52 protein-coding genes (1 of these 52 only partly in view) are annotated in these 56,807 nt (G+C 59.8%); 22 read left to right on the top strand and 30 right to left on the bottom strand.

Annotated elements, in window-relative coordinates; translation table 11 throughout:
* Positions 1-51: 51 nt before the first annotated feature.
* The 14 genes from rffA to AC1RP7_RS06815 all read right to left on the bottom strand — a co-directional run bounded on the left by rffA (position 52) and on the right by AC1RP7_RS06815 (position 12,843).
* Positions 52-1,194 (bottom strand): dTDP-4-amino-4,6-dideoxygalactose transaminase, encoded by a 1,143-nt coding sequence (rffA, locus tag AC1RP7_RS06880; protein WP_218495542.1) that lies wholly within the window; start codon positions 1,192-1,194, stop codon positions 52-54.
* A gap of 72 nt (positions 1,195-1,266) precedes the next feature.
* On the bottom strand, positions 1,267-2,067 hold the full coding sequence (locus tag AC1RP7_RS06875) for a class I SAM-dependent methyltransferase (protein ID WP_224795443.1): 801 nt from the start codon (positions 2,065-2,067) through the stop codon (positions 1,267-1,269).
* A gap of 68 nt (positions 2,068-2,135) precedes the next feature.
* The gene (locus AC1RP7_RS06870; RefSeq protein ID WP_090452568.1) at positions 2,136-2,546 is read right to left on the bottom strand and encodes a GtrA family protein; all 411 of its coding nucleotides are present in this window, start codon (positions 2,544-2,546) and stop codon (positions 2,136-2,138) included.
* A gap of 5 nt (positions 2,547-2,551) precedes the next feature.
* Positions 2,552-3,472, bottom strand: a complete 921-nt coding sequence (locus tag AC1RP7_RS06865) for a glycoside hydrolase family protein (protein ID WP_218495318.1) — start codon at positions 3,470-3,472, stop codon at positions 2,552-2,554.
* A 30-nt stretch (positions 3,473-3,502) separates the two neighbouring features.
* Positions 3,503-4,165 carry an acetyltransferase gene (locus tag AC1RP7_RS06860; protein WP_429521798.1) on the bottom strand — a complete coding sequence of 221 codons (663 nt, stop codon included), beginning with the start codon at positions 4,163-4,165 and terminating at the stop codon, positions 3,503-3,505.
* Positions 4,162-5,103 (bottom strand): glycosyltransferase family 2 protein, encoded by a 942-nt coding sequence (locus AC1RP7_RS06855; protein ID WP_090452563.1) that lies wholly within the window; start codon positions 5,101-5,103, stop codon positions 4,162-4,164. The genes AC1RP7_RS06860 and AC1RP7_RS06855 overlap by 4 nt, the downstream gene beginning before the upstream one ends.
* A complete protein-coding gene (locus AC1RP7_RS06850) occupies positions 5,100-5,792 on the bottom strand; it encodes a WbqC family protein (RefSeq protein WP_218495321.1) in 693 nt (230 codons plus the stop codon). Before AC1RP7_RS06850 ends, AC1RP7_RS06855 begins: the two co-directional genes overlap by 4 nt.
* Positions 5,789-7,012: a hypothetical protein gene (locus tag AC1RP7_RS06845; protein WP_493181509.1), complete on the bottom strand. Its 1,224-nt coding sequence runs from the start codon at positions 7,010-7,012 to the stop codon at positions 5,789-5,791. Before AC1RP7_RS06845 ends, AC1RP7_RS06850 begins: the two co-directional genes overlap by 4 nt.
* Positions 7,013-7,440: 428 nt before the next feature.
* Positions 7,441-8,151, bottom strand: a complete 711-nt coding sequence (locus tag AC1RP7_RS06840; protein WP_057712436.1) for an SDR family NAD(P)-dependent oxidoreductase — start codon at positions 8,149-8,151, stop codon at positions 7,441-7,443.
* Positions 8,152-8,194: 43 nt separating this feature from the next.
* The gene (locus AC1RP7_RS06835; RefSeq protein ID WP_340312528.1) at positions 8,195-8,851 is read right to left on the bottom strand and encodes a DsbA family oxidoreductase; all 657 of its coding nucleotides are present in this window, start codon (positions 8,849-8,851) and stop codon (positions 8,195-8,197) included.
* The gene (locus AC1RP7_RS06830; protein ID WP_008046542.1) at positions 8,848-9,069 is read right to left on the bottom strand and encodes a tautomerase family protein; all 222 of its coding nucleotides are present in this window, start codon (positions 9,067-9,069) and stop codon (positions 8,848-8,850) included. The genes AC1RP7_RS06835 and AC1RP7_RS06830 overlap by 4 nt, the downstream gene beginning before the upstream one ends.
* A 789-nt stretch (positions 9,070-9,858) precedes the next feature.
* Positions 9,859-10,446: a PBECR2 nuclease fold domain-containing protein gene (locus AC1RP7_RS06825; protein ID WP_223473864.1), complete on the bottom strand. Its 588-nt coding sequence runs from the start codon at positions 10,444-10,446 to the stop codon at positions 9,859-9,861.
* Positions 10,447-10,624: 178 nt separating this feature from the next.
* Positions 10,625-11,911 (bottom strand): OprD family porin, encoded by a 1,287-nt coding sequence (locus tag AC1RP7_RS06820; protein ID WP_349734759.1) that lies wholly within the window; start codon positions 11,909-11,911, stop codon positions 10,625-10,627.
* A gap of 260 nt (positions 11,912-12,171) precedes the next feature.
* Positions 12,172-12,843 (bottom strand): DsbA family protein, encoded by a 672-nt coding sequence (locus AC1RP7_RS06815; protein WP_154861236.1) that lies wholly within the window; start codon positions 12,841-12,843, stop codon positions 12,172-12,174.
* Between the two features lie 262 nt (positions 12,844-13,105).
* Here AC1RP7_RS06815 and AC1RP7_RS06810 point away from each other — a divergent pair, with 262 nt between their 5' ends.
* Complete coding sequence (locus AC1RP7_RS06810; RefSeq protein ID WP_493181508.1) at positions 13,106-15,199, top strand: TonB-dependent receptor; 2,094 nt, start codon at positions 13,106-13,108, stop codon at positions 15,197-15,199.
* 226 nt (positions 15,200-15,425) lie between these two features.
* Here AC1RP7_RS06810 and AC1RP7_RS06805 read toward each other — a convergent pair whose 3' ends face one another.
* From AC1RP7_RS06805 to AC1RP7_RS06795, 3 genes are all read right to left on the bottom strand, one after another.
* Positions 15,426-15,638 carry a hypothetical protein gene (locus AC1RP7_RS06805; RefSeq protein WP_057712441.1) on the bottom strand — a complete coding sequence of 71 codons (213 nt, stop codon included), beginning with the start codon at positions 15,636-15,638 and terminating at the stop codon, positions 15,426-15,428.
* Positions 15,639-15,881: 243 nt separating this feature from the next.
* Positions 15,882-16,988 carry an agmatine deiminase gene (gene aguA, locus AC1RP7_RS06800; protein ID WP_057712442.1) on the bottom strand — a complete coding sequence of 369 codons (1,107 nt, stop codon included), beginning with the start codon at positions 16,986-16,988 and terminating at the stop codon, positions 15,882-15,884.
* A gap of 275 nt (positions 16,989-17,263) precedes the next feature.
* Entirely contained in the window at positions 17,264-20,176 is a 2,913-nt protein-coding gene (locus tag AC1RP7_RS06795) for an aminotransferase (RefSeq protein WP_493181507.1), read from the bottom strand.
* 191 nt (positions 20,177-20,367) lie between these two features.
* Here AC1RP7_RS06795 and rfbC point away from each other — a divergent pair, with 191 nt between their 5' ends.
* The 4 genes from rfbC to AC1RP7_RS06775 all read left to right on the top strand — a co-directional run bounded on the left by rfbC (position 20,368) and on the right by AC1RP7_RS06775 (position 24,715).
* Positions 20,368-20,913 carry a dTDP-4-dehydrorhamnose 3,5-epimerase gene (rfbC, locus tag AC1RP7_RS06790; protein WP_493181506.1) on the top strand — a complete coding sequence of 182 codons (546 nt, stop codon included), beginning with the start codon at positions 20,368-20,370 and terminating at the stop codon, positions 20,911-20,913.
* Positions 20,914-21,019: 106 nt separating this feature from the next.
* On the top strand, positions 21,020-22,828 hold the full coding sequence (locus AC1RP7_RS06785) for a sensor histidine kinase (protein WP_090457724.1): 1,809 nt from the start codon (positions 21,020-21,022) through the stop codon (positions 22,826-22,828).
* Positions 22,825-24,219: a sigma-54-dependent transcriptional regulator gene (locus AC1RP7_RS06780; protein ID WP_057712445.1), complete on the top strand. Its 1,395-nt coding sequence runs from the start codon at positions 22,825-22,827 to the stop codon at positions 24,217-24,219. Before AC1RP7_RS06785 ends, AC1RP7_RS06780 begins: the two co-directional genes overlap by 4 nt.
* Positions 24,220-24,259: 40 nt before the next feature.
* Positions 24,260-24,715 (top strand): YiiD C-terminal domain-containing protein, encoded by a 456-nt coding sequence (locus AC1RP7_RS06775; RefSeq protein ID WP_008003181.1) that lies wholly within the window; start codon positions 24,260-24,262, stop codon positions 24,713-24,715.
* Between the two features lie 164 nt (positions 24,716-24,879).
* Here AC1RP7_RS06775 and cysQ read toward each other — a convergent pair whose 3' ends face one another.
* Together cysQ and nudE are read right to left on the bottom strand one after the other, a co-directional pair.
* A complete protein-coding gene (gene cysQ, locus AC1RP7_RS06770; protein WP_057712446.1) occupies positions 24,880-25,707 on the bottom strand; it encodes a 3'(2'),5'-bisphosphate nucleotidase CysQ in 828 nt (275 codons plus the stop codon).
* Entirely contained in the window at positions 25,704-26,270 is a 567-nt protein-coding gene (nudE, locus tag AC1RP7_RS06765) for an ADP compounds hydrolase NudE (protein ID WP_090452543.1), read from the bottom strand. Before nudE ends, cysQ begins: the two co-directional genes overlap by 4 nt.
* Before the next feature lie 88 nt (positions 26,271-26,358).
* Here nudE and yrfG point away from each other — a divergent pair, with 88 nt between their 5' ends.
* A complete protein-coding gene (gene yrfG / locus AC1RP7_RS06760; protein WP_057712448.1) occupies positions 26,359-27,021 on the top strand; it encodes a GMP/IMP nucleotidase in 663 nt (220 codons plus the stop codon).
* Between the two features lie 127 nt (positions 27,022-27,148).
* Here the strand turns inward: yrfG and lysM are convergent, their stop codons facing one another.
* Entirely contained in the window at positions 27,149-27,589 is a 441-nt protein-coding gene (gene lysM, locus AC1RP7_RS06755; protein WP_007972838.1) for a peptidoglycan-binding protein LysM, read from the bottom strand.
* Between the two features lie 128 nt (positions 27,590-27,717).
* On the opposite strand from lysM, the gene AC1RP7_RS06750 reads away from it, so the two are divergent.
* The 4 genes from AC1RP7_RS06750 (at position 27,718) to AC1RP7_RS06735 (ending at position 32,728) form a co-directional block, all read left to right on the top strand.
* Positions 27,718-28,605 carry a LysR family transcriptional regulator gene (locus tag AC1RP7_RS06750; protein WP_057712450.1) on the top strand — a complete coding sequence of 296 codons (888 nt, stop codon included), beginning with the start codon at positions 27,718-27,720 and terminating at the stop codon, positions 28,603-28,605.
* Positions 28,606-28,697: 92 nt separating this feature from the next.
* A complete protein-coding gene (gene fdhD / locus AC1RP7_RS06745; protein ID WP_223465543.1) occupies positions 28,698-29,537 on the top strand; it encodes a formate dehydrogenase accessory sulfurtransferase FdhD in 840 nt (279 codons plus the stop codon).
* On the top strand, positions 29,534-31,882 hold the full coding sequence (locus tag AC1RP7_RS06740) for an FdhF/YdeP family oxidoreductase (RefSeq protein WP_493181505.1): 2,349 nt from the start codon (positions 29,534-29,536) through the stop codon (positions 31,880-31,882). The genes fdhD and AC1RP7_RS06740 overlap by 4 nt, the downstream gene beginning before the upstream one ends.
* Before the next feature lie 354 nt (positions 31,883-32,236).
* Positions 32,237-32,728 (top strand): glycine zipper domain-containing protein, encoded by a 492-nt coding sequence (locus AC1RP7_RS06735; RefSeq protein WP_057712453.1) that lies wholly within the window; start codon positions 32,237-32,239, stop codon positions 32,726-32,728.
* 66 nt (positions 32,729-32,794) lie between these two features.
* Here AC1RP7_RS06735 and AC1RP7_RS06730 read toward each other — a convergent pair whose 3' ends face one another.
* The 3 genes from AC1RP7_RS06730 to AC1RP7_RS06720 form a co-directional block, all read right to left on the bottom strand.
* Entirely contained in the window at positions 32,795-33,217 is a 423-nt protein-coding gene (locus tag AC1RP7_RS06730) for an acyl-CoA thioesterase (RefSeq protein WP_007972849.1), read from the bottom strand.
* A 175-nt stretch (positions 33,218-33,392) separates the two neighbouring features.
* On the bottom strand, positions 33,393-34,619 hold the full coding sequence (locus tag AC1RP7_RS06725) for a 3-hydroxyacyl-CoA dehydrogenase (RefSeq protein ID WP_057712455.1): 1,227 nt from the start codon (positions 34,617-34,619) through the stop codon (positions 33,393-33,395).
* A 229-nt stretch (positions 34,620-34,848) separates the two neighbouring features.
* Positions 34,849-36,783 carry a RecQ family ATP-dependent DNA helicase gene (locus AC1RP7_RS06720; protein ID WP_493181504.1) on the bottom strand — a complete coding sequence of 645 codons (1,935 nt, stop codon included), beginning with the start codon at positions 36,781-36,783 and terminating at the stop codon, positions 34,849-34,851.
* Positions 36,784-37,233: 450 nt separating this feature from the next.
* Between AC1RP7_RS06720 and AC1RP7_RS06715 the strand changes: the two genes are divergently transcribed.
* From AC1RP7_RS06715 to AC1RP7_RS06705, 3 genes are all read left to right on the top strand, one after another.
* On the top strand, positions 37,234-37,524 hold the full coding sequence (locus AC1RP7_RS06715; protein ID WP_218495335.1) for a hypothetical protein: 291 nt from the start codon (positions 37,234-37,236) through the stop codon (positions 37,522-37,524).
* A 282-nt stretch (positions 37,525-37,806) separates the two neighbouring features.
* On the top strand, positions 37,807-38,103 hold the full coding sequence (locus AC1RP7_RS06710) for a hypothetical protein (protein ID WP_493181503.1): 297 nt from the start codon (positions 37,807-37,809) through the stop codon (positions 38,101-38,103).
* A gap of 290 nt (positions 38,104-38,393) precedes the next feature.
* On the top strand, positions 38,394-38,747 hold the full coding sequence (locus tag AC1RP7_RS06705) for a DUF1493 family protein (protein ID WP_493181502.1): 354 nt from the start codon (positions 38,394-38,396) through the stop codon (positions 38,745-38,747).
* Positions 38,748-38,844: 97 nt separating this feature from the next.
* Here AC1RP7_RS06705 and AC1RP7_RS06700 read toward each other — a convergent pair whose 3' ends face one another.
* From AC1RP7_RS06700 to AC1RP7_RS06690, 3 genes are all read right to left on the bottom strand, one after another.
* Complete coding sequence (locus AC1RP7_RS06700; protein ID WP_493181501.1) at positions 38,845-40,386, bottom strand: phosphoenolpyruvate carboxykinase; 1,542 nt, start codon at positions 40,384-40,386, stop codon at positions 38,845-38,847.
* Between the two features lie 180 nt (positions 40,387-40,566).
* On the bottom strand, positions 40,567-41,469 hold the full coding sequence (gene hslO, locus AC1RP7_RS06695) for an Hsp33 family molecular chaperone HslO (RefSeq protein ID WP_493181500.1): 903 nt from the start codon (positions 41,467-41,469) through the stop codon (positions 40,567-40,569).
* Positions 41,470-41,913: 444 nt separating this feature from the next.
* Complete coding sequence (locus tag AC1RP7_RS06690) at positions 41,914-42,321, bottom strand: RNA-binding S4 domain-containing protein (protein WP_340312551.1); 408 nt, start codon at positions 42,319-42,321, stop codon at positions 41,914-41,916.
* 216 nt (positions 42,322-42,537) lie between these two features.
* Here AC1RP7_RS06690 and rimB point away from each other — a divergent pair, with 216 nt between their 5' ends.
* Positions 42,538-43,017 (top strand): retropepsin-like aspartic endopeptidase RimB, encoded by a 480-nt coding sequence (rimB, locus tag AC1RP7_RS06685; protein WP_007983163.1) that lies wholly within the window; start codon positions 42,538-42,540, stop codon positions 43,015-43,017.
* Entirely contained in the window at positions 43,014-43,919 is a 906-nt protein-coding gene (rimK, locus tag AC1RP7_RS06680; protein ID WP_007972871.1) for a 30S ribosomal protein S6--L-glutamate ligase, read from the top strand. Before rimB ends, rimK begins: the two co-directional genes overlap by 4 nt.
* A 131-nt stretch (positions 43,920-44,050) precedes the next feature.
* Here the strand turns inward: rimK and AC1RP7_RS06675 are convergent, their stop codons facing one another.
* Entirely contained in the window at positions 44,051-45,364 is a 1,314-nt protein-coding gene (locus AC1RP7_RS06675; protein WP_057712466.1) for an ATP-binding protein, read from the bottom strand.
* 115 nt (positions 45,365-45,479) lie between these two features.
* Entirely contained in the window at positions 45,480-46,220 is a 741-nt protein-coding gene (gene ompR / locus AC1RP7_RS06670) for an osmolarity response regulator transcription factor OmpR (RefSeq protein WP_007983158.1), read from the bottom strand.
* Positions 46,221-46,581: 361 nt separating this feature from the next.
* Here ompR and AC1RP7_RS06665 point away from each other — a divergent pair, with 361 nt between their 5' ends.
* From AC1RP7_RS06665 to tauD, 7 genes are all read left to right on the top strand, one after another.
* Entirely contained in the window at positions 46,582-48,906 is a 2,325-nt protein-coding gene (locus tag AC1RP7_RS06665; protein WP_102670685.1) for a Tex family protein, read from the top strand.
* Positions 48,906-49,289, top strand: coding sequence for a PaaI family thioesterase (locus AC1RP7_RS06660; RefSeq protein ID WP_489339558.1), 384 nt, complete (start codon positions 48,906-48,908; stop codon positions 49,287-49,289). Before AC1RP7_RS06665 ends, AC1RP7_RS06660 begins: the two co-directional genes overlap by 1 nt.
* A gap of 234 nt (positions 49,290-49,523) precedes the next feature.
* Complete coding sequence (gene gshA / locus AC1RP7_RS06655) at positions 49,524-51,107, top strand: glutamate--cysteine ligase (RefSeq protein WP_218495342.1); 1,584 nt, start codon at positions 49,524-49,526, stop codon at positions 51,105-51,107.
* Positions 51,108-51,318: 211 nt separating this feature from the next.
* Positions 51,319-52,296: a taurine ABC transporter substrate-binding protein gene (gene tauA / locus AC1RP7_RS06650; RefSeq protein WP_349734782.1), complete on the top strand. Its 978-nt coding sequence runs from the start codon at positions 51,319-51,321 to the stop codon at positions 52,294-52,296.
* Between the two features lie 15 nt (positions 52,297-52,311).
* A complete protein-coding gene (gene tauB, locus AC1RP7_RS06645; protein ID WP_223502486.1) occupies positions 52,312-53,106 on the top strand; it encodes a taurine ABC transporter ATP-binding subunit in 795 nt (264 codons plus the stop codon).
* On the top strand, positions 53,103-53,936 hold the full coding sequence (gene tauC / locus AC1RP7_RS06640) for a taurine ABC transporter permease TauC (protein WP_493181499.1): 834 nt from the start codon (positions 53,103-53,105) through the stop codon (positions 53,934-53,936). Before tauB ends, tauC begins: the two co-directional genes overlap by 4 nt.
* 145 nt (positions 53,937-54,081) lie before the next feature.
* Positions 54,082-54,924, top strand: a complete 843-nt coding sequence (tauD, locus tag AC1RP7_RS06635) for a taurine dioxygenase (protein ID WP_493181498.1) — start codon at positions 54,082-54,084, stop codon at positions 54,922-54,924.
* A 138-nt stretch (positions 54,925-55,062) separates the two neighbouring features.
* On the opposite strand, the gene mgrA is transcribed toward tauD, so the two are convergent.
* Both mgrA and AC1RP7_RS06625 read right to left on the bottom strand, forming a co-directional pair.
* Complete coding sequence (gene mgrA, locus AC1RP7_RS06630) at positions 55,063-56,100, bottom strand: L-glyceraldehyde 3-phosphate reductase (RefSeq protein ID WP_493181497.1); 1,038 nt, start codon at positions 56,098-56,100, stop codon at positions 55,063-55,065.
* Positions 56,101-56,233: 133 nt separating this feature from the next.
* Positions 56,234-56,807: the 3' portion of a LysR family transcriptional regulator gene (locus AC1RP7_RS06625; RefSeq protein WP_429522260.1), read on the bottom strand. The gene runs 317 nt beyond the window's last position; the window shows 574 of its 891 coding nt (coding positions 318-891); its start codon lies off the right edge, out of view; the stop codon is at positions 56,234-56,236.

Here is a 56,807-nt window from a genome sequence, read left to right as displayed (position 1 = left end):
TAAAACTCGGACTCGGGATCGTGCCGAACTCCGGCAAGAGTGCTTGTCGAATCAGCGACACAGTTCGTCCCGCAAGACTTCCACCACACGTTCCTGCTGCTCGACCGACATACCTACCCACAGCGGCAGTCGCAGCAAGCGCTCCGAGAGGTTCACCGTGTTGTCCATGGCGCCATGGACACGACCGTAACGCTGGCCAGCCGGCGAGGAGTGCAGGGGCACGTAATGGAAGACCGAATTGATTCCCTCTCGCTTGAGGCCATCGAGCACCGGTTGTCGCGGCACGTCTGCGGGCAGCAGCACGTAGTACATGTGCGCGTTGTGCTGGCAGTCGGCCGGCACGATAGGACGGCGCAGCGCCCCGCTGGTTTCCAGCGGCGCCAGCAATTCGTGATACCGCTGCCAGATGGCAAGCCGCGCCTGCGTGATGTGTTCGGCCTCTTCCAACTGCGCCCAGAGAAACGCGGCAGTCACGTCCCCTGGAAGGAATGACGACCCGACTTCCTGCCAAGTGTATTTGTCGACCTCGCCGCGGAAGAAACGGCTACGGTCAGTGCCTTTTTCGCGGATGATTTCTGCGCGCAACACATACGCAGGATCATTGACGAGCAATGCGCCGCCCTCGCCCGAAATGACGTTCTTGGTCTCATGGAAGCTGAAGGCGCCGAAGTCCCCGATACTGCCCAGAGCCCGCCCCTTGTAAGCGGCCATGACCCCCTGCGCTGCATCCTCGACCACTTTCAGGTTGTGACGCTGGGCGATCTCCATGATCGTATCCATCTCGCAACTCACGCCCGCATAATGAACCGGCACGATTGCCCTGGTGCGCGGCGTGATGGCCGCCTCGATCAGCGTCTCATCCAGGTTCAGGGTATCCGGACGGATATCGACGAACACGGGAACGCCGCCGCGCAAAACGAAGGCATTGGCCGTGGAAACGAACGTGAACGAGGGCATGATGACCTCGTCGCCCGACTGGATGTCCAACAACAACGCGGACATTTCCAGCGCTGCCGTGCACGAGTGGGTCAGCAAGGCCTTGCTCGAACCGGTACGTTCGATCATCCACTCATGGCACCGCTTGGTGAACGGGCCATCACCGGCGAGGATATTGCCGAACTTGGCTTCAGCGATGTAATAAAGTTCTTTCCCCGTCATGTAGGGGCGATTGAACTGGATCGTTTTGTCTTCCATCATTTGAGCCTTCGCACGCAAATTTTAATCGGGTCGAACTAGACTCACGTCGTTATGCAAAGTCGGGGGGCATCAACTCTTTTTCCGGACGACAAGCAGCCTGGAAGCACCGACCGGAAAACTCACTCCCACCTTGATGAGCAAACACTCCAGCCACATCACGAAACCAAACAGCACATTGAGCGCCTTGGGTACCGCTAATTCGGCGGTCTCGCTCGTATCGCCCCGCTGTTGCTTCTTGGCGCCGCGTGAAATCATCATCGCCGGCAGCAGTAACGAGACGAACGATGTGCTGCGCACGACGGAAAACCCCGCCTCTTCCACCTTGCGATGCAGGTCGGCGGCATCGTAGCGCCGCACGTGGCAGGAATATTCATCCACCTGGCTCCACAGCCACTGATGCTGGGGCACGGTCAACAGCATGATTCCCCCGGGCTTCAGGGCACGGTGCATCTGCTGGAGCACCACGGTATCCGCCTCGATGTGCTCGATGACATCGAACGCGCCAATCGCTTCGAACTCGTCGATGTAAGGGATATCGCGCGCATCCATCTGCACGAACTCCGCACCGGGCAAGCGAGAGGAGGCAAACTTCAGCCCGGTCGAGAACATCTCGCTGCCAAGCAATCTGGCCTTCGGAAACGCCACGGCGACCCGACTCAGAACGAAGCCGGTACCGCACCCGATTTCCAGAAATGAACGCATGCGCGGCGCATATTTCGTCAGCGCCCATGTAATCAACCTGCCACGCGCCCGGAACCAGAAATGGCCGCTTTCAAGATGCGCGTAGGTCTCGTAGAAGTCGGCCTTGAAGCCCTCCTGCTTGTCCTCGAGTTCTGGCGCAAACGCGGCAAAACCGTTCTTTCGAGCCACCTGATGTCCACACTGGACGCATGTCCATTGCTCCGAGGCGTACGGCGTCTCGCATTCAGAACAGATCTTCACGCCTGGTTCCCATCCGGTTGATCATGACGAAAGACGAATAGCTTGAAGACGACGAACAAGAAACCTCCTACAACGAAAATGGCAGCGGCCTGGACCCACTGATGAGGATATCCCAGCTTGTCGACAAACACGGTTAGCAAGGCCAGGTTGAGCAAGTAGCCGGCAGCGTGCGCCAGGCCGAAGCGCCATGCCGTCCCCACGACGTTGCCGCGATGCTCGAACGCCCAGTTGCGGTTGCCCAGGAAGCTGATGCAGATGCCAAGCACGTACAGGAAGCTCATGGCCAGCTTGAATGGGATGCCCAGCCACGTCAATGCCAGGTAGGCCGCATAACCGATGGCATTGCAGGCGACGCCGACGACTGCGTAACGGAGAATGGGCCTGATCACGGGCCGCCAGCGCTGCATTAGAATCACTCGTCTCCCCAGACAGCAATCCCGAAACCCGTCTTGCCATAGCCGTTGCCGTTATAAAGCATGTAGCGTCGACCGGCATGATCGAAGACGAACGGGTAACAGATCATCTCCGAATCCCAACCCGATTCCGATACGTCGATTCCCACCTGCTCATCGTGTCGCGTCCATTGCACGCCATCGGACGAGGTCGCGTAGCGGATCCGGTAGGTGGGGCAGTCCTTCGTGGCCCGGGAGCAGAACCACATCCGGTACATGTCCGCATCCTTGAGCACGCGCGGCACACCCAGGGCGTACTCGTGTTCGTCACGGAACTCGATGGCAACCGTGCCGTTGCGCTCCCACTCGATCCCGTCGGCGGACTCAGCATACTCGAGATGATAGAAGTGCTTCGCTTCCGAAGGGCCTTGCTCCCAGCGCACACAGGAGGTGAACCAAGCCCTGAATCGTCCGGCCTCGAACTGCACCTCGGGGGTGGCGACAAAGTGAGGAAGATCGCGGGTGCGGTCGATGACGGGGCCGCGGAACAGCCTCTCGAAGCGCTGGGTGGCCTCGTTCCATTCGGCCAGGCCGATGGAGTTGCGGATCTTCACCGTCACGCCCAGGTTGATCCCGGTGTAGTACAGCAGCTTGCGGCCACCGACGTTGACGATCGAATTGGGCAAGGCGCCACTGTCGTCGAAACATCCGAGGTCGCCCGGTTCGAGGACCGGATCCGGATGGACGCGCAATACCTTGGTCGGGTCCCGCATGTCGATCTCGAGGAAGCCGCCGTGTCCGCGATTAGTCTTGTCGCGCGATGAGAAATAGATGCGATACAGGTCGCCATCCACCTGCTCGGCAATGGGAATCATCGCGTGAGAATACAACCAATCGCTCTGCCCTTCTGCGCAGAATATCTTTCCTAGTTTTTTCCACATGGGATTTCTTCACGCCAATTATGAGGTTCTTCAGATGTTCCTGACGCGGGTACTCGGCACGCGCGACCGTTCGGTGGCTTGTCCAACGTACACGCCTTCGGCAGCGACATCTCCAAGAATCAGCGCGCCGGCGCCGATGATGCATTTCTCGCCGATGGTGACGTGATCGCGAAGGGTCGCGTTGACGCCGAGAAAACAGCTTTCCCCGATCGTCACACGGCCGGATACGACGATGTGCGAGGCCAGGAAACAGTGGTCCTCGATACGCGAATGATGTCCGATGTGATTGCCGCTCCACATGGTCACGTTGTTGCCGATGCGCACGAAGGGCTGAACGGTATTGTCTTCCAGGATGAAGCAGTTCTCGCCGATGTCCTCTGTCAGCACCGAGGCTCGCGAACTGATGTAGCTGACCATTTCGTAGCCCAGCTCCTTGACTGCCAGATATTTTTCCTTACGGATCTGGTTGAGCTTGGAATAGCCGAGCGCGACGAAAAAGACATACCGGTCTGGCGGGTAGATCTGGGTGACTTCATCGAATGCCACCACCGGAAATCCCTTGAAGCTCTTGTCGGCCGGCATGTAGGCGGGATCGACGGCAAACGCCTCGACCTGATAGCCGGAGTCGTTGGAAAAATAATAGAGTGCGAGCTCGGCGGCGTCGGTGAGACCAAAAATAATGAGTTTTTTCATTCGATGCTCCGCGCCTCAGCCTGACGGTAGACGTGCCGGACGATAGTGTAGGGTCTCTGCTTGACTTCGGAATAGATCTTGGCGAGATAAATCCCGACCACGCCGACGAATGCGATGATCAGGCCGCCGAGCAGCCAGATCGAAGCCATCAGCGACGTATAGCCGCTGGGTGGGTTCGCCAGGAGCAGCCAGTTGACGACGAGAAAGCTCGTGTAGGCGGCCGACAGCAGGAAGATCGCGCAGCCCACGCCGAAGATTCCCACCAGCGGTGCACTGCTGAAGGCAGTAATCGAATTGACCAGTTGTGCCACTTTCTTTCCCAGCGTGTAGGTCGTCTCGTCGCGACTGCGCTTGTCGATGGCCTGCGCACGCTGATCGAAACCGGTGATGACCCACAGACCCGCCATGAACAACTCGCGTTCGTCGTGCTGAATCAGCGCATCCACATAGCGGCGCGACATCAGCCTGGCGACGACGATATTGTCGGGCATATCCAGTCCGCTGAGGAAACGGAAGAGTTTGTAGAACACCTGCCCGGTCCAGCGTTCGAAGTGCTTGCCTTTTCGCTGCTGCTGGACACCGTAGACCACATCGGCCTTTTCGCGCTCCATCTGCTCGCTGAACGAGAGCAACCATGCCGGATCTTCCTCCAGGTCGCTATCGAGCAGGAAGACACGTTCACCGCGGGCATGTCGCAGGCCCGTCATCATGGCCTTGTGGTGGCCGAAGTTGCGCGAGAGATCGACGACTACCACGTGGTGATCGGCTTCGCTCAACTGGACGGCCAGTTCCAGGCTTGAATCGGGCGAGCCGTCGTTGACCAGTACGATCTCGTAATCGTCTCCGACCAGTTGTTGTGCCGCCTGGCTAGCACGGAGATGGAACTCCTCGACGAACTTGGCCGAGCGGTAAAGCGTGGCAACGATGGACAGCCTCATGCTTTGACATGCCTCATGTAACGGCGCGCGTCCTTGCCGCAATTGAACAGCAGATCCAGGACGGTGACGCCATGGGTGAATTCCCCCCAGAGTTGCGGATACTCGGGGAAGCCGGCGTAATCGAACCATTGCAGCGCAATGCCGGCGGCGTCGAACAGCGGCGCTTCGATGTAGTCCTTTGCCGCCGGCCCCGACAGGTAGTGCGTCGCACCGGCCTGCTGACAAAGGTCCACCAGGCGGGCAGTCCGGGTTTTGTCGCCGGCAGACACATAGTCCCAGCAATTCGTAATGCGGGTTTCAATACCGATGTATCGGCAAATCGCTTCCATGAACTTCCGGTTCATCGACGACAGCCCCGTGTGGGTCTCCACCAGATAGAGCGGCTCGAGCCACTGGGCGACCTCATCGAAGAAAGGCGCTCGCCGATAGTTGCTCTGCAGCGTTTTCCAGTGCTTGGCCTGCCAGGCAGGGGCCAGCTCGACATCGCGAATGCGGCGACTGATGCCTTGCCCGACAGGCACGCTGAGCCACTGGACGCCTTGCGGCGTCTTGATCAGGTTGCGATTGCGCCAGTCGTTCTTGGTGAACTGCATGTCGTCGTAGAGGATGAACTCATCGACCGCAGCGATCATGTCGAAATAGCCCTTCCAGGGTATGTAGTTCGACTGAAGAATGGCGACGGTCTTCATGGCTGCTTGATGCTCGCGTCCCAGGCGCCCGGGTAGTAACACCCCTGGCATTTTGCCTGCGCGACCTGCTGGAGATGGAAGGAAATGCAGAACAACAGCACCAGCGCCCAGAAACGCAACGCAGCCGGTGAAGGCTTGAACGCAAAATTCAGAACAATCGCGACGAAAACCGGTGCCATCAGCAGGTAGTCATACAGGTACGGATGAATGGCAACGGCCTGCGGCCACAGCAGGCTGGTCATCACGTATTGCGAAAAAAGCAGGTAGTAGAACATGCTGACGCCGGCCAACGGGGAGGTCCCCGCCGGTGCCGCAACGCTGGCAGGTTCACGCCGTTTGATCATGCGCAAACAGGCCAACTGGGCTACCAGGAACAGGATCGGCACGGCAATGGTCGGAAATGGCCGCGGGAACTGCGGAACAAGTACCGACTTCACGATGTTGGTGAAATAAGTGGTGTCGCCATCCAGACCAGCGCGAAACAGCCAGCCGCTGTTGGACGAGGTGAAACCCAGTGCCTTCGATATCAGTGGGGACGGCAGATAGAAGGCAACGGCCGCAACGAGGGCCACCAATGCCAGACGACACATCCGTCTGTCGAGACCGTCGCTGCGGCATGCCCAAACCAGCAAGGCGGCGCCCAGCAACGCCGCCGAGATCGGAGAAAACACGGCAAACAACACGATCACTGTCATGACCGCTCCGGATCGTTCCCGATTTTTCCAGATCAAGAACGCAGCCAGCGCCTGGAACGCAAATATCAATGGGAACGTATTGTCGACGTTGAATCTGGCCGAAGAAATCCAGAATCCCGGCATCGACACCATGAATACGACCGATAACAGAATCAGCAGGCCCTGACCGAATGCCAGGCGCTTTTCCACCAGGCGGGACAGAAAAAAGAACGTAACGCCTGCCAATGAAATGATGTTCAGGAAAGCCCCTGTCACTCTCATCGGTAATGCCTGCACATACATTTCCACTTTATAGAGGGCGTACATGTAGAACAGATAAGCAGTGGAGTGGTTGGAATACGCGATCTTATTTGCATAGTCCTCCATCGAATAGAAGACGAGGAAACCGTGCTGCGAAAAAGCGTGTTGCTCCCAGATGGGGAACGTGAAGTTTCTCAGGCGCTCGGGCGCGATCGCAATCTGGCTTGCCGCTTCCCGGAAGCCCAGTGAGTACACCACGCCGATGGTTATGATGACTGCCAGCAAGTATAAGCAGGAGAAAAGTTTATTATTTTTTATAAAGATCATCTTTTCTAGTATTCGCAATACGCTTGGGATAATTGGTGCCAGTACGGGAGGCCCAACGCGGCATTTGCTGCCAAACGAGGTAGAATCGGGTAGCGATCGGGGGAATGGCCCGTGGTATAGAGGATTACGGTCAGGCGGCAGCGCGATCATAATCTAGATGTACGGTCTGGTGAAGCGCTCCTCGTAGAGGGCGAATTGATTCACCGTGCTTTTCCAGTCGTGGGCGAGTGTTGGCGAAACTCACACCCCTGCGGTGCTCTCACATTGAAGGCCTGATTCTTGTAATCAGTAGTTCCCGGGTTCGATTCCTGGTGCTGCACCATACAAAACAAAGCCCCTGCAGAAATGCAGGGGCTTTGTTGTTTCCGGGGTTTGGAAACGCGCCTTTAGTGTCCCGCGCTCTGACCACCGTCCACGTGCAGGATTTCGCCAGTGACGAACTTGGCGCCGTCCAGATACACGACCGCTTGCGCAATATCATCGATCTCGCCCATGTGCCCGACCGGGTGCAGATTGCCCAGTGCGGCATGGGTTTCTTCGCCATGCATGGGGGTCTTGATGATGCCGGGGCTGACCGCGTTCACCCGGATCCCGCGCTTGGCGTATTCGATGGCCAGGGATTTGGTTGCTGCGTTGAGGCCGCCCTTGGTCAGTGAAGCCAACACCGATGGCACGCCGTCGATGGCGTGGTCCACCAGGCTGGTGGTGATGTTGACGACGTGGCCGCTGCCTTGCTTTTCCATCTCGGCGATGGCGAGCTGGGTGATGTAGAAGAAGCCATTGACGTTCACCGACAACACATTGGCGTAGTCCTCTGCTGTATACGCGGTGAACGGCTTGGCGATGAAGATCCCGGCGTTGTTGACCAGGGTATCGATGCGACCGAAACGGGAGATCGCTTCACGGATGACGCGCTGGGCGGTTTCCGGCTCGCCGATGTCACCGGCCACGGTGAGAATGTCCGGATCGGTGGACGGCTTGATCGAACGCGAAGTGGCGACGATCCGGTAACCGAGTTCACGAAAGGCTTTGACCATACCGTCGCCGAGACCTTGGGATGCGCCGGTAATAACGATGACTTTTTTCGAAATGCTCATGATGAAGACCTCTGACAATTAAAAGTGGGGTAGAAATCTGTAATCAGGCTTCGGCCGGGGCGTTCACCATTTGTCTCAACATCTGTTCGTAGTACTCGACCGATTGCGAACCGGACACCAGGTGGCGACCGTTCAGCACCATGGCCGGAACCGAGTTGATGCCGTGCTGGCGGTAATACATTTCAAGCTCACGCACTTCGCTGGCGAATGCGTCGGACGCCAGCACCTCTCTCGCCCCTGTCGCATCCAGCCCCGCTTCAGTCGCCAGACGCACCAGCGTCGAGTGATCGCTCGGGTTCTGGCCTTCGCTGAAGTAGGCCCGTAGCAGCACCTTCTTCAACTCGACTTGTCGCCCTTCCTGCAACGCCCACAGCAACAAACGGTGCGCATCGAAGGTGTTGTAAAAATGCGTGCGCTTCTCCAGATCGAACTTGAAGCCGATGGCCTCGCCGCGAGCGATCTGCATGGCCTTGCCGACAGCGACTTCGTCGGCTGTTCTCCCGTACTTGCGCATCAGGTGCTCGACCGCTTGCTCACCTTCGGCCGGCATGTCCGGGTTCAACTCGAACGGCTTGTAGGTCAGCTCGACCGAGACTTCCCCGGCCACGTTCTCGATCGCCTGCTCCAGTGCCGTCGCCCCCAGCGCGCACCAGGGGCACACCACATCGGAGATGAAATCGATGGTGACGGAGGACGTCATGACTGCCCTTCCGCCTCGGCCAGTTGCTTGCGGTACTGGGTGGTGGTGATGCCGGCGTAACCCCAGTTATCGGTGTCGACTTCTTCGATCACGATGTGGGTCAGGTCAGGGCGTTTGTTGAGGACGCGCTCCAGTGTTTCAGTGATCTCGGCAATCACCTGAGCTTTCTGCTCAGTGGTAACGCCATCGCGGGTGATGCGTACGGTTACGAAAGGCATGAGGGAAACTCCAGTGACCTTCCCGTCGGGATGATGGGAGAGGCGTTGGAGCTCAATTTATGGAGTTTGCTGGAAGGGATAAAGGTGGGAGCGGGAACTTCATTCGTTACGCGGTGTAATGAGTACTGTAGGACTCTATACCGTTTTTTCTGTCATCCAATTACTTACGTGTCGCAATTTTCCACTTTTTGCGACACGTCTTCGGGACATGTCGCTGCGGACGACACGTTCGCGATGAATCGCGAATGCATTTGTTAAGGCTTACCCCGCGCGATAGAGCTGATGCGGCTCTCATTCATATCGCGAACAAACTCCAGCAAGTCCTTCTGAAACTGATTTGTTCGATATCCCCTTCTGTTACCTCCCACAGCAACCTCGATCACCTCGTCAACCGAGTCGATATTCCTGCGAATGGTTTGAGCATCAAGCATTGCGCAAGCCCGTTTCACTGCGCACACCAGCTATCCGCATTTCCGCCGAGGAATCATTACCCCCTGTTGTTTCGATCAATTTCTCCATTTTGTAATGGTCCCCATCGTAAAAAAGTCAGATGTCGATGTGCGCGACTTCGCCGATCTGACCAACACCACCACAAGGCTACCGCTCGGGTTGACACAAACATCATCTGTGACAGAGAATTTGCCCAAGAGCGCGAAACCGACTGCCTTCAGGTGGCAATAGTCGGCGTTAGGAACCCCGTTGATGACCTGAAAATCAGCGCTCGGGTGAGACCTCTTCTCCCTTGCTTGAGGGAGCACAATATCAAGCAAGCTTCTCAAAAAAAGCAGCCTACTCAGGCTGCTTTTTTTGTTTGGATAATAGGTAACGTTGATAAACCAACCCGCCGTGTCGGTGCTTGTTCAGCGCCTTTTTGTCACAGTTCATGAAGTTCCAAAGTACATACCCACGGTCAACATGGATTACTACCAACATTTGGTACTTTGTGTGGTATGCGCCAATGAAGGCGAGACGATAGGAGTCATCGCTGTAGGAAACCCGCCAGATTTCTAATGGATTCTTCAGCGTATCTACAGCAAATTCAGTGAAACGCTCTCGGGCGTTAGGGCGTTTTTCCACTATGTGACGTAGATGCTCACGCCGAACCGTCACGGGTAAATATGGCGTTTCGATCAGCACCGTGTCAGTCCCTTCATGCAATCCAAAACCTAGCGCTACCTGCCTTAGAGCGGAGCAGACATCAACGGCCCCTGGTAGCTCTCGAACCACCTTGGTTTCCAAGAGTATTGATATGTCTCGCAGATCCGGCAAACCTAGATCCTTCCAGCTTTCCTGATCAGGAGCTTCCTTTACCCCTGGAGCTTTCATTCGGTGATCTCTCACGGTAACAACTGCTATTTCAGCCTGTTGAATCGTCACGAGAAATCAGGTGGATCCTCTTTTTCCCTCAGAGACTTCCGACAATCTTGAAGGGCATCGCCATTGCCATTGAAAGAGCCGTTTGGAAAATTCCAATTAGTCACAAAAAGCCCCGAACCAGTCGGGGCTTCTTCTTTTTTCTCAGCCTTGCATCAGACCTCGAGACCACAACCCATCATCAGAAGATGTTGATCGGGTAATCCACAAACACTCGCACTTCGTTGCCGCTGACGTTGTACTCGCTCGACTTCTGCGACACACGCAGGACCGAGCTGCGCAGTTTCACGCTGAGGTCTTTGGCCGGGCCGCTTTGGACGACGTATTTGATCTGGTTGAAGATCTCGCGCTCGGTGCCGCCTTCGCTGGTGGAGGTGGTGATGTTGTCACCGCGCACATAGGCCACGTTGTAGCTCAGGCCCGGTACACCGAAGGTGCTGAAGTCCAGGCCGTAGCCCACTTGCCAGCTGCGTTCGTCTTCGGCGTTGAAGTCGGACCAGTATGAGTTCGCCAGGTAGATGGTGTTGCCACCGTCGCCGATGCGGCCTTGATCTTTCTGGTAACCGCCGTAGGCGTAGCCCAGGTTGCTGTCGCCGGTGCTGCGCTGGTGTGCGAGGGTGAACGAGTGCGGGCCGGTGATGAAGGTGGCCGCCAGGCTCCAGATCTTGTTGTCGTCGCCGGTGATTCCGTTTTCGCGGACGTAGGAGTCTTCCAGCTTGGTGCGGTAGCCGTTGAAGTCCAGGGTCAGGGACTGGTCCTTGTCGATCGGGAACACGTAGTTGGCGTTCACGTATTGCTTCTTCAGCACGTCTTCGACGTCGGAAGCGTAGAGCGCGGCCTTGAATTGCTCGGTGAACTGGTAGCTACCGCCCAAGACGTTGATCGACTTCAAGCCACCGCTGTCACGGCCTTCGGCGCTTTTGCGCGATTCGGCGGTGAAGCGGCCGGCATCCAGTTGCAGGCCTTTGATCTCCTTGGAGGTGATCAGGGTGCCGGTGTAGCTTTCCGGCAGCAGGCGCGAATTGTCGTAATTCAGCACCGGCAGGGCCGGCATCTGGTCGCCGTAGGTCAGGGTGGTGCTGGACAGGCGGAACTTGATCGCCGCGCCACCCTTGGACAGATCGTCAGCCGGCTGGCCGCTGTCGCCCTTTTTGAAGAAATCGATGCCTTGCGCGCCGCTACGGTCTTCGTTGCGCTCCAGGTTCAGAGCGTATAACCCGAAAGCGTCCACACCCACGCCCACGGTGCCTTGGGTGAAGCCGGACGAGAACGTGCCGATGGCCGCCTGGCCCCACTCGGATTTATCCGGGTTGCCGTCTTTGTAGTCACGATTGATGTAAGCATTGCGCAGCAGCACTTTGAGGCTGCTGTCTTCAACAAAACCCTTGGATTCGGCCTGGTCGTTCGCCATGGCCTGTGTCGCACTCAACATCCCCAGAGCGATCAGGCTGATTCGCTTGTTCAACATTTTGTTCTTTTCCTTATTTCCGGTTGATACGCGCTGTGCCGAACGGCCGAAACGGCGCTATCGCGCTCTTTTTTCATGACGAAAACAAAAAGGCCCGCCCACGATTTCTCGCGGCGGGCCTTTTTATAATTTTGATCGTGGCGGTTGGCCACAGGCGTTGGGCCGAATCGTAGCTGCGCCCTTAACGATGTGTCAATTTCATGAATCTTCTAAAAATAGGCGAAAACCGTCTAAGAAATTGCTTTACGCAGCAGGAATGTTCAATTGCTGCAGCCATCGAGGCCGCAGGCTGCTACGGAAATGGATGATCCCTGATCGGGCAGCGACTGACTCAGCCACTGCGCAAATGCCTGGGGTTTGCCCAGCCACGGCCCGATATCGATCAGGGTGAATTGATCATTGTGCTCAAGCGCCAGGGTTGGAAAGCCCTGCCCACCGACCTTGGCCAAAAGCGCCCGGCTGTTCCTGATATGGCCTTCGGTGTCGGCGGCCCTGAAGGCTCTTTCGAAGGTTTGACGGTCCAGCCCCATGCCGTGGGCCAGTTCAAACAGTACCGATTCGTCGGCGATGCGGCGCCCCTCCACGTAGTGAGCGCTTTGCAAACGCCCCAACAACTCCAGCCCGCGACCTCCCATTTGCTCGGCAGCCAGCACCGCAGCGATGGGTGGCGCCGAGTCGAACACGGCGGTGTGATCACGCAACAAACCTTCGAAATAGTCTTCACCGAACGGCTGTCCGCTGTATTCGGCGATGCGCCGGTCATGGGGCATGACGTAACTGCGCAGTTGTGGCGAAACCTTTTGCCGATTGGCCCCCGTCATCATGCCGCCGCCGTGGGCAATCACGGGCAGCACAGCCTGGGCGGCCTGCACCAGCGGTTTGGCGCCGTAGCACCAGCCGCACAATGGGTCGTAGATGTAATGCAGGATCATGGGAAAGCTCCGACAGAAACTCAGGAAAATTCGATGTCGGCAGGTTAGTGCCCCAGCGGCCCCGGAAAAACGCCGGATTGGCTTTCAGTCTGTTGCTTGAATCGGTCGAATGAATGCGTCGGCATTTGTATTAATTCCGACACAATTAGAAACAATCAAATGAGATAAATTCTCAATAACAACTAACGACAGTAAATGACAAGCATTACTATCCGCGCCCTCCTACACGCTTCAATCTAAAATCCTACGGATGCGCTCTTCAATGCCTGCCCCTTTTCGTCTTGCGCCCTACAGCTTTGGGCTCTCTGCCTTGTTGTCTGCCGGTTTTTCCTACGCTGCACCGACCACCCTACCTGCCACATCGATCAGCGCCGAAGCTGAAGCCGACGACCCGCGCGTAACCCAAACCAGTACAGCAACCCGGACCGCGACACCGGTGCGCTACGTGCCACAAGCCATCGACTCGATCAAAACCTCGAACGTCATGGATTACGGCACCAACGACTTGGGCACGGCGCTCAGCGGTATCCCCAACGTCAGCAGCGGCGCCGACACTCGTTTCGACAGCCTGCGCATCCGCGGTTTCGACGCCAGCAACGACTTCTATCTCGATGGCATCCGCGACGACAGCCAGTACGTTCGCGACCTGCACAACATTGAACGCATCGACGTGTTAAAAGGCCCCGCTGCCGTGTTGTATGGCCGTGGCAGCCAGGGCGGCATCGTCAACCGGGTGAGCAAACTGCCTGAGTTCGGTCGCCGCTCGACTATTGAAGCCCAGGGCGGTAGCGAGGACTTGCGCAGCCTCTATGCCGACCTCAGCACCGACCCTTCCGAGAACATCAGCCTGCGCCTGAATATGGGCAACATGGACGAGAACAGCTTTCGTGATGGTGTGAGTGGCAATCGCCAGTTGTTCGCGCCCTCGATGAGCTGGCAGCTGACCCCCGATCTGAACTGGTTGGTGCAGTACGAATACAGCCGCTACAACCGCACGCCGGATCGTGGCATCCCCGGCGTAAACGGTCGCCCGGCAGACGTGGGACGCGATACGACCTACGGCAGCGAAAACGATTTCATCGACGACAAGGCGCAGTCCCTGCGCTCGAAACTCACGTATGAACTGAGCGACAACTGGCAACTGCGCCAGACCCTGGGTGTTTTCAAGCTCGACAGCGATTTCGACAATACTTACTTGACCGGCTATGTCCCGGCCACCAACAAGGTTACGCGCCAGCACTGGCAGCAGGACCTGAACACTCGCAATGTCTACAACAACGTCGAGCTGGAAGGTGGTTTCGATACCTTCGGCCTGGAGCACCGCTTGCTCACCGGCATCGAAATCGGCAGCCAGCGCCGCGACCCACTGCTGTACACCGCCGCCACTTCCGGCCCGGGCAGTTCACCGGTGCCGGCGCTGGACCTGAACAACCCGGACCGCAATTTGCGTCATACCGGGCGCATGGTGGTGTCGAGCAACACCCACACCGAGGTCGAGAGCCGTGCGGTGTATGTACAGGATCAATTGCGCCTGAACGATCAATGGCAATTGCTCGCCGGCCTGCGTTACGACACGTTCGATATCGAGTCGACCAACAAGGTGCGCAACATTTCCGAAGACAGTGACAGTCATAGCACCAGCCCTCGCGTTGGCGTGGTCTGGACGCCGCTGCAAAATCACTCCTTCTACGCCTCCTGGAGCAAGACGTTCTCGCCGGTCGGCGGTGGCTTGATCGGCATCACCCCGGGCGCGGCAGGTAACAGCAATGACCTGAGCCCGGAGCGGACCAGGCAGAAAGAAATCGGGGTGAAGAGCGACTGGCTCGACGATCGCCTGAGCACCACGCTGGCCATCTATGAGCTGGAGCTCTACAACCGTCGCACCAGCGACCCGAACAACCCGACCATTACCCTGCTTTCAGGGCTGCAACGCTCTCGCGGGATCGAGCTGACCGCCGCTGGCAGGATTACCGGCAACTGGTACATGCGCGGTGGCGTGGGTCTGCAGGACGCAACCATCGAAAAGGACAACAACGGCCTGGAAGGCAAGCGCATCAACAACGTGGCCAAGCACAACGGCAGCCTGTTCCTGACCTGGAAACCGGAAATGGGCTGGTACGCCGAAACCGGCTTGACCTTGGTTGGCGACCGCTATGCCGATAACCTCAACACCACCGTGTTGCCGGGTTATGGCCGCTGGGACGCCTTGGCAGGCTTCCGCCAGAAGGATTGGGATTTGCGCGCGGCGCTGAACAATATCAGCGACAAGACGTATTACGAATCGGCAACCAGTGCATTCCAGATCCAGCCGGGGGCACCGCGTAGCCTGGTGGTGACGGGCACCTACAGTTTCTAAACACCACTTATCCCGGTGTGAACCAATAACCTGGTTCACACTATTCCCTTGTGGGAGCGAGCTTGCTCGCGATAGCGGTGGGTCAGTCGATATAAACGCTGACTGGCCGGGCGCCATCGCGAGCAAGCTCTCCCACAGGGGATCGTAGTGATTGCATGAATCTGCACGCAAAAAAAACGCTGCCATCCCGGCAGCGCTTTTTTTGTTCAATCCGTTGTTGTTCTTCTTATCCTTCCATCACATCCCACAACGCATCCAGTTCCGCTTCGCTGAATAAACCAGCAGGGTAACGCTCGATCATTGTCCGGCGCGGATCAGTATCGCTGATCTGACGCATTCCATTGGACTTGAACCAGTGCGCCAGGATCTGGAGCGATTCGCTATTTACTGCCAGGGGATGCAACGCCTTGTCGCTCACTACGTTCACTTCGGCGTTCATTTCAGCGCTCTCTCCCGGTTTGTGAGCGGCTAACTTATCCAAGGTTTATGACAGAACATAGAAGTCCTCCCTCCCCCGAGTTACAACAGCGGAGATACAAGAGCTGTGCCAAGGTTTCTGAAGTGTGGCCTGGCAGATACAAAAAAGCCCGCAGGCCTGTAGGGCCGCGGGCTCCGTGCATTGCGGGAGGCTGATCGACAGCCTGAGGGATTTCGTAATCAACTCAAGCTGTTACGACCTCACTCACTCCTTGTGCGGCGCGGGTTGTTGCTGGGTAAGACAGTGAATATTGCCGCCCCCCAGTAACAGTTCGCGACCAGGCACCATTACCACTTCATGCTGTGGGAACAGGTTCTGCAAGATTTCCTTTGCCGGACCATCCTGCGGGTCGTCAAAGCTCGGCGCGATGATGCCGCCGTTGACGATCAGGAAGTTCACGTAGGAACCGGCCAGACGAACAGTAGGATTACGTTCCTGCGTACCATCAACCGGATCGACACCGGCACACTCTTCCTCGGTCGCAAACAGCGGACCCGGGATCGGCATCTTGTGCACCGTGAACGGGCGCCCCTTGGCATCGGTGCTGCTTTGCAGCGCTTTCATCGCCGCCTGACAGCGCGGGTAGTTCGGGTCCTGCGGATCATCGGTCCAGGCCAGCAGCACTTCACCCGGGCGCACGTAGCAGCAGAAGTTATCCACATGGCCGTCGGTTTCGTCGTTGAACAAGCCATCCGGCAGCCAGATGATCTTATCCACAGCCAGGTTTGCACTCAGGACCGCTTCGATTTCCGCTCGATTCATGTGCGGGTTGCGATTGCGGTTGAGCAGGCATTCTTCGGTGGTGATCAGGGTGCCTTCGCCGTCGACGTGAATCGAACCGCCTTCCAGCACGAAGCCTTCGGTGCGATAGCGGGGGCTGCGCTCGATCTCGAGGATCTTGCCACCAACCTGCGAGTCACGGTTCCACGGCGAATACAGGCCGCCGTCAAAACCGCCCCAGGCATTGAAGTCCCAGTTCACACCACGGACTTCGCCACTATTGTTGATGACGAAGGTAGGACCGGAGTCGCGAACCCAGGCGTCGTCGCTGGACATTTCCACCACACGAATATTCGGCACGTCCAGACGGGCACGGGCGTTTTCGTACTGGCCGGCGGAAACCGCCACGGTCACCGGTTCGAAACGGGCGATGGCCTTGGCCACTGCCACGTGAGCGGCTTGTGCCGGTTTGCCACCCAGGCGCCAGTTGTCCGGGCGCTCGGGCCAGATCATCCAGGTCTGGGTTTGAGGTGCCCATTCGGCTGGCATATAGAAGCCGTCGGCGCGAGGGGTGCTGTTCAACGTGGTCATGGCTCAGGACTCCGGAGTGACATTGATACCTGACAGAAATGGAAGCGTATGTGTAAACGCCGTGGGCTGTGGCGACTTTATATCCGATAAATATCGGCTTTTAAAGCACCTTACATCCACCGTTACAAAAACAATCGATTAAAAGCCGATATCAATCGAACTAAAATTCTCCCCCTGTGGGAGCGAACTTGCTCGCGATAGCGGTCTTTCAGTCGAAAAATCAGTGACTGGAATGGCCTCATCGCGAGCAAGCTCGCTCCCACAGGGGGATGTGTTTACAGCCCTTCTGCGAGCACCTTCGACAGCATGTCCACGAAGAAATCCACACTCTGGCGAGAAGTGACCATCGGCGGCTTGATCTTGAGGATGTTCAGGTAATCGCCGGTCGGTTGCATGAAGATCCCCAGCTCACGCAAGCGATCGCACAGTGCGGTGGTTTCTTCGGTGGCCGGCTCCAGGGTTTCACGGTTGCGGATCAACTCGACGCCCAGATAGAAACCGGAACCGTGCACCGCGCCCACTAACGGATGAATATCGATCAACGCTTCGAGGCGCTTCTTGAAGTGCCCGCCAACGACCTGGGCGTTCTCCCAGAGTTTTTCCTCTTGCATCACATCCAGCACGGCCATGCCGACCTGGCAACTGACCGGGCTGCCGCCGGCGGAAGAGAAGAAATAACCCTCGGCCTCCAGCGCCTCGGCGATTTCCCGGCGGGTGATGACCGCGCCCAGTGGCTGGCCGTTGCCCATGCCCTTGGCCATGGTGATGATGTCCGGCACAACGCCCTGCTCTTCGAAGCCCCAGAAGAAATCGCCCATGCGCCCGTAGCCGACCTGCACTTCGTCGGCGATGCACACACCGCCCCTGGCCCGGACCATGGCATAGACTTGTTTCAAATAACCTGGTGGCAGCGAGATACCGCCGGCATTGCCGTACACCGGTTCGCAGATGAAACCGGCCAGTTGGCGTTTCTGCTCGGCGATTTTCGCCAGGTTGTGTTCGACGCTGCGCACATAATCCGGCGCACTGTCTGGGCCACGGAACTCACCGCGATAGGTGTTTGGCGCGGTCACCGGGTGCACCCAGTCCGGGCGGCTACTCAAGGCCTTGGGGTTGTCGGCGATCGAGGTCGACACCGAATCCGCGCCCACCGTCCAGCCGTGATAGGCCTCCAGCACGCTGAGCATGTCGCGACCGCCGCTGTAGGCCCACGCCAGGCGAATCGCCAGGTCGTTGGCCTCGCTGCCACTGTTGACCAGGAACACGCGGTCCATGCCGTCAGGGGACAGCTTCAGCAAACGTTCGGAGAACTCGGCCACGGCTGCGTAGTTGAAGCGCGAGTTGGTGTTGAGCAACGACCACTGGCGGCTGGCGACTGCCGCCATGCGTGGATGGCCGTGGCCCAATACCGCTACGTTGTTGAGCATGTCGAGGTAGGAGCGGCCCTGCATGTCGATCAAATGGTTGCGCCAGCCGCGTTCGATGCGCGGTGGATCAACGTAATAGTGTTTTTGTGTGCGGGCGAAGCTGGCATCGCGCCGGGCCAGCAAGGTCGCTCCGTCGAGCTCGGCTTCGGCATCACAGGCCAGCCCCAGCAGCGCCGCAGGTGACGGGCACAACGCCTGCCAGGCGGCGGCGCGCGATGGCGTGCAGAACAACGGCGCAGTGATCGACGCGCCACGGCACAACTGCACGATCAATGGCCCGCTGACCGAACCCAGCACCTGGCCTTTGACCAGGGCCGCGCCGCTGTGCAGCGACGGCGTGACACCCCAAAGCCGTACACTCAATTGCGGGCCATCCAGTTGCAGCACGCCCGCCGATGGCTGGTGCACTACCCCGGCAAACGGCGCTTCGACCGCCGTGCCCTGAGGCACACGCAACTCGACGTGCAACGGGCAGGTGTCCGGTTCAGCGGCGCTGTCCGGGCGGGTGTGGGACAGGCGGTATTGCCCGTAACGACTGGCCGCCAGGCCATGTGCCGCGGCCGCTTCATCCAGCAGGCGCTGATCGACACCCTCCTGCTCCCAGTTCCCGGCCTCGAAATGCGGGCTGAGCACACCGAGGTCGATCAAGGCGAACTCACGTCCCACCAGGCTCGGTAACAGCGGCGCGAAGCCTTCGCTGCCGATGGTGGGCAGGTTCTGGCCGACGGCAGTGAGGATCGCTGCTTCCATCAGCGCCAACGGCACCGACGTGGCTACACGGAAGATTTCCCATTCATGGACAAGGTTGTCGCGGCTGTAGGCATTGCCCGGATCGATGCTGACCTGCTGTTCGCCGCTGAGCACCAACACCGCCGCGCGGGCGACGATCAGCGGCCACAACGCCAGCAGCTCTTCGTGTTGCAACGGGTTGACCGCGTGATACGCCTGGATTGCCGGCAAAATGCAGAACGGATCGCCCTCGCCATGATGCAGCAGCGCGGCACAGGTCACCGACAGATCGGTGATGCGCCAGGTGCGCACCAGGTCGCCGAAATCAATCACGCCTTGCAGCTGCCAATGGCGCTGCGCATCGCGCTGCCACACCACGTTGTCATCGGTGATGTCCATGTGAATGGCCTGCACCGGCAGTTTGTCCTGCAGTGGCTGCAAATGCCGCTCGGCTTGCCCGGACGCTTCGACGATCAGTTTGCGCTGGGCTTCATCCTTGATCACCGGCAGCAAATGCGCGATCAAGGCGTGGGCATGGCGGGCGTCCCATTGCAGGGTTCGCACCAGCCCCGGATGGTCGAAATCCGCCAGGGCCAAGTCCATTTCACCGCACAGGCGACCGAAGCCGGACACCACCGTCGGATTGAAATGGCCGAGGCTCGTCAGTGGCTGGCCTTCGATGTAGTCGAGCAAGCGCACGTGCACCGCCTGGCCACCCACGTCCAGCGACAGCAGGTCTGCACCGTTTTTCGCCTCGATAACACGCGGCACCTGTACATCGGGGTGCTCCCCCAGATGCTTGAGCCCGGCATGTTGTGCCTGAAGCTCCAGTACCGAGTAGTCGCCACGGCAGATTTTCAGGACGAAACGTCCCCGCTCGCTGTCGACGCGGTAGTTCAGGTCTTGCTGGCTGCCAAGGGCCTGCATCCTGCCGCTGAACCCGTAATATTCTTCCAGCAGCTCTAGCGCTTGCTCCGCAGACACCTGCGGGCTGGGCAAACTGGCGCGATGAATCAACGTGGCGAGCGGCATACAACAACCCCTGAAATTTTATTAGGCGCCTATATCGCCACTGGTTCGGGCGATACGCAACCCCCCAGGAACCGGTAATGGTCATTTGCAGGGGCTGGAACAGGCCGGTAGATTTTTACTTGAGCACTCGCCCCGGTCGGCGCTTTGCGCAAGAATGGCGGCCATTAAACGCACGATGCTGGAGAGCCGCCATGAATGTAGTGACCACCGACCTGCCCGGTGTTCTGATCCTCGAACCCAAGGTCTTTGGTGACGAACGTGGTTTCTTCTATGAGAGCTTCAACGCCAGGGCTTTCAAAGAGGCCACCGGACTGGACACTGAATTCGTTCAAGACAACCACTCCCGTTCGCAGAAGGGCGTGCTGCGCGGTATGCATTACCAACTGGAAAATACCCAGGGAAAACTGGTTCGCGTCACGGTCGGTGAAGTGCTGGACGTCGCCGTAGACATCCGTCGCAGCTCACCGCACTTCGGTAAATGGGTCGCTGTGCGCCTGTCTGCCGACAATCATCGCCAACTCTGGGTTCCGGAAGGTTTCGCCCACGGGTTCGTGGTCTTGAGCGAGTTTGCCGAGTTCCTTTACAAAACCACCGACTACTACACGCCCTCCGCCGAGCGCAGTATTCGCTGGGACGACCCGGACCTGGCCATCGACTGGCAACTGCAAGGCACGCCGCAGCTGTCGGCAAAGGACCAGGCCGCTGTATTCCTCAAGGATGCCGAAGTCTTCGCCTGAAAACCTGGCGCAAGATTCAGCGCAAAAACGCACCTGGCCTACAGTGCGCAGACTGCGCCCGCAAGCCTAGGCATAATGCGCCTGTACCCACAGGCGCATGCTGCTCATGAAACCGACCCTCCCTCCCAGACCCCGTTGGCGCAGCCTGGCCCTGCTGGCACTGTGCCTGGCGCCGCTGCTGTGGCCGCTGGAACATCTCGCCGAGCGTTACTACCGCAGCGAGCTGGCCAGTCAGAATCGTCAGACCCTCGACCTCTACGTCGCCAACCTGCTGGGTACCCTGCATCGCTATGAAGTGTTGCCGCAGATCCTCGGCGACCTGCCGGCCCTGCGCGCCGTGCTCGGCGCACCGGACGATGGCGTCACCCAAGGCAACGCCAACCGCCTGCTGAAAAACATCGCCGCCCAGACCGGTGCCGAAGTCATGTACCTGATGGACACCACCGGCAAGACCCTGGCCGCCTCCAACTGGGACAAACACGACAGTTTCGTCGGGCGCAATTTTTCCTTCCGGCCGTATTTCAGCGAAGCCATGGCCGGGCGGCTCGGGCGCTTTTTCGGCCTGGGCACGACCTCGGCCAAGCGCGGTTACTTCTTCGCCGCTGGCGTGCGCGACGGTGAAAAAATAGTGGGTGTGCTGGTGGTCAAGGTCGACCTCGACCACACCGAAAGCCTGTGGGGCAAAACCCCGGAACAACTGCTGCTGACCGACCACAACGGCGTCGTCATTCTCACCTCGCGACCGGAGTGGCGATTCCGCTCGACCCGCCCGTTGAGCGAGGACGAAAGCAAGGCCATCACTGCGATCCAGCCCTATCCAACCCGCGATCCAAAACCGCTGAAGCTCAACCCGGACGCCTGGCTGACCCAGACCCAGCAGATCGCCGAAACCGGCTGGGACGTCAGCATCCTCGCCCCGCGCACCTTGATCGACCGCCCGGTACGTACGGTGGTGGCCATCGGTGGCGCAGCGCTGCTGGTGTTGATGCTGCTGCTTGGCCTGATGATGCAGCGCCGCCGCCATTACCTCGAGCGCATTGCTTTCGAAGCCAAGGCCCGCCGCGAACTGGAAGGCCGGGTTGCCGAGCGCACCAGCGATCTCGAAGGCCTGAACCGGCGCCTGAAACAGGAAGTGCTGGAACGCGAACAGGCCCAGCAGGAGCTGGTACGCGCCCAGGATGATCTGGTGCAGGCCGGCAAATTGTCGGCACTGGGCACCATGTCGGCGAGCATCAGCCACGAACTCAATCAGCCGCTGGCAGCGATTCGCAGCTACGCGGAAAACGCCGAAGTGTTGCTCGATCACCAGCGCACCGACGATGCCCGTGGCAACCTCAAGCTGATCAGCGAATTGACCGGTCGCATGGCCTCGATCATCGCCCACCTGCGCGCCTTTGCCCGGCGCGACCGGCATGCCCCGGAAAGCGTCGCCCTGCAACCGGCGCTGGACGATGCCCTGGCCTTGCTGGCCAAGCGTCGACGCAGCATGGAAGTCGAGCTGATCCGCGACTTGCCCGCCGCCACCCTGTGGGTCGAAGCCGGGGAAACCCGCCTGCGCCAGGTACTCGGCAATCTGCTGGCCAACGCCCTGGATGCCCTGACGGAAAAAGGCCCGCCACGTAAACTCTGGCTCAGTGCCCAATCCACGGCCGATGGCGTCAACCTGTACATTCGCGACAACGGCCCCGGCTTTTGCATGGAAGCCCTCGGGCGCGCCAGCGAGCCGTTCTACACCACCAAGACCCGCACCCAGGGCCTCGGTTTGGGGCTGGCGATTTGCGAAACCCTGATGCGCGCCTTCGGCGGTGAACTGTCGTTCGCCAACCACAAGGAGGGCGGCGCCCTGATTACCCTGAAGCTGCGCGCAGGCGCACCGGGCGTGAGCCTGCAACCGTCCGAGGACCGAAGTGCATGACCATCGACAACCGCATTCAGGTCGTGTTGATCGACGACGACCCTCATTTGCGCCAGGCCTTGAGCCAGACGCTGGATCTGGCCGGCCTGAAAATCCTGCCGCTGGCCGAAGCCAAGGGCCTGGCCGCGCAACTTGAACGTGATTGGCCAGGAGTGGTGGTCAGTGACATCCGCATGCCCGGCATGGACGGTCTTGAGCTGTTGACCGAACTGCACGCCCAGGACCCTGAGCTACCGGTGCTGTTGATCACCGGCCATGGCGATGTGCCGCTGGCGGTGCAGGCCATGCGCGCCGGAGCCTATGACTTTCTGGAGAAACCCTTCGCCAGCGACGCCCTGCTCGAAAGCGTGCGCCGCGCATTGGCCCTGCGCCAGCTGGTGCTGGACAACCGCAGCCTGCGATTGGCCTTGAGCGACCGCAACGAGCTAAGCACGCGGCTGGTTGGCCACTCACCTTCGATGCTGCGCCTGCGCGAGCAGATCGGTGCCCTGGCGGCAACCAGGGCCGACGTGCTGATCCTCGGCGAAACCGGCGCCGGCAAAGAAGTCGTGGCCCGGGCGCTGCACGATTTATCCAGCCGTCGCAACGGTCCGTTCGTGGCGATCAACGCCGGTGCACTGGCCGAATCAGTGGTCGAAAGCGAGTTGTTCGGCCACGAGCCCGGCGCCTTCACCGGCGCGCAGAAACGCCGCATCGGCAAGTTCGAATTCGCCAATGGCGGCACGCTGTTCCTCGATGAAATCGAAAGCATGAGCCTGGATGTGCAGGTCAAATTGCTGCGTTTGCTGCAAGAGCGGGTAGTCGAACGCCTGGGCGGCAATCAACTGATCCCGCTGGACATCCGCATCATCGCCGCCACCAAGGAAGACCTGCGCCAGGCAGCGGATCAAGGGCGTTTCCGTGCCGACCTGTATTACCGCCTGAACGTTGCGCCGCTGCGGATTCCACCGCTGCGCGAACGGGGCGAAGATGCGCTGATGCTGTTCCAGTATTTTGCCGATGAAGCCAGTGCCCGCCACGGCTTGCCGCCCCATGAACTGCAACCGGGGCAACGTGCCTTGCTGCTGCGCCACACCTGGCCCGGCAACGTGCGCGAGCTGCAAAATGCGGCCGAACGTTTTGCCCTCGGGCTGGAACTGGCCCTCGACAACAGCACGCCGGAAGGCAGCGCTGGCAACAGGGTCGAAGTCGTCAACGGCGGTTTGAGCGAGCAAGTGGAGAACTTCGAAAAAACACTCATCGCCGCCGAACTGGCACGTTCGCACAGCTCCGTGCGCAGCGTCGCCGAAGCCCTCGGCATTCCGCGCAAGACCCTGCACGACAAACTGCGCAAGCACGGTCTGAGTTTCGCCGACAGTGGCGCCTCGGCCCACCCTGACGATCTCGACTGAGCTACCGTCCAATCATCCACTTCAAGCGAGAGGCCCCTGAATGAGCCGCGACAGTCGACAACTGGAATCCGTTCTCCATCACGACATTCCCCTCACCAGGGACATGGGCCTCAAAGTGCTCGACTGGCATGACCAGCAACTGCGCCTGCACTTGCCGCTGGAAGCCAACGTCAACCACAAGAGCACCATGTTCGGCGGCAGCCTGTATTGCGGCGCGGTCCTGGCCGGTTGGGGCTGGCTGCATTTGCGCCTCAAGGAAGAAGGCATTACCGACGGGCACATCGTGATTCAGGAAGGGCAGATCAGCTATCCGCTGCCGGTGACGGGGGATGCCAACGCCATTTGCCAGGCGCCGGACCCGGTGATCTGGAAGAAATTCCTGACCACCTTCCAGCGATACAGCCGAGCTCGGTTGACGCTGCATACACGGGTGGTCAACGAAGGTCGTGATGAAGATGCGGTGAGGTTTGTCGGACAGTACGTGCTGCACCGATGAACCGGTTGACACAGCACTTGTGGCGAGGGGGCTTGCCCCCGTTGGGCTGCGCAGCGGCCCCAAACCCGACCATTGCGCATTTTCAGCTAAATCTCTTTGCCTGATTGGCGACTGCTGTGCAGTCGAACGGGGGCAAGCCCCCTCGCCACAAAGTAAAGGTGAGCTCAGGACCGTGCCAATTCCAGCAGTTTCTCCCGCCAGGCCGCCTTCGCCGGCAATGCCAGGAAGAACGCATTCAACAGCGACGCCCGCGCCGGATAGCTGAACGGCTCGCCGCTCAATTCCAGCACTTCCCCGCCCGCACCTTCCAACACACCTTGCGCCGCCGCCGTGTCCCACTGGGAAGTCGGTGCCAGGCGCGGATAGCAATCCGCCGCCCCTTCGGCCAGCAGGCAAAACTTCAGCGAACTGCCGATATTGGCCAGTTGCAGCTCGCCAAGGCTGGCGCTCAACCCGGCCAGCAATCGCTCTTGCTCCGGACTCGAATGACGACGGCTGGCCACCACGGTGAACGACTCGCCGGGCGCTAACGCATCACGCACCTTGATCGCCACGGGCGTGCCACCTTTATCGCCACGCCAGGCGCCGAGTCCCGCACCACCGACGTAAAAACGCCCGTTGGTCGGCATCGACACCACACCGAACACCACCCGACCGTTTTCGATCAGGGCGATGTTGACGGTGAACTCTTCGCTGCCGCTGATGAACTCCTTGGTGCCATCCAGCGGATCGACCAGCCACCAGCGCTGCCATCCGGCCCGCACGTCTTGGGGAATATTGGCGTCTTCCTCGGAAAGCACCGGGATGCTCGGATCAAGCGCCGTCAACCCGGCCAGAATCAAGTGGTGCGCAGCCAGGTCGGCAGCGGTCACTGGCGAGTCATCAGCCTTCGCCGTGACGGCCGTGCCTGTGCGCCAGAACGGCAGGATCGCCTCACCGGCCTGCAAGGCCAGCTCAATGACCGGCGCCATCAACGGATGCGGGAAATTCATGGCTGGAACGCTCCGCGCTGAGTCAACAGGTCTCGGGCCAGGTACAGCGCCGCCAAGGCGCGGCCTTCGGTAAATTGCGGGTTTTGCGCCAGCGCCGAGAGCTCACGCAGATTGACCCTGTCCACCCGCATCGGCTCTGGCTCGTCGCCTTCCAGACGCTCTTCGTAGAGGTCGGTAGCCAGCACTACTTGGATCTTCTGGCTCATGTAGCCGGGGGACAGCGACAACTCGGTCAGGTGCTCCAGTTGCCGCGCGCCAAAACCGGCCTCTTCCTTGAGCTCGCGCTCGGCCGCCGCCAGCACGTCTTCGCCCGGCTCGATCAAACCCTTGGGCAATGACATTTCATATTCATCCGTGCCGCCGCAATACTCCTCGACCAGCACCGCATGCTCGGCATCGAGCATCGCCACGATCATCACCGCGCCGTACCCGGCACCCTTGCCGACCAGGCGTTCATACGTGCGCTCCACGCCATTGGAAAAGCGCAGCTTCAGCTCTTCCACGCAGAACAATCGACTGGTGGCGACAATTTCGCGGGCGAGTATGGTGGGTTTCTGGCGCATGCAAAGCTCCTTGGCGTGAACGCGCTACTATAACGCGGCTTTCCCGATTGTTTACGCCAGAAATCTTTCTACTGCCCGAGACGTTGCCATGCCTTCATTACCCTGGTCCGACATCGATACCGTTCTGCTGGACATGGACGGCACGCTGCTGGACCTGCATTTCGACAACCACTTCTGGATGGAGCACCTGCCCCAGCGCTACGCCGAACTGCACGGGGTCAGCCGGGCCATGGCCGAGATGGAATTGCAGCCATTGTTCGAGCGGAATGCCGGCCAGTTGCAGTGGTACTGCCTGGACTTCTGGAGCGCCGAACTGAAACTGTCGGTGCGCGACCTGAAACTGGAAACCGCGCATCTGATAGCCCTGCGCCCGGATGCCGACACCTTTCTGTCGGCGATCAAACGGGCCGGCAAGCGCGTGGTGCTGATCACCAATGCCCATCGGGACGCGCTGTCGTTGAAGCTGGAAAAAATCGAACTGGCACCCTACTTCGAGCGCTTGATCAGCTCCCATGACTACGGCTTTCCCAAGGAAAATCCGCAGTTCTGGGATGCGCTGCAAGCCGATATCGATTTCGATCCGGCGCGCAGCCTGTTCATTGACGACACCTTGCCGATCCTGCGCAGTGCACGGGACTTTGGCGTGGCGCATTTGCTGGCAGTGCGAGAGCCGGATAGCCGCAAGGGACCGAAGGATACGGCGGAGTTCGCAGCGGTTGGGGATTATCGGGATTTGATTGCAGGGCTCTAGACCGAGTTGCCTGCTATCGCGAGCAAGCTCGCTCCCACAGGATCTGCGTCGTTCGCAACCTTCGTGATCGACTCAGATCCTGTGGGAGCGTGGCTTGCCCGCGATGGCCATCACGCGGTTTGACGACTTACTCAGGAATCCGCAATGACTGCCCCGGATAGATCTTGTCCGGGTGCGACAGCATCGGTTTGTTGGCTTCGAAAATCTTGTTGTACTTGTTGGCGTCGCCGTACACGCGCTTGGAAATCGCGCTGAGGGTATCGCCCTTCACCACGGTGACAAACACTGCCGCCTTCACCACCGGTCCAGTCACGGTGATCTGATCATCCACGCTGCCCACCCCGGCGATGTTGCCCACCGCCAGCAGGATCTTTTCCTTCTCTTCCTGGCTGGCCACTTCACCGGTCACCGTGACCTTGTCGCCATCGACCGTCGCCTGCACATTCGGGTTGCCCAGGCCGACCTTGCTGATGTGCTCCTTCAACTGCTCACTGGCATTGGCGTTACCTGGCGTCAGCAAATCCAGCAATTTTTCGCCTGCTTCCTTCACAAAGCTCAAAAGACTCATGGTGCACTCTCCTTGGGTTTCGGGTTCCAGACATCAGAGCCTAGACCACGGTCGTCACCTACGAATCCAACCCGACCAATGACCCCGCTTGCGATAGAATCCGCACCTTCCCAACCCCTGGAGCGCAGATGGACATCAAGCAGCTGAAATTCCTCATCGCGCTCGACGAAACCCGCCATTTCGGCCAGGCCGCCGCACGCTGCCACATCACCCAGCCGACCCTGTCCATGCGCCTGCGCAGCCTCGAAGAAGAGCTCGACCTGCCGCTGGTCAATCGCGGCCAACGCTTCGAGGGCTTCACCGCACCGGGCGAACGGGTGCTGGCCTGGGCGCGCACCGTACTGGCGGCCTATGACGGCTTGTACGCCGAGGCAGCCGCCTGTCGCGGCAATCTGGTCGGCACCTTGCGCCTGGGCGTAGTGCCGTTGTCGAGCTTCGATCCGCTGCCACTGATGCAACGCCTGCACGCCGAACACCCGAACCTGCGCTTCGAACTCTCGGCCCTGAGTTCCGAACAGATCCTTGAGCAACTGGCGAACAATCGCCTGGATCTGGGCGTGTCATACCTGGAACGCCTGGATGCCGAACACTTCGACTCTCTGGCCTTCAGCGAAACCCGCATGGGTCTGCTCTACGATCAACGCTTCTTCACCTTTGGCGAAGCGCCATTGAGTTGGGAATCGTTGATCGAACTGCCGCTGGGCATGCTCACCAGTGGCATGCACTTTCGCCAGTCCATCGACCATAACTTCCACAGCCGTGGCTTGACCCCGCAGCCGTTGTTGCAGACCGATGCCGTGCACCAACTGTTACAAGCCGTGCACGGCGGCTTGTGTTGCGCCGTGATGCCATTGGACGGCGGCCTCGAAGGCCTGACCGAGCATTTGCGCCTGCAGCCGATCGAGAACGCCCAGACCCTTGGCCGCCTGGGGCTGATCATGCGTCGCAGCGCACCGCGCTCGGCGCTGGCAGAAGCCTGTTTTGCCCTCTATCAGCAATCGCTGATTGGCGGTTGATCGACGGCATCTATCGGCAGATCAGTATTAGCGATTAGACGCGACAAGTTGCCGCGCCTAGTCTTAAAGCTGATCAAACCGTCGGTGATGCCATGAACACCAAGCGCCCTGCATGCGCGGCGCCTGCCCTCGAAACGCCCGCGCCCGCCGCAAGCCAGACGTACAGCTATAGCAATCTCGAATACTCCGAATCGGCCAGCACCGCGCTGGCAGAGGAAGTCGCGCTGGCGATTGCCTTCAACGGCATCAGCCAGGCGGTCATGCTGGTCACGCCCACGGACCTGGAAGATTTCATCGTCGGCTTCAGCCTGGGCAGCGGCATCATCCAGGACGCCACGGACATCTACGACCTGCAACTCAGCGGCTCGGGGTCGGCGCAATACGCGCAAGTGACCATCGCCAACCGCGCGTTCTGGAACCTCAAGCAGCAGCGCCGACAACTGGCAGGCACCAGCGGTTGCGGGTTGTGTGGCGTGGAAGCGGTCGAGCAGGCGTTGCCGGACCTTCAGGTATTGCCCGGCGCCCCGTTGCCGCCGGTCGAATGGCTTGATGGCCTGCGCGAGCGCATCGGCGCCTTCCAGCCCTTGGGCCAGCATTGCGGTGCGGTGCATGCGGCAGTGTTCATGAACGACAAAGGTGAGTTGTTGCTGGGCCGCGAAGACATCGGCCGGCACAACGCCCTCGACAAGCTGATCGGCGGATTGATCCGCCAGAAAATCCCCACCGCTGGCGGGCTGGCGATTGTCACCAGCCGCTGCAGCCTCGAATTGATCCAGAAAGTATTGCGCGCCGGCATCCAGACCCTGGTCAGCCTGTCGTCGCCCACGGGCCTTGCCGTGCAATGGGCCCGTCGCCACAACCTCAATCTCATCCATCTGCCACAGAAGAATGCGCCGCGGGTCTACAGCCCAACGTTGGAGAATCAAGCGTGAGTCAACACCGTCAAGCCGACCAGAAACCCGTCCCTCGCTTCAAGCCCTACAAAGGCCCGGCCGGTGGCTGGGGGGCACTGATCAGCGTGGCCCAGGCCTGGTTGACCAGCGACAACGCGCTGAAGAACCTGCGCATCATGCTCAAGACCAACCAGAACGGCGGCTTCGACTGCCCGGGTTGCGCCTGGGGCGATTCTCCGGAAAAGGGCATGGTGATGTTCTGCGAGAACGGCGCCAAGGCGGTGAACTGGGAAGCGACCAAACGCCGTGTCGATGCCAAATTCTTCGCCAAACACAGCGTCACTTCGCTGCTGGAACAAAGTGACTATTGGCTCGAATACCAAGGCCGCCTGACCGAGCCGATGAGCTACGACGCCGAGACTGATCGCTACAAGCCGATCAGTTGGGACGACGCATTCGCCCTGATCGCCAGGCATCTGAACGGCCTGTCGAGCCCCGATCAGGCCGAGTTCTACACCTCGGGCCGGGCGAGTAACGAAGCGGCGTACCTCTATCAGCTGTTCGTGCGTGCCTACGGCACCAACAACTTCCCCGACTGCTCGAACATGTGCCACGAGGCCAGCGGTGTCGCGTTGTCGCAAAGCGTCGGGGTCGGCAAAGGCACCGTGACCTTCGACGACTTCGAACACGCCGATGCAATTTTCGTCTGGGGCCAGAACCCCGGCACCAACCACCCACGGATGCTCGAACCACTGCGCGAAGCGGTGAAGCGCGGCGCTCAAGTGGTGTGCATCAACCCGCTCAAGGAGCGGGGCCTGGAGCGCTTCCAGCATCCACAGCACCCCATCGAAATGCTGATAAACGGCTCCGAGCCGACCAACACCGCGTTCTTCCGCCCGGCCCTGGGCGGCGACATGGCGATCATGCGCGGCATGGCGAAATTCCTCCTGCTGTGGGAGCGCGACGCACAGAAAACCGGCGACCCGGCGGTGTTCGACCACGACTTCCTCAACGAGCACAGCGTCAACGTGCTGGATTACCTGGCAGTCATCGACGACACCCCGTGGGAGCAGATCGTCGAGCAGTCCGGCCTGAGCCTGGTAGAAATCGAGCAAGCGGCGCGCATGTACGTCAAGGGCAAGAACGTCATCATGTGCTGGGCCATGGGCATCACCCAGCATCGTCATTCGGTGGCGACCATCCAGGAAATCGCCAACCTGATGCTGCTGCGCGGCAACATCGGCCGGCCGGGTGCAGGCCTGTGCCCGGTGCGTGGCCACAGCAACGTGCAGGGTGACCGGACCATGGGCATCAACGAACGCCCTCCTGTCGCGTTCCTCGATGCCCTGGAGCGTCGCTTCCAGTTCAAGGTGCCACGCGACAACGGCCACAACGTGGTTGAAGCGATTCATGCGATGGCTGAAGGCCGGGCTAAAGTCTTCATCGGCCTGGGCGGCAACTTCGCCCAGGCCACACCGGACAGCCTGCGCACGTTCCAGGCCCTGCAAAACTGCGACCTGACCGTGCAGATCAGCACCAAGCTCAACCGCAGCCATTTGACCCACGGCAAGGACGCGCTGATCCTGCCGTGCCTGGGCCGCACCGACATCGATATCCAGACCCAAGGCCCGCAAGCGATAACCGTCGAAGACTCGTTCAGCATGGTCCACGCCTCCAATGGCCAGCTGCAGGCGCTGTCGAACCAGATGCGCTCGGAACCGGCGATCCTGGCCGGCATTGCCGCCGCGACCCTGGGCAGCCACCCGGTGGACTGGAACTGGCTGGTGGCCGACTACAGCCGCATCCGCGACCTGATTGCCGAGACCATTCCCGGCTTCAAGGACTTCAACGAGAAGATCAAGAGCCCTGGCGGTTTCTACCTGGGCAACAGTGCCGGCGCACGCAAGTGGAACACCGCTTCGGGCCGGGCCAATTTCCGCTCGAACGCGCTGCCCAAAGACCTGGTGCACGAACGCACCCGCGCCACCGGAGTACTGCCGGACCTGATCATGCAATCGATGCGTTCCCACGATCAGTACAACACCACTATCTATGGCCTCAACGACCGTTATCGCGGTGTGAAGGGTCAGCGGGATGTGTTGTTCGTCAACGAAGCCGACCTCATTCGCCTGGGCTTCAAGCCGGGGCAAAAGGCGGACATCGTTTCGCTCTGGGACGATGGCGTTGAACGTCGGGTAAAAGGTTTCACGCTGCTGGCGTTTGATATCCCGGCCGGGCAAGCGGCGGCCTACTATCCGGAAGTGAACCCGTTGGTGCCGCTGGAAAGCACCGGCGATGACAGCCATACGCCGACATCCAAATTTGTGGCGATCCGGTTGGAACCGGCGAGTGAGACCGGGTTGATCATGGCCAGGTCGGCGTAACACGTTGTCTGAACTGGCCCCATCGCGAGCAAGCTCGCTCCCACAGTTTTTTTCTGCTGTTCACATAATCTGCGTTCGACTGAAATCCCTGTGGGAGCGAGCTTGCTCGCGATGAGGCCAGACCAATGACCAAAAACTCCGGATCCAGCACTTTCCAATCGCCCACAAAAAAGGCCGTTTCCTAATGAAAACGGCCTTTGCGAAGTAGTAAAAGACCGGCAAAAAAACGTTAAGTTCCGTCCAAAAAACAGTAACTTGCAATATTGTATACAGGTCGTGTTATTCGTCGGATTTCGATTGTCACGCCCATTCCAGAGCCTCAGGATCGCGCCGTCATCCCCTTGAGGTTCCTCCATGAAGTTCTCCTCGATTCTCTTGTTGTCCCTTGGCCTGGTCAGCGGTATCGCATCTGCTGGCGGCACCACCGAAGCCGGTGTAGGCGGCGCATTGGGCGGGGTTCTAGGCTCGGTCGTCGGTCAGTCGTTAGGCGGCAGCACAGGTTCCACCATCGGCGCGGCCCTGGGTGGCGCGGGTGGTAGCGCCGTCGGCGCAAACAAACACAGCCGTGGCGAAGCAGCCCTTGGCGGTGCGTTGGGCGCAGCAGGCGGTAACGTGGTCGGCCGCAGCATGGGCGGCACCACCGGCAGCTTGATCGGCGCTGCAGCAGGCGGCGGCGCCGGTGGCGCGCTGGGTAACTACATGGGCAAAGAGTACGATCATGATGACGACGACGATCGTCGTTCGTATCGCGGTCATGGTGATCGTCGTTACTACCGTGACGGCCATCCGGGTCGTGGTCATGCCTATGGCCATCGCAAGAAGCACCACAAGTACTACCGCGACTAAGGCCTCGAGCGCCTCGCTGGTAAGTACAACAAAAATCGCAGCCCAAGGGCTGCGATTTTTTTTGCCTTACTGAACCACCAGACGCTCCAGCGCCCCGCGCAACCCTGCAGGAATCGCCACAGGTTGATTCGACGCACGATCGACAAACACATGCACGAAGCGCCCCGCCGCACAGGCCTCGTCTTCCCCTTGCTTGAACACGGCCAGTTCGTATTGCACCGAGCTGTTGCCCAACTTGCCCACCCGCAGACCGATCTCGATGCGGTCCGGGAAAGCAATGGAAGCAAAGTAATCACAGGAGGAGCTCACCACGAACCCCACCACTTCACCGTCATGGATATCCAGGCCGCCGACTTCGATCAGGTAAGTGTTCACCGCCGTATCGAAGAAGCTGTAGTAGGTAACGTTGTTGACATGACCGTAAGCGTCGTTGTCGTGCCAGCGGGTGGTGATGGGCTGGAAGTGGGGGTAGTCGGTGCGTTGGGGCATCAGCGTTGATTCCTGGAGTGGGTTCGCCAGTCTAAGGCGAAAGCCGCGTTATCGTTCTTCGCGAGCAAGCCCGATCCCACATTTGATCTTCGGTGAACACAGATTTTGTGTACAACCGATATCCAATGTGGGAGCGGGCTTGCTCGCGAAGGCGCCCTTGCAGGCGCCGCATCAATCACTTGTCAGCGAAGCCTTTACCAGCCGCCGCCAGCTCCCCAATCACCCGCGCCGGATTCCAGTGATCACCCTGACGCGTCTCAAGGTCGATCAAGCGCCGGTGAATGTCTGCCAACCCTTGCTGATCCGCCCAAGCCATCGGCCCGCCCTTGTCCGCCGGGAAACCGTATCCGTTGAGGTAGACCAGATCGATATCGTGAGCCGACCCGGCGATGCCTTCCTGAAGGATCTTCGCGCCTTCGTTGACCAGTGCCAGCAAGCAGCGCTCGAGAATCTCCTCCGGGCCGATCTCGCGGCGCTGGAACCCCAGTTCCTCACTGACTTGAAGCACCAGTGCGTCGACCTGCGGATCGTGTTCGGCCTGACGACTGCCCGGTTCATAGTGGTAAAAGCCGTTGCCACTCTTCTGGCCGAAACGTCCCTGCTCACACAAACGGTTATCCACCTGGACCTCCGGAGCATCCTGCCCGATGCCGGATAACTGGCGCGAGCGCCATTGCAGGTCGACGCCCACCACGTCGAACATGCGGAACGGCCCCATGGCAAAACCGAAGGCTTGCAGCGCTGCGTCCACCTGGTAGGGATAAGCGCCTTCGAGCAGCATTTTTCGCGCTTCGAGCACATAGGTATTGAGCATGCGGTTGCCGATGAAACCGTCGCAATTGCCCGACACCACACTGACCTTGCCCATGCGTTGGCCGAGCGCCAGTGCCGCGTCGAGCACCGCTGGTGCAGTCTGCGCGCCACGGACGATTTCCAGCAGTTTCATGATATGCGCCGGGCTGAAGAAGTGCAGGCCCAGCACTTGCTGCGGCCGGCGTGTGACCGCGGCGATGGCATCGATGTCCAGCGCCGAAGTATTGCTGGCCAGAATCGCCTCAGGTTTGAGCAGGCCATCGAGCTCGCGGAAAATTTTCTGCTTGAGCTCAAGGTTTTCGTACACCGCTTCGATGACCAGGTCGACATCGCGGATGGCCACATAACCATCCGCCGCCGTAACGCGCGCGATACGGGCATCGGCTTCGCCCTGATCAATGCGGCCCTGACGCACGCTGTGGGCATAGGTGTCCGCCACGGTGGCCAGCGCTTGCTCCAGCATTTGCGGATTGTTGTCGACCCACTGCACGGTCACTCCGGCGTTGGCCAGGCACATGACAATGCCACGGCCCATGGTGCCCGCGCCGATGACGGCGGCGCGCTGAATATTCGACGGTGTCTGGCTCATGTTTTGTTCTCTTGTTGGCGATCCGAAGACAGCCACCACCATAGTCAGCCACCGGCTTTTTTTGAAATTTATTCCTGTGATGAGCAACATTCAGCGGATGGATGTAGCCCTGCCAGGTACTGAGTTCCCTATGGGAGCGAGCTTGCTCGCGATGGCGGTGTGTCAGTCGCCATCAATGGTGAATGTGCCAGCCTCATCGCGAGCAAGCTCGCTCCCACAGGTTTTTGGTTCAGCCGGCAAGATGTTGCTCTGCCCAACTGCGCACCCCGGCATACGGATAATCTTCCAGCGCCGCAAACCCGGGAATCGACCGCGCCTTGAGCTTGGTGAACAACGGCACGCTGATCCCGCACAGAAACCGTGTTACGCGTTCAGCCGAGGGCACGTTGCCCGTGTGCTGCTCGTGCCTGTGGATAAAACCGCCACACAGCGCCTCGAAACTCTTATCCACAAGCGCCGGCAACTCCGGTGGTGCCGGTAGCCGCGCCACTTGCCCGTGACACACCGAACAATGTCCGCATTGCTGCGGGGCATTGTGGTCACCGAAATACTCGGCCAGGCGATAACCCAGGCAACGGTCGGTGGCGAACAGGTCCAGCATCGCGTGAATCCGCGCGATCTCGGTGCGCTCATGCCGAGTGAAATAGCCGTGCAGTTCCTCGCTCAACGCGACGTTGTCGAACCCGCTTTGCAGCACGCTGTAGACCTCGGTCATCTGCTTGCTTTCGAGCTCCACCCAGCCTTTTTCCTGGAAGTAATCCAGCGCCTTGACTACCCGACTGCGCTCGGCCTGATGCTGCTCGTACAGCGCCTCGAAATTCACCGTGGCCCAGGTCCGGGCGCGGCTGGAGGTCTGGATGATCGCAGCGACAAAATCCCTGCGCTCGCCTTCGAAACGCGCCAATAGCACCTCGGGCTCCTGCACATACTTGAAACGGTACTCGGCGTAGTACGCGTAGCGCGGGGCGATCAACCCGCGCAATTCGAGTTGCACCAGCAAGGTCTTGAGCGGCAACTGGCGAATATTGCTCTGGTCTGCCAACGGCCCCAGCAGAAACTCCCACTGCCCTTCGGTGGCGGCGGCATGCATCTCGTCAAGCACGCAACGGATGCCATCCAGCTCGGGTGTGTCGCCGTAGACGAAGTTCTCCAGCACGTTGAGGCTGTCGCGGTTGGCCAATACCAGGCAGTCCGACGGCTGCCCGTCACGCCCGGCGCGGCCGATTTCCTGGCTGTAGTTTTCGATGGATTTGGGCAGGTCGAAATGCACCACGTTGCGGATGTCGCTTTTGTCGATGCCCATGCCGAAAGCGATGGTGGCGACGATGCAATTGGACTGCCCGCCCATGAAGCGACGCTGGATCGCTTCCCGTTGCTCATGGGGCAACCCGGCATGATAAGCCTCGGCCTGAATGCCGTTGCGGTTCAGGTGTTCGGCGATGTGCTCGGCGGTTTTCTGCAAAGTGACATAGACGATGCTCGGCTGGTCCGGACGCTGGCTCATCCATTCGACCAGGCGTCGGCGCTTGTCCGCTCCGCGAACCGGCTCCACCAGCAAATTGAGGTTCGGGCGATAGAAACCGGTGGTCACCAAATCGTCGGCGGCGATGGCGAATTTCGCCTGCATGTCGGCGATGACCTTGGGCGTCGCCGTTGCGGTCAACAGCAACACCTGCGGGATGTTGAACTGGCGTTGATAGTCGGGAAGCTTGAGGTAGTCCGGGCGAAAGTTATGCCCCCATTCGGAAATGCAGTGCGCCTCGTCCACCACCAGCAGCGAGATCGGTACTTGCTGTAAAAAATGTCGGAAGCGCTCGTTCTTCAGGCGCTCCACAGAGATCATCAAAATCTTCAGTTCGCCGGATTTTGCCCGGGCCATGACGTCGCTCGCGTCATCGCGGCTCTGGGCCGAATCGATACTGCCCGCCGAGATGCCGTGGCGTTGCAGGAACGCCAGTTGATCCTGCATCAACGCCAGCAAGGGGGAGACCACCAGCGTCAGGTGCGGCAGCAACAACGCCGGTAATTGGTAGCAAAGGGATTTGCCGGAACCGGTGGGGAAAATCGCTGCCGCCGAGCGCCCGGCCAGCACGGCACTGACGGCCGCCTCCTGACCGGGTCGAAATTGTGGATAACCGAAAACCTGTTCCAGGGTGTTGTGCATAAGCTGTCACTCCGTTGACTGCTGCGGAGTCAAAAGCCTAGCCGGCGATCGCAGCGAGTCGAGAAAAGGTCGGGGGCAAAAACGATACCGGATGATACCGCGGATGGCTGGAAGGGCTTGAGATCGCTTTCGCGAGCCTGCTCGCGAAGAAGCCAGCACACACCCACCGCAAAACTCGAAATACCCGACAGCGTCCAAAGCCCTCTCTGCCGATACTTGCTAAACAGCGACTGATAAGCCCGTAGGCATTTTTACCGGCAGCGGCTACGGCGCACAAACCTCCGAAAATGTGTAAGCCTTTTCCTCGGAACACGATAAATACCCTACAACGCCTGTCCATTTCAGCCATCTTGTCCTGCAACGCCAGGTCCTCCTATAGTTTCCGGCGCGGCTGAAAACAGTGTCTCGGCCTGCCGGGAACACTTGCCGATTTCGCACAGGACCCACTCGATGAAAAAAGCCGACACGCCGACAGCCCGCTATCACCCGCTCAAGAGCCGCTACAGCGAAACCCCAGTGCTGGTCATCGATACCGAGGCCGACCCCTACGAGATCCTCGACGCCGCCCGACAACGCATACGCGCCGCCAGCGACCTGCTCGAAACCCTTTATTGCACGTGTTTCAAACAGGCCGAAGCGAGCGACATCCCCAAGATCGTCGGCGCCCTGTACCTGCTGACCCAGGACGGCAACGACCTGCTCGACATCGCCCGGCAGCGCCTGCCGAAATTCACCAACTGAAGCCCCACCACAATCTCCTGTGGGAGCGAGCTTGCTCGCGATGAACGATAACGCGGTCCTTCTGAGGACAAGCAAATTCTGGAAATCTCGCTGTGGATAACTCCGTCAGCAACGACCTATGAAAGCTTCGGCAAGGTCCTACAAAACAAGACACCTTGTCGGCTATCGATGAACAGTGACCCACTCCTATAGTCCGGAGTGCCGCTGCCAAATCAGCGACTCGGGCTTGGTCACTCGACAAAAAAGAGAACGCTTATTTCCACTTACTAGAGGTGTTCTTCAGTGACCACGCTAAATCCGTTTCCAAATCGATATCGTCCACTCAAAACGAACTTAACCGATACCCAGCCCCTGATCATCGACACAGAAGCCAACCCCCAAGACATCCTCGAAGCCGCCCTCCAGCGCATCCGGGCCTCCAGCGAATTGCTGCAAACCCTGCACTGCCAATGCTTCAAACACGGCGACCTCAAAGACATCCCGCACATCACCCACGCCCTCTACCTGCTGACCCAGGACGGCTGCGACCTGCTCAAAGTCGCCCAACAACGCATGCTCAACTGGAAAGCCCCGGTCTGATCTTTAATGGAGATCGCTCCCACGCACTGCGCAGGAGCGATCTAGAAACAAGAATTGCTCCGATGGAAACAAACCACTCAATGTCCTCATCAGATGCAGTAGGTAAACATGAGCAGTTTTTTTGATGAGCTAATGGAAAGCGTGCAACAAATGAACGAGGTCCTACGGGATGAACGTCGGTCCTCCTTGCAAACTGAAAATGCTGAGCCGGGAGCAATCAACTCAGCCGGCCCTTCCTCTCAAGTCCGACGACCAATAAGATCCGTTAAGGACCAAACGGATCTCCCCCAATGAACCTCGCCCCCAACCTCCCCGACGACCACTTGATGCAGCAACTCATGCAACTGTTGCATGAAGAACTCGGCTTCCCCGAACGCAAAACCATCAGCCTCGGCACCTCGATCAATTTCGACCTGGGCTGCAACGGTGCAGACGCCCGGCATTTGATCGAAACTCTGGAAGACTACTTCGTCATCGACTTCGTGGATTTCGACAGTTATCGCTATTTCCAGCCCGACGGCTTTGACGTGAATCTAAAGCGAAAAGCCAAGGGTCGCGGCGAGAAGGTGCCATTGACCATCGGCATGCTCTACCGGGCCATCAAGGCCCAACGCTGGGACACGGATGAGCTCGAAGGCCTGTAACGGCCCGACGCATTCTGACTTGCCCGCGAAAAACTGAATTTCGCGCACAAAAAAAACCGCCCCGAGGGGCGGCTTTTTCGTTAGCTCAATCCAGCGCTTACAGCTTTGGACCAGCAGCCTTGATCGCGTCGCTCACTTCGAACTTCTTGAAGTTCTCGATGAACAGGCCGGCCAGTGCTTTGGCGGCTTCGTCGTAGGATGACTTGTCGGCCCAGGTGTTGCGTGGGTTCAGCAGGCCAGTCTCAACGCCCGGTACGGCCACTGGCACGTCGAGGTTGATGGTGTCCAGGTGCTCGGTCTCGGTACCGATCAGCGCGCCGCTCTGGATCGCTGCGATCACGGCACGAGTGGTCGGGATGTTGAAGCGTTTGCCGACGCCGTAGCCACCGCCGGTCCAGCCGGTGTTGACCAGGTAGACCTTGGAGCCGAAGCCGCGGATGCGCTTGATCAGCAACTCAGCGTATTCGCCGGCTGGACGCGGGAAGAACGGCGCGCCGAAGCAGGTGGAGAAGGTCGACTTGATGCCGCTGCCCGAACCCATTTCGGTCGAACCGACCAGTGCGGTGTAACCGGAGAGGAAGTGGTAAGCCGCTTGTTCTTCGTTGAGGATCGACACTGGCGGCAGTACGCCGGTCAGGTCGCAGGTCAGGAAGATCACAGCGTTCGGCTCGCCACCGAGGTTCTTCTCGGAGCGCTTGGCAACGTGCTCCAGCGGGTAGGCGGCGCGGCTGTTCTGGGTCAGGCTGACATCGGCATAGTCGGCGTGCTTGGCGTCGTCGATAACGACGTTTTCCAATACCGCGCCGTGCTTGATGGCTTTCCAGATAACCGGCTCGTTCTTCTCGGACAGGTCGATGCACTTGGCATAGCAACCGCCTTCGATGTTGAACACAACGCCTTCGCCCCAGCCGTGCTCGTCGTCACCGATCAGGTAACGGCTTTCGTCGGCCGACAGGGTGGTTTTACCAGTGCCGGACAGACCGAAGAACAGGGTCACGTCGCCTTCTTCGCCGATGTTGGCGGCGCAGTGCATTGGCAGTACGTCGGCAGCCGGCAGCAGGAAGTTCTGCACCGAGAACATGGCTTTCTTCATTTCACCGGCGTAACGCATGCCGGCGATCAGCACTTTCTTCTGTGCGAAGTTGATGATCACACAGCCGTCGGAGTTGGTGCAGTCACGCTCTGGCACGCACTCGAAGTTGGCAACGTTGAGGACCTGCCACTCGTCACGACCCGCCGGGTTGTACTGAGCCGGGTTGATGAACAGGCAACGGCCGAACAGGTTCTGCCAGGCAGTCTGGGTGGTCATCTTCACGGCCAGGTAGTGCTCGGAAGCCGCACCTACATGCACGTGGGAAACGAAATGCTCTTGCGCGTTGTTGAATGCCTCAACGCGAGCCCACAGGGCGTCGAACTTGTCGGCCGGGAACTTGCGGTTGATCGGGCCCCAGGCAATGGCAGCCTGGGTGCTTGGCTCTTCAACGATGAAACGGTCGACTGGCGAACGGCCGGTACGGTGACCGGTACGAACAACCAGTGCGCCGGTATCGGCAAGCTCGCCTTCACCGCGATTGAGGGCTTCTTTAACCAGATCATCAACACTCAGATCGGTGTACACGGCATTGTTGGCTTGCGTCATGAGGTTCCCCGTCGGCCAGTGGCCGAGTGCTCCAAACGTTTTTGTAGTAGAAAGTCGTGCACTACTACCGCGAAAAAAGTGGGCCGGATTATGCCAGAAAAGCCCAAAAAGAGTAGGCCCCTCCTGTCGTAACGGCGTTAATCCGGCGCAAGGCAGTGAATTTACCTGCGCTGAACCGTTTTAGTGACGGGTATCTGACGGCGTCTCGATACCCGCGCCTGCGAACAATTGAGTGACATCGGCCGCGTCAAACAGGTAGCGCTGGTTGCAGAACTGGCAATCGATTTCGATGTTGCCACCGTGTTCCTCCACCAATTGCTGCGCGTCTTCCATACCCAGACTGACCAGCGCATTGGCCGAACGTTCGCGCGAGCAACTGCAACGGAAGCCCAGCTTCTGCACATCGAACAGACGCACCTGCTCGTCGTGGTACAGGCGATGCAGCACGGTTTCGTTGTCCAGGCTCAACAGCTCATCGGCGGTCAGCGTACCGCCCAGGGTGGTGATGTGCTGCCAGCTGGCAGCGCGTTCGTCTTCGTCTTTCAAACGATCGGCCGGCAGTTGTTGCAGCAACAGGCCACGGGCACGACGACCATCGGCGTACAGCCAGAAACGCGTGCCGACTTGCTGGGACATGACGAAATAGTTGGTGAAGCATTCGGACAGGGTGGCGCCGTCGAGGTCGACGATGCCCTGGTAGCGCTGGCCCTGTTTCGGGTCGATGGTCAATGCCAGAACGCCTTCAGGCATCAGGTCGGCCAGGGTGGCATCGGGAGCGATGCGATCCGCCTCGTAACGGGCCAGGCCACGGATGTCGCGCTCGCTGGAGCACTCGATCATCAGCAGCGGGATCGGGCCTTCGGAGCGGGCTTGCAGAATCAGCAAGCCATCGAACTTCATCGTGCCGACCAGCAACGATGCGGCCGCCATCAGCTCGCCGAGCAGTTGCGCGACCGGCTGCGGGTAGGCGTGTTTGGCCAGGACTTCGGCGTAGCTGAGCTCCAACGAAACCAGCTCGCCACGGGTGTCGCTGTCATCGAAGATGAAGCGTTGTGTGAAGTCGTTATCCGCGTGATCGGTCATAGGTCTGGGTATCTGAAGTAGTGAAAATGGTTACAGGAAACAAGAAATTTACCTTGCGCGACCACTCGGGTGCGCAACGTTCAGCCATGACAGGCATTTTATGAACAATCCGGGCCTGATCCAAGCAGGTGGAACAAGCGCTGATGGGTTCCGGGTCGTTTCCCGCCCTGCACTGCTGGCAATGTGGTTATGGCCTACAGATCAGAGACTGTGTGTGATTTTCGACGAGCGGCGATATCGTCCATGCGATGCACTGCTGGCGAAGCACAGATATGGATGCGCACCGGGTCAATTGCAAGTCTTGGCCTGAAGGCGCGGTGAAACCTGGCGAGTGTCGCGCACTCGACCGCAGGCAATCCACGCTCCCACAGAAATGACACAAACCCTTGTGGGAACGGGCTTGTCCGCGATAGCGGCCTGGCAGTCGCCCGAGAAATATCTGTATTAGTCGTCGTTACTGCTGCCACGAAACTTGAACAAATCCCGCCGCTGTTTCTTGCTCGGCTTACCGTCGGTGCTCACGCCCAGGGCTCCGGCCTTTCTTTGCGCAGCGGCCTCTTCGCGCTTGGCGATGCTGGTCAGGGTCTCGGCATACAAGGTCTGCGCCTGCGGCGCGCCGCGGCGAACGATCGATAACGCCTGGACCACCACTGTGCGCTCCTCGAAACCGGTGCGAATCACAAACTCATCGCCGACCCGTGGCTCTTTACCCGGCTTGCAGCGCTCGCCCCGGCAATGCACCTTGCCGCTTTCAATCGCTGCCTTGGCCAGGGCGCGGGTTTTGTAGAATCGTGCAGCCCACAACCATTTATCGAGGCGGACTTTGTCGTCCTCTTCGTTTTTTTGTGCCATGGAATTTCCTCATTCTGAAATATTGGTGAACTGTACTACCGTTTCTGACGTACCAAGAATTTCACCGTCTCGGATTACAATGCTGACATTCCATAACCTCCTTGCGAGGCTGGAAATCCGGGCCGTAGATATCTGTCGCCTTTTAATCATTATTCTGCGTGAATACCGCGAATCCGGCCGCGTGCGGCCCGAGCGGTTTCTACCGGTTGAGCACTATTGAAGACATTTGACCATTTGACCGTTGTCGGTCTGCGCGAGTGGGTGGCGCTCCCGGATTTGGGAGTCGCCGGCCTTCGGGCAAAAATCGACACCGGTGCCAGCACCTCAAGCCTCCACGCCACCGAAATCGAGCCGTTCGAGCGCGATGGTGAGCAGTGGGTGCGTTTTACCGCCCACCTGGGTTCCGTCGTACAACTGCGCCACCGACGCTGCGAAGCACCGCTGGTGACGATGAAAACCATTAAAAGCTCAAACGGTCACGCGCAGGTGCGATACGTGATCAGCACTACCCTGGCCCTTGGTGATCGGGTCTGGCGGGTCGAGTTCACGCTCGCCTGCCGCAAGTCCATGCGTTATCGCCTGCTGCTCGGCTCCAAAGCCCTGATTCACGGCCAGTTGGTAGTCAATCCGGGCATCAAGTACGTACAAGACAAGCCGGTGTTCCCGGTATCTACCTCCTCCACAGGTGTTGCATGAAGATCGCTGTGCTGTCGCGGAATCCGCGTCTGTATTCCACCCGTCGTCTGGTCGAAGCCGGTACCGAGCGTGGCCATGAAATGGTGGTGGTCGACACTTTGCGCGCCTACATGAACATTGCCAGCCACAAGCCACAGATCCACTACCGCGGCAAACCGCTGGAGGGTTTCGATGCGGTGATTCCACGGATCGGTGCATCCGTGACCTTTTATGGCTGCGCAGTGCTGCGCCAGTTCGAAATGATGGGGGTATTTCCGCTCAACGAATCGGTGGCCATTGCCCGTTCGCGGGACAAGCTGCGTTCGCTGCAATTGTTGTCCCGTCGCGGGATCGGCTTGCCGGTGACCGGGTTTGCCCACTCCCCCGATGACATTCCCGACCTGATCGAAATGGTCAACGGTGCGCCGTTGGTGATCAAGGTGCTGGAAGGCACCCAAGGCATCGGCGTGGTGCTGTGCGAAACCGCCACGGCCGCGGAATCGGTGATCGAGGCGTTCATGGGCCTCAAGCAGAACATCATGGTTCAGGAGTACATCAAGGAAGCCGGTGGTGCGGACATTCGCTGCTTCGTCGTCGGCGACAAGGTGATTGCAGCGATGAAGCGCCAGGCCAAACCCGGCGAATTTCGCTCCAACCTGCATCGCGGTGGCAGCGCGAGCCTGATCAAGATCACCCCGGAAGAGCGCATGACGGCGTTACGTGCGGCGAAGGTCATGGGGCTGGCGGTGGCAGGCGTCGATATCCTGCGCTCCAATCACGGGCCGTTGGTGATGGAAGTTAACTCGTCGCCGGGTCTGGAGGGAATTGAGACCACCACCGGGAAGAATGTGGCGGGGATCATCATTGAGCATCTGGAGAAGAATGGCGGGCCGAATATGACTCGGACCAAAGGGAAGGGTTAAACCTCAAGCCTTGTGGCGGCAGGGATGCCGCCATCGCGAGCAAGCTCGCTCCCACAGGGTTTTAGCCAAAATCACTGTGGGAGCGGGCTTGCCCGCGAAGGGGCCGTCAGCCCCACTGAAAAAATCAGGCCTTAAACGGCATCCCGCGGCAGCAGCAACCCCAACGGCAACCGCACCCGAGCTTCCAGCCCACCGCCCGAGCGGTTACGCAGCTCAACGTTGCCGCCATGCATCGAGGCAATCCGCTTCACGATCGCCAATCCCAACCCGGTGCCCTTGCCACCCCGGGCACGGTCACCGCGGGTGAACGGGTTGAAAATCGCCTCCAGCTCCGAAGGATCGATCCCGGCACCACGGTCCATGACACTCAGCACTACATACGGTGCGCTGGTATCCCCGGACACATACGCCGCCACCTCCACACCGCTGCCGGCATGATGCAGCGCGTTGCCGATCAGGTTGTTCAACAGTCGCTTCATCGATACCCGACGCAGCGGAAACGGCTGGATAGGCTCCAGGCGCAGCCGCACTTTTTCTTCGCTCTGGTTATACGGCGCGGCAACTTCACGGACCAGGTCGCTCAGGTCAACCTCTTCCACCGACTCGTCGCGCCCGTCACGAATGAACGCCAGGAACTGATCGAGAATCGCATCCATGTCTTCGATGTCACGCACCATGTCGTCGGTCAGGTCCGTGTGATCGCCCATCAGCTCCAGGGACAGACGCAATCGCGTCAACGGCGTGCGCAAATCATGGGAAACCCCGGCCAGCATCAGTTCACGCTCGCGACCGGCCTGTTCGACGTCTTCAGCCATCTGGTTGAAGGCGCGGTAAACCTCGGTCATCTCGCTCGGCGTATCGCTGATTGGCAGGCGCACACTGCGGCCCTGGCCAAGTTGCCGCGCGGCATACACCAGACGCTTCAAAGGTTGATTGAGCTGGCTGACGAAGATCCAGGCCGAAGCGGTAGACAGCAGGCCAATAGCGAGGAACCAGCCCAGCACGTTCCAGATTTTCTGGCCGCGCAACGGATGGGGATAAAGCGGTACTTTCAGCCAGCCATCACCCAGACTTGGCGCCCGGACCCACAGCGCCGGTGGTGAATGCATGCGCAGCCGGACTTCAGTGTCGGCACCCAACTCCGCCTGCATCTGCCGCTGGTAGATTTCGCTGTAAGGCCAGTGCTGTTCGCCTTCTGGCACGCCGGCACCCACCACCCGGATCAAGGTCGCGGCCTCGGCGATCTTGCCGCGGTTTTCTTCATCGGCAGCCCAATAGGCACGCAGCGTCAGGGCGACACCGTGGCTGTACTGGCGGTCCACCAGCACGTCTTCGTTCATCAGCAGATAAACCAGGGTCAGCGCCTTGGAGAAGAGTACGACGATGAGCACCAGCCAAAGGGTGCGGGAGAAGAAGCTCTGGGGAAACCAAACGGGGGTTTTCATGGATAACCGTTAAACACTTGCAGGAGCGAGCGATGCTCGCATATTGCGGATCGCGAGTCTGCGGACAGGATCGATTGATCCGTTGTCCGCGTGACCCGCTCCTACAAATCGCCAATCACTTGGTGGCGGTACCATCCGGTACAAACACGTAACCCACGCCCCAGACAGTCTGGATGTATCGCGGTTTGGACGGATCGGGCTCGATCATCCGGCGCAGACGGGAAATCTGCACATCGATGGAACGCTCCAGGGCATCCCACTCGCGACCACGGGCCAGGTTCATCAATTTGTCGCGGGTCAGCGGTTGACGCGCGTTCATCACCAGGGCCTTGAGTACAGCGAACTCACCGGTGGTGAGCATGTGCACTTCTTCGCCGCGCTTGAGCTCGCGGGTAGCCAGGGACAATTCATAGTCACCGAAGGTCACGCTTTCGTCTTCGCTGCCTGGCGCGCCCGGCACCGGAGCCGACTGGCGACGCAGGACCGCTTTGACGCGAGCCATCAGCTCATCGGGGTTGAACGGCTTGGCCAGGTAATCGTCGGCACCCAGCTCCAGGCCCTTGATGCGGCTCAGCTCATCGCCCTTGGCGGTCAGCATGATGATCGGAATCTGGTTGTTCGCGCCGCGCAGACGGCGGCAGGCGGTCAAGCCGTCTTCACCGGGCAGCATCAGGTCGAGTACGACCAGGTTGAACACTTCGCGCGCCAGCAGGCGATCCATTTGCTCAGTGTTCGGTACGGCGCGGGCGCGGTAGCCCTTGCTGACGAAAAAACGCTCCAGCAGGCTGCTGAGCCCAGGATCGTCGTCAACAATAAGAATTTTTTCGCCTTCAGCAGTTTGTGCAGTGCTGCTCATTGGATGCTCCTTTGATCTCGGCGCGCATTATGGCGTAGCTGCCGTTATACGCACCGTGTGCATTGTTAGCAGATTTTTCCTTTAGTGCCAGAAAACCGGCCATTTCACCTGCAACCCGCGATGTCCCCGAATGCCGGAACGCTGGTTATAATGCGCGGCCTTTTGTGTCAGGCAACATCAGACAGGTACTACAGACGGACACCATTTTTTTTCATGGCGTCGGCAGTAATTGTTCGATTTCACGGGTCAACGGGATACCTTTTGATCCAGGTAGCGGCGCAGGCCAGGCCGCTCAACCAGACTCGCCCAGGCCCTATCTCTGCGCCTGCGAGCCTGCTTTCACAATTTGTCAGGTGGTTTTATGGACAGCATCAACAGCCGCATCGCCGAGGAACTCGGTGTACGCCCACAACAGGTCGAAGCGGCCGTCGCGCTACTCGATGAAGGCTCTACCGTTCCCTTCATCGCCCGTTACCGGAAAGAAGTGACCGGCAGCCTCGACGATACACAATTGCGTCATCTGGAAGAGCGCCTGCGCTACCTGCGAGAACTCGACGAACGGCGTATCAGCATCCTCGCCAGCATCCAGGAGCAGGGCAAGCTGACCCCGCAACTTGAACGCGACATCAAGCTCGCCGACACCAAGACCCGTCTCGAAGACTTGTACCTGCCGTACAAGCAGAAGCGCCGCACCAAGGGCCAGATCGCCCTGGAAGCAGGCCTGGGCGAGCTGGCCGACGGCCTGTTCAACGACCCGTCCCTGAGCCCGGAAACCGAAGCCGCACGCTTCATCGACGCGGAAAAAGGCGTGGCCGATGTGAAGGCTGCCCTCGAAGGCGCCAAGTACATCCTGATGGAACGCTTCGCCGAAGACGCCGGCCTGCTGGACAAGCTGCGCAGCTACCTCAAGCAGGAAGCCACTCTCAGTGCCCGCGTGATTGCCGGCAAGGAAGAGGAAGGCGCCAAGTTCCGCGATTACTTCGAACACGACGAACCGCTCAAAAGCATGCCGTCGCACCGCGCGCTGGCGATTTTCCGTGGCCGTAACGAAGGCATCCTCAGCTCCGCGCTGAAAGTCGGCGACGAACTGCCGGGCACCATGCACCCGTGCGAAGGCATGATCGGCCAGCAATTCGGCATCCAGAACCAGAACCGCGCCGCCGACAAATGGCTGGGCGAAGTGGTGCGCTGGACCTGGAAGGTCAAGCTCTACACCCACCTGGAGACTGACCTGTTGGGTGAACTGCGCGATGGCGCGGAAACCGAAGCGATCAACGTATTCGCCCACAACCTGCACGACCTGCTGCTGTCGGCCCCGGCCGGCCCGCGCGCCACTTTGGGTCTCGACCCGGGCCTGCGCACCGGTTGCAAGGTCGCCGTGGTCGACTCGACCGGCAAGCTGCTGGATCACGCCACGGTTTACCCGCACGTGCCGCACAACAAGTGGGACCAGACCCTCGCCGTGCTCGCCGCCCTGTGCGCCAAGCACTCGGTGGACCTGATCGCCATCGGCAACGGTACCGCCAGCCGCGAAACCGACAAGCTGGCCGCTGAACTGATCAAAAAATACCCAGCCATGAAAATGACCAAGGTCATGGTTTCCGAGGCTGGCGCATCGGTTTACTCCGCCTCGGAACTGGCTTCCAAGGAATTCCCGGACCTGGACGTGTCGATCCGTGGCGCCGTGTCGATTGCCCGTCGCCTGCAAGACCCGTTGGCCGAGCTGGTGAAGATCGATCCGAAATCCATCGGTGTCGGCCAGTACCAGCACGACGTGTCACAGCTGAAACTGGCCCGTGGCCTGGATGCGGTGGTCGAGGACTGCGTGAACGCCGTCGGCGTCGACGTGAACACGGCTTCCGTGGCACTGCTGGCACGGATCTCCGGCCTCAACGCGACCCTGGCGCAGAACATCGTCAGCCACCGCGATGAGCACGGCGCATTCAAGACTCGCGCAGCCTTGAAGAAAGTCGCGCGCCTGGGTGAAAAAACCTTCGAACAGGCCGCCGGATTCCTGCGCGTCATGAACGGCGAAAACCCGTTGGACTCGTCGGCGGTTCACCCGGAAGCCTATCCGCTGGTTCAGCGCATCGCCGCCGAAACCGACCGTGACATTCGCTCGCTGATTGGCGATGCCGCGTTCCTCAAGCGTCTCGATCCGAAGAAGTACACCGATGAAACCTTCGGTTTGCCGACCGTGACCGACATCCTCCAGGAACTGGAAAAACCCGGTCGCGACCCGCGCCCCGAGTTCAAGACCGCCGAGTTCCAGGAAGGCGTCGAAGACCTCAAGGACCTGCAGCTGGGCATGATCCTCGAAGGCGTGGTGACCAACGTGACCAACTTCGGTGCTTTCGTCGATATCGGTGTGCATCAGGACGGTTTGGTGCACATCTCCGCGCTTTCGGAGAAGTTCATCAAGGATCCTCGCGAAGCGGTGAAGGCTGGTGACGTGGTGAAAGTGAAGGTCATGGAAGTCGACATCCCGCGTAAACGCGTAGGCCTGTCGATGCGCATGAGCGACACTCCGGGCGAGAAAATCGACGGTGCCCGCGGCGCACGTCCGGGTTCGGCGCCACGCCAATCCCAGAACACCGCACCGCGCAAGGAAACCACGGCAGCGGCCCCGAGCAACAACGCCATGGCTTCGCTGTTCGCCAATGCCAAGCAGCTGAAGAAACGTTGATGGACATTCCCGCCGGGCTGACCGAAAGCGCGTTTTTCAAGCTACTGGGCTGCCGCTTGCACAGCCTGGAAACCGGGGTGGCGCAAGTCGCACTGGGGCTGGAACCGGAGCTGCGCAATCGCGGCGGCAAGCTGCACGGCGGGGCCTTGTTCAGCCTGGTGGACATTGCCATGGGGCTGGCCTGTTCCAGCACCCACGGCTTTGACCAGCAGAGCGCGACCATCGAGTGCAAGATCAACTACATTCGCGCCGTCTCTGACGGCGAGGTGATGTGCACGGCACGGGTGATTCATCCGGGCCGCCGCACGTTGGTGGTCGAGGCTGATGTGACGCAGGGCGACAAACTGGTCGCAAAAGCACAAGGCACGTTCGCTGTCCTGTAGCTAGTCGTCATCAAATTGAGTTAATTTCAGCGCAATACATCCTGTAGGAGCGAGCTTGCTCGCGATGGACGTTAACGATGACGCGTGTTCTCTGAATGAACGCGCCGCCCTCAGGCTCTTCGCGAGCAAGCTCGCTCCTACAAAACCAGGCGAAAACGCCAGTTTTAACTTCACCCTTGTAGACCGTCTTGCCCACCCCCATATTGGGGCGACTGACGCGTGAAGGAATCCAACTTGAGCGAACTTCTCAACCGCCGCCTGGCCCTGCTCGGCGAGCGCGCTAACCTCTCTCTGCTCGAACAGTGCCTTCACGGCATCGAACGTGAATGCCTGCGCGTGACCGATGAAGGTCGCCTGGCGCAAACGCCGCACCCGGAAGAATTGGGTTCCGCGCTGACCAATGAACAGATCACCACCGACTATTCGGAGTCGCTGCTGGAGTTCATCACCCCGGCCCTGCCCGATCCTGCCGATACGCTGGCGAGCCTGGACAGCATTCACCGCTTTGCCTACAGCAAGCTCGGCAACGAGTATCTGTGGAGCCCATCGATGCCGTGCCCGTTGCCGGCCGAGGAAGATATCCCGATCGCCTATTACGGCACGTCCAATATCGGGCAGCTCAAGTACGTCTACCGCAAGGGTCTGGCCCTGCGTTACGGCAAGACCATGCAATGCATTGCCGGCATCCACTACAACTTTTCCCTGCCGGAAAAACTCTGGCCGTTGCTCAAGCAGGCCGAAGGCTTTGTCGGCACCGACCGCGACTTCCAGTCATCGTCCTATATCGCGCTGATCCGTAACTTCCGCCGCTACAGCTGGCTGCTGATGTACCTGTTCGGCGCCTCGCCGGCACTGGACGCCGGGTTCCTGCGTGGTCGTTCGCACCAATTGGAACAACTGGACCCGCAGACCTTGTACCTGCCGTACGCCACCAGCCTGCGCATGAGCGACCTGGGTTACCAGAGCAACGCCCAGGCCGGCCTGACGCCGTGCTACAACGATCTGAACAGCTACACCGACAGCCTGCGCAAAGCGGTGGCTACGCCGTATGCGCCGTACGTCGAAGTCGGCACCCACCAGGATGGCGAGTGGGTGCAGCTCAACACCAACATCCTGCAGATCGAAAACGAGTACTACTCCAACATCCGCCCCAAACGCGTGACCTACACCGGCGAGCGCCCTATCCAGGCACTGATGGCCCGTGGCATCCAGTACGTCGAAGTACGCTGCCTGGACATCAACCCGTTCCTGCCGATGGGCATCGACCTGACCGAGTCACGCTTCCTCGATGCGTTCCTGCTGTACTGCGCGCTCAATGACAGCCCGCTGCTCACCAGCACCAGTTGCGGCAACGCGACTTCGAACTTCCTCAGCGTGGTCAAGGAAGGTCGTCGTCCGGGCCTGCAACTGCAACGGGATGGCCAGTCGGTTGACCTGAAGGAATGGGCCGGCGAGCTGCTGGAAAAAATCGCCCCTCTGGCGGCGATGCTCGACCAGAGCCATGGCAGCGATGCCCACAGCAAGGCGCTGGACGCCCAGATGGCCAAGGTCCAGGACCCGTCCCTGACACCGTCGGCCCAGGTATTGGCAGCGATGGCCGAACACAAGGAAAGCTTTGCCCAGTTCTCCCTGCGCCAGAGCCAGGCCCATGCCGAGTTCTTCCGCAGCGAGCCGTTGCCGGCTGAGGAACAGGCGCAGTTTGAAGAGCGGGCGCGTTCGTCGCTGGCTCAGCAGGCTGAGCTGGAGCAGAACGAAGTCGGTGATTTCGATGTGTTTGTCGGAGCCTACCAGGCGAGCATTCTGGCGATCAGCAACTGAAGGTCCTGCGGACCTTATCGCGAGCAAGCTCGCTCCCACAGGGTTCAATGGTCCACTGTGGGAGCGAGCTTGCTCGCGATGACCGCGTAGCGGTCGCTCCTCAAGTTGTCCTCTCATAAGCTAATTCGAAAAAGTTATTTATTTTCTAATTCTTAGATCATTTAGTCTCTTTCTCACGCCGACACTCGGTCGCCTGACAAGGAGCTTTCTGATGAAACTGACTTTCCCTCTACGCTTGCTGGCGGCCGCGTCCTTGGCTACCGCGAGTTTTTTTGCCCAGGCGGCCGACTTCACCGTCGCCTATCAGACCACCGTTGACCCGGCGAAAGTCGCCCAGGCTGACGGCGCCTACGAAAAGGCCACCAAGGCCGATATCAGCTGGCGAAAATTCGACAACGGTGCCGATATCATCGCCGCCATCGCCTCTGGTGACGTGCAGATCGGCTACCTCGGTTCCAGCCCCCTGACCGCCGCCATCACTCGCAAAGTCCCGGTAGAAACCTTCCTCATCGCCACCCAGATCGGCGCCGCCGAAGCCTTGGTCGCCCGCGACGGTTCCGGGATCAAGACCCCGCAAGACCTGATCGGCAAGAAAATCGCCGTGCCGTTTGTATCCACCGGCCACTACAGCCTGCTCGCCGCGCTGAAGCACTGGAACATCGACCCGTCGAAAGTCACCGTTCTCAACCTGGCTCCACCCGCGATCATTGCCGCCTGGAAACGCGGTGACATCGACGCCACGTACGTTTGGGATCCGGCCCTCGGTGTCGCCAAGGAAAACGGCAAAGTGCTAATCACCTCCGGCGAGCTGGCCAAGTTCGGCGCACCGACTTTCGATGCCTGGATCGTGCGCAAGGATTTCGCCGAGAAGCACCCGGAGATCGTCACCGCGTTCGCCAAAGTGACTCTGGACGCCTACGCCGATTACCGCAAAGACCCGCACGCCTGGCTCGCCAATCAGGGCAACGTCGACAAGCTGGTAAAACTGTCTGGTGCCAAGGCCAGTGACATTCCATTGCTGCTGCAAGGCAACGTCTACCCGCTGGCGGCTGACCAGGTGCTCACCCTCGGCGCGCCGACCACCAAAGCCATCACCGACACCGCTGCGTTCCTCAAGGAACAAGGCAAGGTCGAGGCCGTGCTGCCGGACTACGCGCCGTACGTCAGCGCCAAGTTCATCACCAACTGATCGGGAGTCAACGCGATGGCCTTGCTACAGCTGGAGCGCATCAGCGCACAGTACCCCGGCAACCCGGAACCGGTGTTGGCGGATGTCTCCCTGAGCCTGGGGCCCCGGCAATTGCTGGTCGCCCTCGGCCCGTCCGGCAGTGGCAAGACTTCGCTGTTGAACCTGATTGCCGGTTTCGTCGAACCCAGCGCCGGGCGCATCACCCTCGACGGCGTGCCCGTCAAAGGCCCGAGTGCCGAGCGCGGCGTGGTGTTCCAGGACGACGCGCTGCTGCCATGGCAAGACGTGCTGGCCAACGTCGGGTTCGGCCTGGAGCTGGCCGGTATCGCCCGGGAAAAACGCGAAGCTCGCGCCAGGGAAATGCTCGCCCTGGTCGATCTGTCCGGTTTTGAACAGCGCCGCATCTGGCAGCTTTCGGGCGGCCAGAAGCAGCGTGTCGGCCTGGCTCGCGCCCTCGCCGCCGACCCGCGCGTGTTGCTGATGGACGAACCTTTCGGCGCCCTCGACGCCTTTACCCGCGAGCAGATGCAGGAACTGTTGCTGCAAGTCTGGCAACGCACCGCCAAGCCGGTGTTCCTGATCACCCACGACATCGAAGAAGCCGTGTTCCTCGCCACCGACCTGATTTTGTTGGCGCCCAACCCGGGGCAAATCGTCGAACGCCTGAGCCTCGATTTCGGTCAGCGTTATGCCGCCGGTGAGTCGGCCCGCTCGATCAAGTCCGACCCGCGTTTTATCGAAACCCGCGAACACGTACTCGCCAAAGTGTTCTCCCAACGCAGCGCCGCCCAGCGGCAGGAGCGCGCATGAGCAGTTACGAAATTCCCGTCGCGGCGATAACGCCAGGCTCAGCCGTCATTCCGGCAAGTCGCCGTTTGAGCACTCGCTGGATCAGTGTGCTGACGCTGGTCGTTCTCGTTGCTATTTGGTGGGCCGTGACGGCGACCGGCGTGATCGAGCCGCTGTTCCTGCCACCACCTTCCGCCGTGCTGCAAAAAGGCTGGCTACTGGCGACCTCGGGTTATATGGATTCAACCCTGTGGCAGCACCTGGGCGCGAGTCTGAGCCGCATCGGCCTGGGCCTCGGCGTTGCGATTCTCACCGCCGTGCCGGTGGGAATCGCCATCGGCGCCAACCGTATCGCCCGTGGTGTGCTCGACCCGCTGATCGAGTTCTACCGGCCGATTCCTCCGTTGGCTTATTTGCCACTGATCGTGATCTGGTGCGGCATCGGTGAATTGTCGAAAGTGCTGCTGATCTACCTGGCAATCTTCGCCCCGATTGCCATTGCCACCGCCACCGGTGTGCGCACGGTCGACCCGGCCAAACTGCGTGCCGCGCAGTCGCTCGGCGCAACGCGCGTGCAGTTGATTCGCCACGTCATTTTGCCGAGTGCCTTGCCGGATATCCTGACCGGTGTACGTATCGGTCTCGGCGTAGGTTGGTCGACGCTGGTCGCCGCCGAACTGATCGCCGCCACCAGCGGACTGGGCTTCATGGTGCAATCGGCCGCGCAGTTTTTGGTCACCGATGTGGTGGTACTGGGGATTCTGGTGATCGCACTGATCGCCTTCGCAATGGAGCTTGGCCTGCGTGCCCTGCAACGCAAACTGGTGCCGTGGCATGGTCAGGTTCACTGAATGATTACCCTGTAAGAAACCCTGTGGGAGCGAGCTTGCTCGCGATTGCAGAGTGTCAGACACCACTGTTGTGACTGACATATCGCTATCGCGAGCAAGCTCGCTCCCACAGTAATCAACACCCCCGAATTTCAAGAGAATCACCATGAGTGACTTGACCATCGTCCCCCTAAGCTCCGCCCTCGGCGCACAGATCAGCGGCATCGACATCAGCCAGCCGCTGAACCTGGAACAGCGCGATGCCATCGAACAGGACCTGCTCAAGCATCAGGTGCTGTTCTTCCGCGACCAGCCGATCACGCCACAGCAACAGGCGCGATTCGCCGCGAATTTCGGCGACCTGCACATTCACCCGATCTACCCCAATGTGCCGGAACAACCGGAAGTGCTGATCCTCGACACCGCCGTCACCGACGTGCGCGACAACGCGATCTGGCACACCGACGTGACCTTCCTGCCGACCCCGGCCATGGGCGCGGTGCTCAGTGCCAAGCTGCTGCCGGAGTTTGGTGGCGACACGTTATGGGCCAGCGGGATTGCCGCCTATGAAGCCCTGTCGACGCCGCTGAAAACCTTGCTCGAAGGTCTGACCGCCACCCATGACTTCACCCGTTCGTTTCCGCTGGAGCGCTATGGCAACACGCCCCAGGCACTGGCCCAGTGGGAAGAAGCACGGCGCAAGAATCCGCCGCTGTCGCACCCGGTGATCCGCACGCACCCGGTAAGCGGGCGCCGCTCGCTGTTCGTCAACGAAGGTTTCACTTCGAAGATCAACGAGCTGTCGGAAACCGAAAGCGAGGCGATTCTGAAGTTCCTGTTCGCCCATTCAACGCGGCCGGAATTCACCATTCGCTGGCGCTGGCAGAAAGACGACATCGCATTCTGGGATAACCGCGTGACCCAGCATTACGCAGTGGATGACTACCGGCCGGCGCGGCGGGTGATGCAGCGGGCGACGGTGTTGGGGGATGTGCCTTTCTTTCGGTGAACAGCCAGTTTTTGTACTGACCTTGATGGCCCCATCGCGAGCAAGCTCGCTCCCACAGGTTCGGCGGTGTTCACAGGCTTTGTGTACGACACGGGGAGCGAGCTTGCTCGCGATGGGGACGGAACTGACGCCGACAAGTTACTCCGCCGTCGAAGGCTTCTCCCAAAGATTGATCCCGCCCTCCTGGGCAAACCGGTCAATCTCCGCCAGTTCCTCTGCACTAAAGCTCAGGTTCTTCAACGCCCCGACGTTCTCGATGATCTGCTCCGGCCGGCTTGCGCCAATCAAGGCCGAAGTGACCCGAGGATCGCGCAGGGTCCAGGCCAGCGCCAGTTGCGCCAGGCTCTGGCCACGACGCCTGGCGATTTCGTTGAGTGCCCGCACCTGGGCGATGTTGGCCTCGGACAAGTGCGATGCCTGCAACGAACCACCGCCCGGACGATTGACCCGTGCATCCGTCGGCACGCCGTTGAGGTATTTATCGGTCAGCAATCCCTGCGCCAGCGGCGTGAAGGCAATCACGCCCGTGCCGAGTTCGTCGGTGGTATCCAGCAGGTCTTTTTCAACCCAGCGATTGAGCAGGTTGTAGGCCGGTTGGTGAATCAGCAGCGGCACTTTCCACTCTTTGAGCAACGCCGCCATTTCGCGGGTTTTCACCCCGGAATAGGACGAAATGCCGATGTACAGCGCCTTGCCCTGCTGCACCGCAGTGGCCAGTGCGCTGGCGGTTTCTTCCAGCGGGGTGTCCGGATCGAAGCGGTGGGAATAAAAGATGTCGACGTACTCCACACCCAGGCGTTGCAGGCTCTGGTCGAGGCTGGCCAGCACGTACTTGCGCGAACCGCCGCCCTGACCGTAAGGGCCGGGCCACATGTCCCAACCGGCCTTGCTGGAAATGATCAGCTCGTCGCGGTACTGCTTGAAGTCTTCGCGCAGTAAACGGCCGAAGTTGATCTCGGCGCTGCCATACGGCGGGCCGTAGTTGTTGGCCAGGTCGAAATGGTTGATGCCCAGATCGAATGCCGTGCGCAACAACGCGCGCTGGGTATCGATCGGCGTGCTGTCGCCGAAGTTGTGCCACAGGCCCAACGACAGCGCCGGCAGCACCAGGCCGCTGCGGCCCACGCGGCGGTAAGGGATAGAGTCGTAGCGGTTTTCGGCAGCGGTGTAAGTCATCGAATCCTCTCTTGTCTGTCTTGAATCTGGTATCGACTGCTTTGCCAGTCGCCCAGCATACGCCCGGACAGACGCCAGAAAACCCCGGATTCGACTAATGGCTGAAACGTTTCACATGCTCCCCATTTACCAGCTACCGGGCCTGCGCAAACACCTCTCCCAACCAATCCACAAATACCCGAACCCGTGGCGACATGTGTCGATTGTGTGGATAAAGCACTGACACCGGCATTGGCGGCGGCGGTGTCTCGGTGAGGATTTCCTTCACCAGCCCCTGGGCGATCTGCGTTTCCATCCGGTAATGCGGACACTGGATCAAGCCCAGTCCGGCGATGGCCGAGGCTGCGTAGATTTCGGCGCCGAACACCGAAACGGCGCCATCGATGGTCACTTCCCTGAGTTCGCCATCCACCATGAATTCGAACGGGAACAACTTGGCGGTGGTGCGTGAGACGTAGTTCACCGCGCGGTGGTTCTTCAGGTCGTCGAGGCTTTTTGGCTCGCCGTTTTTACGCAGATAGGCAGGGCTGGCGCAGGTGATCTGGCGTAGGTTGGCGACACGTTTTCCGATCAGCGCGGAGTCGCTCAAAGTGCCGGCGCGCAGCACGCAGTCGACGCCTTCGGCGATCAAGTCGACAAAGCGGTCAGCCTCGCTGATGGACAGCTCGATGTCGGGATAACGCGCCATGAATTGCGGCAAAGCCGGG

This window comes from Pseudomonas sp. GW822-FHT01E03, from assembly GCF_058802985.1.
This window is presented reverse-complemented; position numbering and strand designations above follow the sequence as displayed.

What these genes read in the sequence shown, in the direction of transcription:
- rffA (WP_218495542.1), bottom strand. Translation starts at nt 1,194, where the DNA reads ATGGAAGACAAAACGATCCAGTTCAATCGCCCCTACATGACGGGGAAA.
- AC1RP7_RS06870 (WP_090452568.1), bottom strand. Translation starts at nt 2,546, where the DNA reads ATGCAGCGCTGGCGGCCCGTGATCAGGCCCATTCTCCGTTACGCAGTC.
- AC1RP7_RS06865 (WP_218495318.1), bottom strand. Translation starts at nt 3,472, where the DNA reads ATGTGGAAAAAACTAGGAAAGATATTCTGCGCAGAAGGGCAGAGCGAT.
- AC1RP7_RS06860 (WP_429521798.1), bottom strand. Translation starts at nt 4,165, where the DNA reads ATGAAAAAACTCATTATTTTTGGTCTCACCGACGCCGCCGAGCTCGCA.
- AC1RP7_RS06855 (WP_090452563.1), bottom strand. Translation starts at nt 5,103, where the DNA reads ATGAGGCTGTCCATCGTTGCCACGCTTTACCGCTCGGCCAAGTTCGTC.
- AC1RP7_RS06850 (WP_218495321.1), bottom strand. Translation starts at nt 5,792, where the DNA reads ATGAAGACCGTCGCCATTCTTCAGTCGAACTACATACCCTGGAAGGGC.
- AC1RP7_RS06840 (WP_057712436.1), bottom strand. Translation starts at nt 8,151, where the DNA reads ATGAGCATTTCGAAAAAAGTCATCGTTATTACCGGCGCATCCCAAGGT.
- AC1RP7_RS06835 (WP_340312528.1), bottom strand. Translation starts at nt 8,851, where the DNA reads ATGACGTCCTCCGTCACCATCGATTTCATCTCCGATGTGGTGTGCCCC.
- AC1RP7_RS06830 (WP_008046542.1), bottom strand. Translation starts at nt 9,069, where the DNA reads ATGCCTTTCGTAACCGTACGCATCACCCGCGATGGCGTTACCACTGAG.
- AC1RP7_RS06820 (WP_349734759.1), bottom strand. Translation starts at nt 11,911, where the DNA reads ATGTTGAACAAGCGAATCAGCCTGATCGCTCTGGGGATGTTGAGTGCG.
- AC1RP7_RS06815 (WP_154861236.1), bottom strand. Translation starts at nt 12,843, where the DNA reads ATGATCCTGCATTACATCTACGACCCATTGTGCGGCTGGTGCTACGGC.
- AC1RP7_RS06810 (WP_493181508.1), top strand. Translation starts at nt 13,106, where the DNA reads ATGCCTGCCCCTTTTCGTCTTGCGCCCTACAGCTTTGGGCTCTCTGCC.
- AC1RP7_RS06805 (WP_057712441.1), bottom strand. Translation starts at nt 15,638, where the DNA reads ATGAACGCCGAAGTGAACGTAGTGAGCGACAAGGCGTTGCATCCCCTG.
- aguA (WP_057712442.1), bottom strand. Translation starts at nt 16,988, where the DNA reads ATGACCACGTTGAACAGCACCCCTCGCGCCGACGGCTTCTATATGCCA.
- AC1RP7_RS06795 (WP_493181507.1), bottom strand. Translation starts at nt 20,176, where the DNA reads ATGCCGCTCGCCACGTTGATTCATCGCGCCAGTTTGCCCAGCCCGCAG.
- rfbC (WP_493181506.1), top strand. Translation starts at nt 20,368, where the DNA reads ATGAATGTAGTGACCACCGACCTGCCCGGTGTTCTGATCCTCGAACCC.
- AC1RP7_RS06785 (WP_090457724.1), top strand. Translation starts at nt 21,020, where the DNA reads ATGAAACCGACCCTCCCTCCCAGACCCCGTTGGCGCAGCCTGGCCCTG.
- AC1RP7_RS06780 (WP_057712445.1), top strand. Translation starts at nt 22,825, where the DNA reads ATGACCATCGACAACCGCATTCAGGTCGTGTTGATCGACGACGACCCT.
- AC1RP7_RS06775 (WP_008003181.1), top strand. Translation starts at nt 24,260, where the DNA reads ATGAGCCGCGACAGTCGACAACTGGAATCCGTTCTCCATCACGACATT.
- cysQ (WP_057712446.1), bottom strand. Translation starts at nt 25,707, where the DNA reads ATGAATTTCCCGCATCCGTTGATGGCGCCGGTCATTGAGCTGGCCTTG.
- nudE (WP_090452543.1), bottom strand. Translation starts at nt 26,270, where the DNA reads ATGCGCCAGAAACCCACCATACTCGCCCGCGAAATTGTCGCCACCAGT.
- yrfG (WP_057712448.1), top strand. Translation starts at nt 26,359, where the DNA reads ATGCCTTCATTACCCTGGTCCGACATCGATACCGTTCTGCTGGACATG.
- lysM (WP_007972838.1), bottom strand. Translation starts at nt 27,589, where the DNA reads ATGAGTCTTTTGAGCTTTGTGAAGGAAGCAGGCGAAAAATTGCTGGAT.
- AC1RP7_RS06750 (WP_057712450.1), top strand. Translation starts at nt 27,718, where the DNA reads ATGGACATCAAGCAGCTGAAATTCCTCATCGCGCTCGACGAAACCCGC.
- fdhD (WP_223465543.1), top strand. Translation starts at nt 28,698, where the DNA reads ATGAACACCAAGCGCCCTGCATGCGCGGCGCCTGCCCTCGAAACGCCC.
- AC1RP7_RS06735 (WP_057712453.1), top strand. Translation starts at nt 32,237, where the DNA reads ATGAAGTTCTCCTCGATTCTCTTGTTGTCCCTTGGCCTGGTCAGCGGT.
- AC1RP7_RS06730 (WP_007972849.1), bottom strand. Translation starts at nt 33,217, where the DNA reads ATGCCCCAACGCACCGACTACCCCCACTTCCAGCCCATCACCACCCGC.
- AC1RP7_RS06725 (WP_057712455.1), bottom strand. Translation starts at nt 34,619, where the DNA reads ATGAGCCAGACACCGTCGAATATTCAGCGCGCCGCCGTCATCGGCGCG.
- AC1RP7_RS06720 (WP_493181504.1), bottom strand. Translation starts at nt 36,783, where the DNA reads ATGCACAACACCCTGGAACAGGTTTTCGGTTATCCACAATTTCGACCC.
- AC1RP7_RS06715 (WP_218495335.1), top strand. Translation starts at nt 37,234, where the DNA reads ATGAAAAAAGCCGACACGCCGACAGCCCGCTATCACCCGCTCAAGAGC.
- AC1RP7_RS06705 (WP_493181502.1), top strand. Translation starts at nt 38,394, where the DNA reads ATGAACCTCGCCCCCAACCTCCCCGACGACCACTTGATGCAGCAACTC.
- AC1RP7_RS06700 (WP_493181501.1), bottom strand. Translation starts at nt 40,386, where the DNA reads ATGACGCAAGCCAACAATGCCGTGTACACCGATCTGAGTGTTGATGAT.
- hslO (WP_493181500.1), bottom strand. Translation starts at nt 41,469, where the DNA reads ATGACCGATCACGCGGATAACGACTTCACACAACGCTTCATCTTCGAT.
- AC1RP7_RS06690 (WP_340312551.1), bottom strand. Translation starts at nt 42,321, where the DNA reads ATGGCACAAAAAAACGAAGAGGACGACAAAGTCCGCCTCGATAAATGG.
- rimK (WP_007972871.1), top strand. Translation starts at nt 43,014, where the DNA reads ATGAAGATCGCTGTGCTGTCGCGGAATCCGCGTCTGTATTCCACCCGT.
- AC1RP7_RS06675 (WP_057712466.1), bottom strand. Translation starts at nt 45,364, where the DNA reads ATGAAAACCCCCGTTTGGTTTCCCCAGAGCTTCTTCTCCCGCACCCTT.
- ompR (WP_007983158.1), bottom strand. Translation starts at nt 46,220, where the DNA reads ATGAGCAGCACTGCACAAACTGCTGAAGGCGAAAAAATTCTTATTGTT.
- AC1RP7_RS06665 (WP_102670685.1), top strand. Translation starts at nt 46,582, where the DNA reads ATGGACAGCATCAACAGCCGCATCGCCGAGGAACTCGGTGTACGCCCA.
- AC1RP7_RS06660 (WP_489339558.1), top strand. Translation starts at nt 48,906, where the DNA reads ATGGACATTCCCGCCGGGCTGACCGAAAGCGCGTTTTTCAAGCTACTG.
- tauA (WP_349734782.1), top strand. Translation starts at nt 51,319, where the DNA reads ATGAAACTGACTTTCCCTCTACGCTTGCTGGCGGCCGCGTCCTTGGCT.
- tauB (WP_223502486.1), top strand. Translation starts at nt 52,312, where the DNA reads ATGGCCTTGCTACAGCTGGAGCGCATCAGCGCACAGTACCCCGGCAAC.
- tauC (WP_493181499.1), top strand. Translation starts at nt 53,103, where the DNA reads ATGAGCAGTTACGAAATTCCCGTCGCGGCGATAACGCCAGGCTCAGCC.
- tauD (WP_493181498.1), top strand. Translation starts at nt 54,082, where the DNA reads ATGAGTGACTTGACCATCGTCCCCCTAAGCTCCGCCCTCGGCGCACAG.
- mgrA (WP_493181497.1), bottom strand. Translation starts at nt 56,100, where the DNA reads ATGACTTACACCGCTGCCGAAAACCGCTACGACTCTATCCCTTACCGC.